Consider the following 57,671-nt stretch of genomic DNA (forward strand, 5'->3'; position numbering starts at 1 on the left):
ATCGCTTCGTTTGTAGCATCTTTTAAAGTACGAGAACCCGAAAGTGCCGGACGAACCTCAGCGCCCAACATTTTCATACGAGCCACGTTTGGTGCCTGACGCGCAATGTCGATTTCGCCCATATAAACGATACATTCAATTCCCATTAAAGCGCAAACCGTTGCTGTTGCCACACCATGTTGACCAGCGCCTGTCTCGGCAATAATTCTTTTTTTTCCTAAACGTTTAGCCAACAAAATCTGCCCGATTGTGTTGTTTACTTTGTGCGCTCCGGTATGGTTTAAGTCTTCTCTTTTCAGATAAACTTTGGTGTTGTATTTTTCAGATAAACGCTTTGCAAAATACAACGGACTCGGGCGTCCTACATAATCTTTCAATAATTGGTTGAACTCAGCTTTAAAATCAGGTTCGTCCATTATACTTAGATATTTTTGGCGCAATTCTTCTACGTTTGGATACAGCATTTCTGGAATATAAGCTCCTCCAAATTCTCCGTAATATCCTTTTTCGTTAACGTTAAAACTCATTTTATTTAAATTTTAAAAGTTGGCAACATCAAATTTGCGTTTGAAATTGCTAAATAGATTTTTGTTTTTCAGCCCCGGTTCGATTTCAAATTTACTATTTACATCGATAGCATAAATAGGTAAATTCGTTTTTGAAATTTCTTCTATGGCTTTTAATTCTTCCATTCCGATGCCTCCGCTTAAAAAGAAAGGTTTTTTCGAATTGTATTTTTTTAAGATGTTCCAATCGAAAGTTGTTCCATTTCCTCCTGGAAGTTTTCCTTTTGTATCAAACAGAAAATAATCGCAAACCGATTCGAATGGTTTTACAACTTCGAAATCAAAATTTTCATCTGCTGAAAATACTTTTATGATTTCGATTTTCTTTGGCAGTTGTTTTTTTAATTCTGATAAAAATTCTACCGATTCATTTCCGTGTAATTGCACGGCTTGTAAATTGTATTTTGCGACTTTTTCCAGAATTTCTTCTTGACTTTGATTTACAAAAACACCTACTTTTTTGGTTGTTTCTATAAGTTCAGGAATGATTCCGTTAAAATATCGCGCGGACTTTTCCCAGAAAATAAATCCCATATAATCGGGCAGGAGCGCACCGACTTCGAGAATATTTTCAGGATATTTCATACCGCATATTTTGAGTTTCATTTCGTTGTGTTTTTTTTTAACGCAAAGCGCGCTAAGATTTTTTCTTTTGTTCTGTGTTTACAATGCGAAAAAGTTCGCAAAGCTTTGTGTTTGTCTTTTTACCACGAATTGCACGAATTAACACGAATTTAATTTGTGGAAATTTGTGTAATTTGTGGCAACTTTTTAAAGCTGATTAATAAAATCCGTTGCGGCTTTTCCAGCATTTTCGGTTTTCATAAAGTTTTCCCCAATTAAGAAACCTTTGTAACCGTAAGGCTTTAATTCCTGAATAGCTTCGATTGATGAGATACCGCTTTCAGAAACTTTTACAAAATCATTCGGAATTTGTGAAGCCAATTCTTTGCTGAAATCCAGACTTACTTCGAATGTTTTTAGATTTCTGTTGTTTACGCCAATCATGTCTAAACTTGGCATAATTGATTTTTCTAATTCATCCTGATTATGAACTTCCAAAAGAACTTCTAAACCTAAATTTTTAGCAAATTCGGATAATGATTTGATTTCTTCGCGAGTCAAAACTGCTGCAATCAATAAAATCAAATCGGCTCCGTGCGCTTTTGCTTCCAAAATCTGGTATTCATCTACAATAAATTCTTTTCGCAAAAGCGGAATATTTACCGAAGCTCTCGCCAAAAGCAAATCGTCCAAAGATCCTCCGAAATATTTTCCATCGGTTAAAACCGAAATTCCGCATGCGCCTGCAGTTTCATAACCTTTTACCACTTCTTCAACTGTAAAATTATTGTTGATAATTGATTTTGAAGGCGAACGGCGTTTGTGTTCGGCGATAATTCCAGAATTACTTTCTTTTAATTTTTGACTAAGAGAAATGATTTTTTTTTCAAAAAATACCGAGGCTTCTAATTGAGAAACCGGAATAATCGATTTCTTCAGAATTACTTCTCGTTTTTTATCTATGATTATTTTATCTAAAATGTTCATTTTTCATTATAATTTAAAGATTGAAAAATTTAAAGATTGAAAAAACAATCTAACTAAATTAAGCATCTATTTTTGTGTTTAAATATTTTATGAAGTTTGATAAATTTTGTGATATTTCAATAGTTAAATCATAACTTTTTTGAATTTCTAATTGATTACAAAAGTTAAGTTCTCTAGATAATATCAGCATACTTCTTACTTCAGCGCAGCTTCCTTTTGAAATTTTCAGATAGCGTATTAATTGTTTGTTATTATTATATTCTGATCCTTCAGCAATGTTATTTGTGATTGAAATAACAGCTCTTTTTATTTGATCTTTAAAACCAAATTCTTTTTCAAATGGTTTGCTGTTCATTAAATCGAATATTAATTTCGCTAATAGAGTTCCTTTTTTATAGACTTCAAATTCTTCAAAAGATTTCGTCATAATTTTTCAATTTTTAAATCATTAAATCTTTCAATTTATTCAATGATTTTAACGCCTTTCCTGAAAATAAACTTTCTTTGGCCAGTTCAAATCCTTCTTGCGGAGAACATTTGTTAACTGTTGCAATTGCCATTGCAGCATTAGCTAAAACAACATTATTTTGTGCTTCGTTTCCTTTTCCGGAAATAATATTCGTGAAAATTTCAGCCGATTCTTCGATCGTTTTCCCGCCTTCGATTTCAGTTTGAGATAAAAGACGAACGCCAAAATCTTCTGGTTTGATCATACCTTCCATATGGCTTGTGATAATTTTTGTTGGGCCAGTTAAAGAAATTTCGTCATAACCGTCAAGTGAATGAAGGATGGTGAAATTAACATCGGTATTTTGATATAAATAAGCGTACATTCTAGCCAATTCTAAGTTGAAAACGCCAACCAATTGATTTTGTGGAAATGATGGATTTACCATTGGTCCCAACATATTGAAGAACGTTTTTACAGCCAATTCTTTTCTGATTGGTCCAACATTTTTCATCGCTGGGTGAAATAGGGGAGCGTGCAAGACGCAAATTCCTGCTTGGTCAATACATTTTTCTAAGAAATCTGGATCGTTGCTGAATTTAATTCCCATTTGTTCCATTACGTTGCTTGATCCTGAAATTGATGAAACTCCGTAATTTCCGTGTTTTGCAACTTTTATTCCTGCTCCGGCAGCAACAAATGACGCCAAAGTCGAAATGTTGAAAGTATCTTTTCCGTCACCGCCAGTTCCGCATAAATCGATCGTGTTATAAGCTGATAAATCAACGCGAATACATAATTCTAATAAAGCTTCGCGAAAGCCAGAAAGCTCATCAATTGTAATGCTTCGCATCATGTAAACAGTCAAAAATGCCGAAATCTGGCTTGGATTGTATTGACCGCTTGAAATATTAATCAAAACGTTTTTTGCTTCTTCTTTTGAAAGCACTTCGTGGTTGATTAATTTGTTTAATATAGTTTTCATTTTTTTTAGTCTTAAAGTCGAAAGTCAAAAGTCTTAAAGTCTTTTGCTTCTGATACTTATTTTAGTGTTGTGTTATATATTTTGTTAGTTCGTAATTGACTTTATGACTTTCGACATTAGACTTTACGACTAAATTTTTTAATGTTCATTCCCTTGATAAATCCACATGGGTTCTGTTTTTCCGGCGCGTTCAAAACCATTTTTCTTGTAAAAATCAACTGATCTTCCGTCCGCAGTCAACATTTGCATATGGAAATGACTGTATTTCTCTTGCATTTTATCCAAAATCAATTTTCCAATTCCTTTTCCCTGATATTCCGGAAGAACCAATAAATGCGGATAATAAACGGTTAAAAATCCATCAGAAATCGCATTCCCAAGTCCGACTAGCTTTTTTCCTTCCCAAGCTGTAATCAAAGTTTCAGAATTTAATAATCCGTTGTAAAGCTCATTTGGCTTGCTGGCAGAACTCCATTCATTTGCTTTGTACAATACTAATATGTCTTCAATATTGATTTCTTTAGTTTCTAAAATTGTTATTCCCATAAGTCTTAAAGTCCAAAGCCGAAAGTCATAAAGTTTTCGTACTTTGATATGTTTTAGAGTTGATTACTATTTTTTTAGTTTTAATCGAAAGTAAGTTTAATCGTTTCGTATTTGACTTTATGACTTTCGACTTTAAACTTTTGACTAAAATCTAACTCTTAATCCAATTCTCTAGAATTCTTTTTCCGTTTGGAGTTAAGACACTTTCCGGGTGAAATTGAACGCCTCTTACATCATAATTTTTGTGACGCAGTGACATAATTTGCCCGTTTTCATCAATTGAAGTTGCTTCTAAACTATCGGGCAAATTGGCATCAACAACCCATGAATGGTATCTTCCAACTTCAAATTCATTTCCTAAACCTTCAAATAAAATTTCGTCTGAAACTACTGTTTTCACATTTGTCGCAACGCCATGATAAACTTTGTCAAGGTTTGAAAGCGTTCCGCCAAAAACTTCTCCGATTGCTTGTTGTCCTAAACAAACTCCAAGAATGCTTTTCGTCGGACTGTATTTTTCGATTACTGCTTTCAATAAACCAGCTTCATCTGGAATTCCTGGTCCTGGCGAAAGCAATATTTTTTCGAAAGAAGCGATTTCGTCAATTTCGAATTCGTCGTTTCGGTAAACGGTTACTTCGCAATTCAAATCTTCTAAATAGTGCACTAAATTATAAGTGAAGCTATCGTAATTGTCTATAACTAAAATCTTTTTCATTTTTTCTAAGGTTCTAAGTTGCTAAGATTCTAAGTCGCTAAGGTTTTAAACTCCGACTGAAAACCGTAACTGAATACTGTTTTTATTTTTCTCGAACGTATTTTTCTGTAATGATGCGATCGATTCCTAATTTTTCTACTTTTTCTACTCCTTTTTGAGTTAATGTGTCGTTTTTAACTTTTACTACAAACTCAAATTTTCCATTTTCCCATTGACGGTTGTTGAAATATTCTAAGTTTTCTGTGTAAACACTGTCTTTTAAAGTGTATTTTCCGCCTCCGCCAAAAAATACTGCATTTGTCGAATCTTTTCCGTTTACTAAATCATGATTGAAAAAAGCAAAATGCGTTTCATTTATAATCTTAATCATTTTTGTTTTTGGATTGAAAGTCGAAAAAGTTGAATCTTTCTCTGTTGTTTCAGCTGATATCAAACGCCAGGTTCCTTCAATTGGATTGTGTTTTTTTTCAGAATTACAAGATGTGATCGTAATGATTAAAATTAAAATTGATACTGCTTTTTTCATAGTTTTTTGTGGTTTTATGGTTTGTTTTTTTAATTGTTTCAAGTTTCAGGTTTCAAGTCTCAAGTTCTCTATCTGAACAATAAAAATCAGAATACTGAACACTATATTTTCTCTGCCATTTCTAGCGCTGTGTTCAAGGCTCTTAATTTATTGTAAACTTCCTGCATTTCGCTTTCTTCATCAGAACTAGCTACGATTCCGGCGCCGGCTTGACAATGCAATTGATGATTTTTTGAAAGGAAAGTTCGGATCATGATAGCATGGTTAAAATTTCCGTCAAAATCCATTACACCTATTGCGCCTCCGTAGAAATTACGATTTGTTTTTTCGTAATCTTCAATCAACTGCATGGCTCTGTGCTTTGGAGCACCGCTCAAAGTTCCTGCAGGAAAAGTATCAGCAACTACTTGCATTGTCGTTGCTTTGTCATGTAAATGTCCTGTCACTTTTGAAACCAAATGGATTACGTGAGAGAAAAACTGAACTTCTCTGTATTTTTCTACATTTACATCATGGCCGTTTCGGCTTAAATCATTTCTTGCCAAATCAACAAGCATAACGTGCTCACTGTTTTCTTTTTTATCTTCAGAAAGCTCTTTTGCTAAAAGCGCGTCGCGTTCGTCGTTTCCAGTTCTTTTGAAAGTTCCAGCGATTGGGTGAATTTCGGCTTTTCTGTTTTTTACGATAATTTGTGCTTCAGGTGAAGAACCGAATATTTTGAAATCTCCGTAATCAAAAAAGAATAAATATGGTGAAGGATTAATGCTTCTTAAAGCTCTGTAAACATTGAACTCGTCGCCTTTGAAACCTTGTGTAAAACGACGTGAAAGAACCAATTGGAAAACGTCTCCTCTAAAGCAATGTTTTTTTGCCAAAGCCACATTGTGTTTGAATTCTTCGTCAGTTAAGTTTGAAAAACCTTCACCTTCTTTAGTGAATTTGTATAAAGCAATATTTCTTGACTGCAATAATTGCTCGATTTCAGAAATGTTGTTTCTCCCATCAACGCTGTGGCAGAAAATATACGCTTCGTTTTTGAAGTGGTTAATCGCTATAATATTTTGATAAACTGCATAAAACACATCCGGAATTGAAGTCGCATTGTCTTTTTTTGCAATCGAAACTTTTTCAAAATAACGAACCGCATCATAAGAAATGTATCCGAACAATCCGTTATTGATGAATTTAAAATCATTTTTCTCCGATTTGAATCGGTTTGAAAAATCTTGAATTACTTCTGGAATGTTTGTCGAAGCATCAATTTTATTTTGTTCAAATGTTCCGTCAGGAAATGTTTTTGTGATTACTTCGTTTTCAATTTTGATCGTCGCAATCGGGTTGCAGCAGATGTATGAGAAACTGTTGTCATTTCCGTGGTAATCACTACTTTCCAATAACAAACTATTCGGGAATTTATCTCTGATTTTAAAATAAATACTTACTGGCGTAATCGTGTCTGCCAGAATTTGCTTGTAATGCGTATTGAGTATAAAAGGTTTCAAAGTATGTTGTTTTTTAGTTTTTAATATGTTTTTCAGCTAGAGTTTTGATCAAAAAAAAAGGGCTTGTCGTGATGACAAGCCCTTTAAATTTATAGTTTTGAAAATACCATAGGAAGCTTCGTTCACGACGTTTGACGTAAATTCTTCCACCACCAAGTATTGTTCATTAATGTTTTCATTTCTTTATTTTGATATGGCAAAGATATAAATGTAATTTGAATTAGAAGATATAAAATCTCAAAAAAAACTTTTCAAAAATTGAAATTTTGTTAAATTTTAAAATTCAGGAATACAATAATGTCTTAGTTTCCAATGGCTAATGTGTTGTTTACGTTTGCTCTAAAATCTGGACTTCCTTTAATGTTTGGTGTCGTAAATAACTCCGTATTTTTCATTTTCGTGTACTCTATATTTGCATTTTGAGCAGTATAATAGCTTTCGATAACAGGATTGCTTGCCGAAGATTCACTTGTAATACCACCATTGCAATTGTTTGCAATTATATTTTTGAAAGTGATTTTAGAAAGGTTTTCATTCCCATTTCCGATATTTCCTTCCAATAAAACAAATGGAGAAAAACCTGAAACAATACTATTTGATAAATTGAAGAAAGTGTTTTCACGAACATAAACCGATTCACGAACCAATCCTTGATTGTTTTCTTCCAAATTGATTAGAGTAATGTTTGAAGCATTAATTTTTGTCATTTTTTTAGACATATCGGTATTCCCGATTTTGTCGTATGAATCGACTTCAAAACATCTTGATCCCGAAATATCTGATGAAAATGGATGACGAATTGCAATACTGTTGCTGATGTTGATCTGTGCACCTTGCGTAAAGTCGAAATCATCATCTGTAGTTCGGTACGAAATTAAATTGTTCAAATTCAAATCGCCGCCATAACATTCAAAAGAATCATCATTTGAAAAACTGATTTGTATATTGCTTAAGACTGTTTTTCTCCCTACACCGGCTAATGAAAGTCCGTTTAATTCTTTTAAAGAACTTAATTTTCTTCCAGCATATTCAATTCTAACATATTTAAGAATTCCCGAATTGTCTTCGGCATCTTGTCCGCCATAGTGATTAAGCATTGGTTCTAAATCAAAAGGCAAAGTATGAAGTCCGCCTAAGTTGTTGATTGGAGCTTTTCCTAAAACGATAATGCCACCCCAATCACCGGGTTTTCTTTCTGTTTTTTCTTTGTTTGATGTAAAAACAATTGGATCTGTTTCAAGGCCTTCGGCCATAATTTTTGCACCATTTGTAATTACAAGTGTACCGCAAGTTTTATCGTCGCCACGAATAACTGTTCCGGGCTCAATAGTCAAAGTTGCATTATTAGTAACATACACAACACCAACTAATTGATAAGTGTTGCGTTTTAGCAATTTCATGTCTTTGTCGATAGTTCCTGCAATTATATTGGTTGCTTCATTATATTCGTTTGCAGCAGGTTTAAAATTGGTCCAATTGTTCATCCAATTAGAAGTTCCAATAATTCCTTTTGTGGCTTGTTGTGCTTGTAGAAAAAAATTGCTCAAAAGGGCAAGAGCAACAATTTGTAGTTTTGTTTTCATAACTATAATGTTAATTTCTAGTTTTTGATTTTTAATAGCTCAAAAGTAGAGTCCGAATGTTAATCAATTCGGTTATAGTTATTATGAAAGCGTTACTTTAGTATTAAGAACGTTATTTTTTTGAAAAGAAATAAAAATGAAAAACCCCAATAGTGTTCTATTGGGGTTTTTCGTATGTATGAATTAGTAAGTCTAAAAATTAGAATTTTAAAGCTACAGTCAATTCAAATTCGTCGTTGATAGTTTTGTCTCCTAAACCTTCGAAGAAACTTCCTGAACCGTATTTGATATCATATTTAGTTCTGTCAACTTTGAAAGCAGTTGTTGCAGTGTTTCCTTTTACAGTGATGTCAAAAGTTACAGGTTTAGTGATTCCTTTGATAGTCAAATCAGCAGTTACAGTATAAACGTCAGCAGATTTAGCACCGATAGTTTTGAAAACTAATTTTGAAGTTGGGAATTTGTCAGTTCCGAAGAAATCGTCAGCTTTTAAGTGACCGTTTAATTTTCCTTGGTATTCTCCAGTTAAATCTGTAGAAGTTAATGAAGTCATATCAACTGTGAAGCTTCCTCCAACTAATTTTTTTCCTTTGAAAACTACAGCTCCTTCTTTGAAGTTTACAGTTCCAGAGTGCTCTCCTGTTACTTTTTTACCTACCCATTTGATAGAAGATGCTTTTACGTCGATTTTTTTAGTTTGTGCGTTTACTGAGATTCCAGCTACTGCTACGAATAATGCAATTGCGATTGTTTTTAAATTTTTCATGTTGTTAAAATTGAATTTGGATTAATAATAATTAAAGAGTGATAAATAATTCTTCTTGTGATTTTCTAACTTTTTTGTAGTGCTGAGCGTCGTCCTCATCATGTCTGTAACCTACAGCAGCGATAACAGAAGCATTTAAGCCTAATTTATCAAAACCTAAGATTTCATTGAATTGTGCTGCATTGAAACCTTCCATTGGAGTTGCATCGATTTTTAATTCGGCTGCAGCAGCTAGTAAAGTTCCTAAAGCAATATAAGTTTGTTTTGCTGTCCAGATATTTTTAGCATCTTGTGAAAGGTTTGAAATTACACCATTCATCATATCTGCAAATCCGCCTAAAGCTTCAGTTGGAACGCCTCTTGTTTCGCTAATGTTTTTAATGTAAGCTGCTACTGATTCTGGTCCAGCATTTAAGTCATTTGCAAATACAAATATTTGAGAAGCATCTGTAAGTTGTGTTTGGCCCCAAGCAGCTGCTTTTAGTTTTTCTCTAATTTCAGGATTTTCTACGATAATTACTTTATAAGGTTGTAATCCGTATGAAGAAGCTGCTAATCTAACTGCTTCTTTTAATGTATTCAAATCTGCTGCAGATACCTTTTTAGTTGCATCATATTTCTTAGTTGCATATCTCCAGCTTAAATTATCTAATAATGTGCTCATAATATTAATTTTTTTGGGTTCGGTATTTTTCTAATAAATTGTTTAATAATTCTAATTCTTCTGGGCTTATATTCTGGGCAAATACGCGCTCGTGCTCATCTACCTTCGGGTCTAACTCTTTTAAAACATCTAGTCCTTTTTGTGTAATTAAAACCTCAATTTTTCGTCGGTTGTCTGGACAGACATTTCTTGTAACGAATTCTTTTAGCAATAATTTGTCCACTAATCGGGTAGTGTTGCTGGTTTTGGCCAACATGCGTTCTTGTATCACACACATATTAGCGGGATTTCCTTTTTGTCCTCTTAATATACGTAGTACATTGTATTGTTCTCCAGATAAATCATACGGTTTAATTAACTCGTTGAAATGATCCTGAATCACATTTTGTGTGTACATGATATTCAGAATAACTTTTTTCGCATTATCCATCTTAACTGTACTCTTAATAACCTCTTCAATTGTCATAGTCGTAAGTGTATAATTTGTATATACAAATGTATAACTTTTAATAGTTGTATATACAAATGTAGTGTTAATTTTTTGTTAATATGAAAAAGAGCTGATTGAATAGTATAAAATAGTGCATTTTCGAAAGGTTAAAATTAAAATATTTTTAGGATTAACTAATTGATATTTTGATATTTAACTTAAAGTTAATCTCGGCAGTATTTATCTCTGAAGTTTTTATTTGAACTTTATTTTTGTAAGATAAATTTTGAACGCAAATAGGAACAGATCTTCAAAAAGATGCTGTTTTTGAATGGATTAGGAAGGTTTATCGGAATTCAGAAAGGAAAAATCCTTTAGAAGTCGCTTTAAAATCTGCAATTTCCTTAGAAATCCAGTTTTCGTCATGGCCTAATTCTTTTGCAATTATTTGCGCTGTTTTTTCAGATACTTCAATTGCGGCTCTGGCATCCAGAAATAATAAACGCACACGTCTTGCCAAAACATCATCGATAGTTCTGGCCATTTCATAACGAATAGCCCAAACAACCTCAGCCATCGTAAATTCATGATCGGGATGCAGTTTTTCTTTTAATTCAGGTTCGTTTTCTTGTAATTCAATTATTTTCGGAATATCGGTACCATATATATAGAGGTGATTTTCTCGGTCAAATGAATTAGTTGGTTGGTTTCCATGAATGGAAAGATGTTTTGTAGCACATTCTTTCTTTGGTAATTTGCCTGTCTTGATTGCTTTGTCTATAATGTCTTCAGCAATTTTTCGATAGGTTGTCCATTTTCCTCCAGTAATTGTAATTAAACCTGTTTCTGAAACGATGATTTTATGACTTCTAGAAACTTCTTTAGTGCTTTTGCCTTCTTCTTTCGGCGCAGCCAAAGGGCGCAATCCTGCAAAAACAGATAATACATCGGCTCTTGTTGGCTTTTTTGCCAAGAATCGTTGTGCTGTTTCTAGAACGAATTGAATTTCGCTTTCTAATGCAATAGGTTCTAAACTTTGTTTTTTGATTAAAGTGTCGGTTGTTCCCACCACAACGCGATTGTGCCACGGAACGGCAAATAAAACTCTTCCGTCTTTTGTCTTCGGAATCATCAAAGCATGTTCTCCGGGAAGAAAAGATTTGTCAAAAACCAAATGAATTCCCTGACTCGGAACGATGTATTTTTTATAGACTTTATCGTTTAGCTTCATGATGGCATTTGTAAAAACTCCCGTTGCATTTATTACGACAGCGCCTTTAATATCGTAAACCGTCCCAGTTTCCTGATCAATCGCATGAACACCGATGATTTGATTTTTATCATCTTTTAATAAATTGACAACTTTTACATAATTTAAAACACAAGCTCCATTTTCGACAGCAGTTTGAGCCAAATTTATGGCCAAACGAGAATCATCAAATTGTCCGTCATGATAGATAACGCCATTGACCAAACCATTTTCTTCTACGTTCGGAAGCATTTCGATGGTTTTCTTTTTTGAAAGATATTTTGAACTTCCTAAACTTAGACAACCCGAAAGCAAATCGTAAATTTTTAATCCAATAGTATAAATATAACCACTTAACCAATGGTAATTCGGAATAACAAAGGATTGATTTTTGACTAAGTGCCCAGCGTTTTGAGCTAGCAATCCTCTTTCTTTTAATGCTTCTCTTACCAAATGCACATTTCCTTGTTCCAAATAACGTACACCGCCATGAACCAATTTGGTACTTCTGCTTGAAGTTCCTTTTGCAAAATCTACAGCTTCAAATAAGATGGTTTTGTAACCACGGCATGCAGCATCAATGGCAGTTCCGAGTCCGCTTGCGCCCCCGCCAATAATTATTACATCCCATTTTTCGGTATTCTGCAATCTGGATAATTGTTCGGAGCGATTCATGCTGGTTTTTAGTATTTATTTTGCGGAAGTGCTGTTAAAAGCAAACTTAACGAAATGAAATTAAAAATCGATGAAGAAAAAAATCTTGTTTTATTTGTTTAGGGTTTCAAGTTTCAAGTTGCTGTACGAAACTTGAAACTAGTAATAAAAAGAAACCCGACAGGTTTTTAAAACCTGTCGGGTTTGTTGTTTTTTCAACTTGAAACTTGAAACAAACTATAACTTGAAACAAATTAATTTTTAATGAGGCAATTTATCTTTAATCAAGCCGTAAAACCAAGTTCCAGCAATAGCACTTAATAAAGTAACAACAATTACAGTCGCTCCAGTACCAATTTGTGCAAAAAGTGGCCCCGGACAAGCTCCTGTAATGGCCCATCCAAAACCAAACATAAGTCCGCCGTAGATTTGCCCTTTGCTGAAAGTCTTTGGTTGGATTTCGATTTTTTCGCCATCAAGAGTTTTGATATTGAATTTTTTAATCAATTGCACTGATAGTAATCCAACAGCAACAGCACATCCAATTACGCCATACATATGAAACGACTGGAAGTGAAACATTTCCTGAATACGAAACCAGCTGATGATTTCGGCTTTTACGAACACAATACCAAAAAGGATTCCAACGATTAAATATTTAAGGTTTGCAAATCCTGCTTCTTTTTTTTGGCTTGCGTTGATTCCTTCGCCATCTATATTTTTATTTTCTAAACTCATTTTCGAAATTTTAAAGTGAAAGAATATAAGGTAAAATCAAAAGTGACATTACAAAGCCGCCAATCATAAAACAGATTGTTGCTACTAATGATGGCCACTGCAAGTTTGAAAGTCCCATAATCGCATGTCCGCTCGTGCATCCGCCGGCGTAACGCGTTCCGAAACCAACTAAAAATCCGCCCACAACAATCATGATAAAACCGCGAAGCGTCAATAAACTTTCCCATGAGAATAATTGTGCCGGAACTAAACCAGAATGATCTGTGATTCCGTAAGTCGTCAATTGCTCTGAAAGTTCTGGAGCAATTTCAACTGGATTTGGATTCGATAAAAAGTAAGCGCCAATAACGCCTCCAAAAAATATTCCTAAAACAAAGAATAAATTCCAGCTTTCTTTTTTCCAATCGTATTTAAAAAACGAAATATTTGCCGGAATGCAAGCCGCGCAAATATGACGAAGCGAAGAACTAATCCCGAAAGATTTATTTCCGATAATTAATAAAATTGGAACTGTTAGTCCAATTAGTGGGCCAGCAATGTACCAAGGCCATGGTTCACGAATAATTTCTAATATGCTCATTTTTTACTATAAAAATTAATTTTTTTATTTTTTACCATTAAGAGATTAAGAAAATTAAGAACTAGCTGCTTAATGAAACTTTTTAAAGAAGGTTAAGAGAAATTAAGCGTTCCAACTTAATTAACTTAATATCTTAATGGTAAAAAAAAATTATGCTTTTAATGTTTTGCTCTGACAAACAAAATCTGATTTTGGAACATTAGTTTTAGAAATCGCTCCGAAACCACCTTCAACTTCAGAGAAATTTCTGAAACCTCTCGCTTGCAAAATCGAAGCCGCAATCATGCTTCTGTAACCGCCAGCGCAATGTAAATAAAAATGCTCATTTGGATTAATATCTTTTACCCAATCATTTATATAAGCCAAAGGTTTGCTGTAAGCTTCGTCAATATGTTCTGCTTCATATTCCGTTTCTTTACGGATGTCTATAACTTTATCTTCGCCAAATTTAAATTCGTTCGCAAATTGTTCAGCAGTAATTCTATTTACAGTATCGATTTCAAAACCTGCTTTTTGCCAAGCTTCAAACCCGCCTTCTAGATGGCCGATAATTGTGTCAAAACCAACACGACTCAAACGTGTTACGGTTTCTTCTTCCATTCCAACAGTCGTAACCAATATAATTGGCTGTTTTACATCTGCAATTAAAGTTCCAACCCACGGAGCAAAATCTCCGTTGATTCCTATATTAATAGATTGCGGAATAAATCCTTTACTGAAATCAGCAGCACTTCTAGTATCTAAAATCAAAGCGCCAGTTTCTTCCGCAACTGCTTCAAATTCTTCTGCTTTTATGGTTTTCATTCCATTGTGTAAAACAGTTTCAAAGCTTTCATAACCTTGTTTGTTCATGGCTACGTTCATGCTGAAATAGGCTGGAGGAGGCAATAATCCGTCAGTAACTTCTTTGATGAATTCAGCTTCGGTCATATTAGCGCGCAAAGCATAATTAGTTGCTTTTTGGTTTCCAATAGTCGAAACGGTTTCTTTGCTCATGTTTTTTCCGCAAGCACTTCCAGCACCATGAGCAGGATAAACGATTACGTCATCAGCCAAAGTCATGATTTTATCTCTTAGCGAATGAAATAAAATTCCAGCCAATTGATCTTGTGTCATTCCGGCTGCTTTTTGAGCTAAATCAGGACGGCCAACATCTCCAATAAATAAAGTGTCTCCAGAGAAAATTGCGTGATCTTTTCCGTTTTCGTCAATTAATAAAAAAGTACTGCTTTCCATAGTATGTCCTGGAGTGTGCAAAACTTTGATTGTCACTTTACCGATTTTGAATTCCTGTCCGTCTCTTGCAGAAATGCAGTCAAACTCGCAAGTAGCATTTGGTCCGTAAACAATTGGCGCTCCGGTTTCTTTGCTTAAATCAACGTGACCAGAAACGAAATCGGCATGGAAATGGGTTTCAAAAATGTATTTCAATTTAACCTCATCGCGTTCAAGGCGATCTAAATAAGGCTGAATTTCGCGCAACGGATCTATAATTGCCGCTTCGCCATTTGAAGTGATATAGTATGCACCTTGCGCAAGGCATCCGGTGTAAATTTGTTCAATTTTCATGATTTGGAAATCTAAAATATGGAACACAAAGGTAAGTTTGTTTTTTCGTAAAATAGGTGACTAATGTTACAGAAATTTGATTTCTACGAGAAAAAAATGAATTCATCACATAAGTGATATAAGTAAATTTAAGATACATTATATTTTGCTTCGTGCTAAAATGAACTTATATAGCTTATATGGTGAAAAACTGCGTAATTTTGCAATGCACGAAAATTATGGTTATGAACACAACAGATTTATTAGATCAAATTGCTTTTATAAAAGAAATTGATAAAGTAAAATACATTCAGCGCAAAACAAAGCTTTTCAACAGCGACCGATGTGAAAATGATGCAGAACACAGCTGGCATTTGGCCTTGATGGCAATTGTTCTCGCAGAACATTCAAATGAGCCGATTGATGTTTTGAAAGTCGTAAAAATGGTTTTGATGCACGACATTGTAGAAATTGATGCCGGAGATGTTTTTTTATATGATACAGCAAAAAATCATGATAATACAGATGAAGAACGTTTAGCCGCAAATCGAATTTTTGGTTTGCTTCCGCAGAAACAAGCGGAAGATTTTATTTCCATTTGGGAAGAATTTGAAGCCGGCGAAACCAATGAAGCCAAATTCGCAAAATCAATGGACAGACTTGAACCATTATTGCAGAATACATCAAACAATGGTGGGACTTGGAAAGAGTTTGGAGTGAAATACGATAAAGTTTACGAAAAGAAAAGTGTTATCAAAGAAGGTTCAAAATCGATATGGAATTACGCCGAAGGTTTGATTAATGAAAGCGTTGAAAAAGGAATTTTGAAGAAATAATTAAACAGAACCACATAATCAAATATAGCCCGTGGTTTCAACCACGGGGGGCAATGAATATCACCATACGTTTCCCGTGGTTGAAACCACGGGCTATGTTTGAGGATGCAAATCTATACACAATATTGTCATTTCGACTGAAAGGAGAAATCACACGCGGAATTCCGCAAAGAATATCGCCAATCTTTGTCGAGCTACGAGTGTGATTTCTCCTTTCAGTCGAAATGACAAACTTTGGTGGAAGATCATAAAAATAGAAGTGTTATTCACACTCTTAAAATTGTTGAAAAGTTTCACAAATATCTAGCGATAAACTTTTTTTTAAGAGTGACATTTCGGGTTGTAATGGTTAAATTTGTTGAACTTCATAAAACAAATACCACTTATGGAAGAAATGCTCTTTTACGACCGAATGCAATTCGCCTTCACGATTACTTTTCATTATCTTTTTCCACAACTTACAATGGGCCTTTCACTCATCATAGTTTACTTCAAGTGGAAATATCTCAAAACTAAAGACGAACAATACAATCACGCCACTCATTTTTGGATGAAGATTTTTGCCCTCAATTTTGCAATGGGCGTGGTAACTGGAATCCCAATGGAGTTTCAATTTGGAACCAATTGGGCGAAGTTTTCCGAATTAACGGGAGGAATCATCGGGCAGACTCTTGCCATGGAAGGCATGTTTTCTTTCTTTTTAGAATCGTCTTTTCTGGGTTTGTTTTTATTTGGAGAAAAACTCCTTGGACATAAATGGCATTTTGTAACCGGATTATTAATCATGATTGGTTCTTGGGCCAGCGGATTTTTAATCATCGCCACGCATTCCTGGATGCAGAATCCTGTTGGTTATGAAATCTTGGAAAACGGAAAATTTGTTCTGAATAATTTTCAGGCTTTGTTTTTAAACCCTTGGCTTTGGCCTTCTTATTTGCACAATCAAGCGGCTTCTTTGGTAACAAGTTCTTTTGTTGTTGCCGGAATTGGAGCTTTTTATATTTTAAGCAAAAAAAATGTTTCTTTCGGGAAATTGTTCTTAAAAACAGGAGTGATTTTCGGATTGATTTCGAGCATTTTTGTAGCAGTTCCAACAGGAGATTTAGCAGCAAAAAATGTGGTGAAATACCAGCCAGTAACTTTTGCAGCTATGGAAGGAATTTTTCATACAGAAGAAAAAGGTTCTGAAATTGTTTTAATTGGCCAGCCGAATGTAAAAGATAAAAAGCTGGATAACAAAATCGCGGTTCCAAATATTTTGAGTTTCCTGACTTACGGAAATTGGGATCAGGAAATAAAAGGTTTGGATCATTTTGAAGAAGATTTACATCCAACAAATATTTCCGGATTGTATTATGCATATCATATTATGGTTGGACTCGGAACTGTGTTTATTGGCTTAATGATTCTCTCACTTTTTCAATTAATAAGAGGAAAATTATTTGAAACCAAATGGATTTTATGGTCGCTCATGTTTATGATGCCGTTCCCCTACATAGCCAATACAACAGGCTGGTACACTGCCGAATTAGGAAGACAGCCTTGGCTGGTTTATAATTTAATGCGAACTGCTTCCGGCGCTTCACCAACAGTTTCTTCGGGAAATACTTTGTTTACTTTATTGGGATTCATTGGGTTGTATCTTTTACTCGGAATGCTGTTTTTGCTTTTGGTTGGAAAAATTATCAATAAAGGACCTCATCAAGTGGAACTTTCAACAGAAAAAATATAAGTATGGAATTTTTTTGGTACGTAGTTTTAATGGGAATTCTAGCTGTTTATCTGGTTTTAGACGGCTATGATTTTGGTGCAGGAATTATTCATTTATTTTTTGCCGATACAGAAAAAGATAAAAAAGCGATCACAAATGCAATTGGCCCTTTTTGGGATGCTAATGAAGTTTGGTTGATTGCGGCCGGAGGGGTTTTATTCTTTGCTTTTCCGACTTTATATGCATCTTCTTTCAGCGGATTTTATTTGCCTTTGATTATGATTTTATGGCTTTTGATTTTTCGCGCCATCGGATTGGAAATGCGCGGGCAGGTACACAATCCTATGTGGGAAGCGATTTGGGATAAAGCTTTCGGAATTGCGAGTTTGCTTCTGGCTTTATTTTTCGGAATTGCTTTGGGAAATATCGTACGCGGAGTAAATCTCGGAATGGTAGAAAACGGTGTTTCAACACAAGAACCGCATTTTTTCTTTCTGCCTTTATGGAATCCAACTTTTAGTCCGCAAGCAAGTGAATTGGGAATTATAGATTGGTTTACCATTTTCTTAGGAATTGTGAGCACAGTTGCCTTGACTATTCACGGCGCCAACTGGATTATTTATAAAACAAATTCTGCCCTAAATCCGAAACTTAAAAATGTAGTTTTTAAACTGAATTTTGTTTTGCTTGTTTTGGTTTTTATTTCACTAGGAATTTGGCATTTTATAGAACCTCAACCGTTTCATAATTTTATAGAAAATCCAATTTTGTGGTTTTTTCCTCTAATGACTTTTGTTGGAATTGCAGGATTATTCAAAGTTCGTTCCTTTAAAAAAGACGGTCACGGATTTGTGTTTTCGACCTTATTTTTAGTGGGAGGATTTGCTTCAACAGCTGTTTCGATTTTCCCGAATGTTTTGCCTTCAACTAATAATGTAAATCCGTCTTTGACAATTTACAATACAGCAGCGCACGAATATGGTTTAAATGCCGGATTGAGCTGGTTTTTTGTCGCTTTGTTTTTGGTGATTGTTTATTTTATTATTCAGTATCGCGTTTTTAGCGGGAAGATGGATGATATTGGGTATGGGGAGCATTGAGTTTTTTTGCCACTAATTACACTAATTTTCACGAATTAATTATATCAATTGTCTCCAGTTTTAACTGGAGGTTTTTGTTTGGATTTGAATTGAGCTTTAGCCAAAACTGTAAAGTTTGGCTAAAGCCTTTTATTTATATAGATTTGTTTACCTCCAGCTAAAGCTGGAGGCAATTGATAAAAAAATAGAATTCATTGAAAAAAGAAGATTTTTGGTTTTCAGATAAACAATTGAAAAAGGCTTTACGCATTGTTATAGCTATTTTTGCAATTTTTCTTTTCGTTAGGTCATTTATTATAGATACAGATAAAAAAAGACACAATAATGGACTCAAAAGTATTAAGGAAGAAAGTTTTCAAGGAGTTGTAGTTGATAAAGGATTTGAAAAACTTAATCATAATGCGTCAATGATTTATTTAAATGATGAAACTAAGTTTGCCGTTTTTGGTCAGTTTTGGCCAAAAATTAAGATAGGAGATTCTGTTGTAAAGAAAAGTGGCGAAACAATTATTACGGTTTATAGGAATAATGAGAAGTTTATATTAGATAATAAAGAAATATTTGACTCTTTTAAATAATAAAATGGGAGAGTCTAGGATTATACGATTTTGCGTTAGGGATAGAAGCGAGATCTCCCGATTTAGAAAAACAAGGGTTTTTGTCTTAGTTTTTATTAATCGGGAATTTAGCGGATAGCCCGTTTGCCGTGGCGAAAACATCCCAAAAAACACAAATCCGCTTATTCCCCAAAACAAACGGATTTTCTTAGTTTCTGCCTACAAGTAAAACTAAATTCAAAATATTAAAAATCTGCCCAGATCTGCTAAATCTGCGTGAAACAATAAATTCTAAAATAAAACCTCTTTTGTAATAATATAAAATCCCATTACGAGAACAAACCAACCGAAAAGCGGTTTTAGTTTTGCTCCGTCGATTTTTTTAGAAAGCTGGCTTCCGATAATCATTCCGAGAAGCGCCATTCCTGAAACACCTAATAAAAATGGATAATTAATTGGAGTTCCAATGTATAAATCGCCTGCAAAGCCAATTGAAGAGTTTATTGTAATAATTAAAAGAGAAGTCCCAACGGCTTGTTTCATTGGCAATTTAGCAAAAAACAAAAGTGCGGGAATAATTAAAAATCCGCCTCCGGCTCCAAGAAATCCCGTTACAATTCCAACTAGAAAACCAATTATGCTTAACTGAAAATAATTTGTTTCGGCATTTTTTATTTCTGGCTGAGGTTTCTTGATCATCGAAATCGCCGCGGTAATCATCAAAACCGAAAAGACAATCATGATCAGAAAATCTTTTGATACCGAATACGAAGCGATTGAAAACAGGGTAGAAGCAATTTGTGGAAATATAACTTCACGGATAATCAAAATCGAAATCACAGAAGGAATTGCAAAATACAAAGCCGACTTTAATTTTAAATTTCCCATTTTGTAATGGCTGTAACTTCCGGAAAGCGCTGTTAATCCAACAATAAATAAAGAGTAAGAAGTTGCCTGCTCTGGATTTACTTTAAACAAATACACTAAAATTGGAATAGTCAAAATCGATCCGCCACCGCCAATTAAGCCCAGCGAGATCCCGATTATGATTGAAGCAAAATAGCCTAAATATTCCATTGCATTTATTTTGATGCAAAGTTGCTTCGGAAATTAGAAACTTACAGTAACATTTATCACAGAAGGGACGAAATAAAATTTACCATTAAGATATTAAGCTAATTAAGCTTAACTTTCTTTTTATAGCATCGCTAGAGAAAATTAAGCGTTGTAACTTAATTAACTTAATATCTTAATGGTTCAAAAAAAACTTCGTGTTTAATAACTCAATCTGGTTTCGGTTGAGTTTGACCAAACCGCGTTGTTCCATTTTTTTTAATAATCTCGAAACAACTTCTCTTGACGTATTTAATTCGGTTGCGATTTCTTGATGTGAAAGTTTGACTTCAGAACAACCGCAAGCATCAGAATGTCTTTTCAAATAAAATTCCAAACGTTCATCCATAGATCGGAAAGCAATATTATCAACAACTTCCAGAACTTCTTCAAAACGACTTCTGTAGGTTTCGATAACAAATTCATACCAAGATCGGTGTTCCATCATCCATTTATCCATCAATTGTAGCGGAATCATCATGACAGTTACATCTTCAACAACTTTAGCCATGATTTGGCTTTTTTCGCTTTTGGCAGTGCAAATCATCGAAATGGCACAGGCTTGCCCGGGTTGCAAATAATACATTAAAAATTCGCCTCCATCTTCGCCTTCGCGGTAAATTTTGATTTTTCCTTTTAGGATCAAAACCGTGTTTTTGATGTATTGTCCCGTACGCATTAAAATGGTTCCGGCCTCAAAGTTTTGCTGGCTTCCGTTTTCTTCAATTGTAGCAACGAGTTCATTGGAGAAATTAGGAAAGATATTTTTTACGGAGTTTTGCATGGATTATTTTTTTTGCCACGAATTGCACAAATTTTCACTAATTGATTTGGTGTCTGCTTTGCTCTTGATGGCGAATATTTTTTAAATATTTTACCTTTTTCGGTGTGTGTGTTTTGTTTTGTTGCCAAAACATTATTTTCTACACTTTAATTTGTGGAAATTTGTGCAATTCGTGGCTAATGTTTTTGTCAAAATCGAATTAAAAATTGTAATTTTTTACAAAGATAATAGATTCATGTGGTATAAATTATCAGGAATTGGTATTTGAGTTGTATTTTATGCAAATGAATAAATCCTAATTTTCTATCGATTTTGTAGAGTGAATTTTTAAAAATAGTAACTAAATTTGTAATTCACTGATTATAATCCTTTCTCTAAAACGTTTTCTGAGAATAATAATCGAAATCGCATTTGGTACGTTTTTTATAAATAGAAACGTCGTAATTTTACAAAAACACATAATACTATGAATTTATCACAAGAAGATTGGGTTGCTCAGTTAAACGCTGACGAAAATGCAGTTATACTTGATGTAAGAACTGAAGACGAATTTAATGATGGCTATATTGAAAATGCTGTAAACATTGATATCAATAAAGGTCAGGCTTTTATTTATGAAATTGAAGAATTAGATAAAAACAAAAATTATTATGTGTATTGCCGTTCTGGTGCGAGAAGCGCCAAAGCATGTCAGATAATGAACGAATTAGGGATTGAAAATGCCTACAATCTGCTTGGTGGTATACTGGACTGGGAAGGAGATACCGTACAACCATAAAATAGAAGAAGAGGCGCATAAAAGCCTCTTTTTTCGTTTAAAATGCTATTAATAACCAAACTATAAATTACCAGATCATGAGTTTAATACCAGAAGAATATCAGATCAAAAGTCTGATAAACCAAGATACCTATCTTGTAAATGGAGAACTGAAAAAATGGACAGGGCAAACTACGCCAGTATTTTCGACAATTTCTTCTACAGAAAAATATACGCCAACTTTATTAGGATCGATTCCGTTTATGGCAGAAAAAGAAGCGGCCGAGGTTGTTGAAGCTGCAAATGCGGCTTATGATAAAGGACAAGGTTTATGGCCAACAATGAAGGTGGCTGACCGCATCAAATGCATGGAGAATTTCGTTAAACAAATGAAAGAAACCCGTGAGGAAGTAGTCAAACTTTTGATGTGGGAAATTGGAAAAAACCTTGGCGATTCGCAAAAAGAATTTGACAGAACGGTTGAATATATTTACGATACCATTGCCAGCTATAAAGAATTAAACGGACGCAGTGCACACTTTGAGAAAGTACAAGGCGTAAATGCCATGATTCGCCGTGGACCTCTAGGAGTTGTTTTATGTCTTGGACCATATAACTATCCATTAAACGAAACTTTCTCTTTATTGATTCCGGCCTTGATTATGGGTAATGCTGTGATCTTCAAACCTGCAAAACATGGTGTTTTATGTATTTCGCCATTGTTGGAAGCATTCAGAAGCAGTTTTCCAAAAGGCGTTATCAATATCGTTTACGGACGTGGAAGAGAAGTAGCTTCGCCAATTATGAAATCTGGAAAAATTGATGTTTTGGCATTAATTGGAAACAGCAAATCGGCGATTGCACTTCAGGATCAGCATCCAAATAAAAACAGACTTCGCTTGATTTTAGGTTTAGAAGCAAAAAATCCAGCAATTATTCTTCCAGATGCCGATTTAGATTTGGCTATTCAGGAATGTATCGCAGGAACTTTATCTTTTAATGGTCAACGTTGTACAGCATTAAAAGTTTTATATGTTCACGAATCAATCAGAGAAGAATTCAACAAACGTTTCGCTGAAAAAGTAGACAGTTTAGGATTTGGAAATCCTTGGGAAAAAGGAGCTTCATTGACGCCGCTTCCGGAGACTGACAAACCTTCATATATTCAAGGATTAATTGATGATGCAAAACACAAAGGTGCACATATCATAAATGAAAAGGGAGGAAAACATACAGAAAACTTTATTTTCCCGGCAGTTTTATATCCAGTAAATAAAGAAATGAGAGTGTATCACGAAGAACAATTTGGTCCAGTAGTCCCAATTATTTCTTTTAAAGATATCAACGAACCTCTTGAAGATATGGCCGAATCAAATTATGGCCAGCAAGTAAGTTTGTTCGGAAAAGACATTAAAACTTTGGCACCACTTATTGATGCTTTGGTAAATTTAGTTTGTAGAGTAAACTTGAATAGCTCTTGCCAAAGAGGACCAGATGCGTTTCCATTTACTGGACGTAAAGACTCTGCTGTAGGAACATTAAGTATTCCAGATGCTTTGCGTTCTTTTTCAATTCGTACGTTCGTAGCCTCAAAAGATATCGCTTATAACAATGAAATTTTGCAGGAATTGCTAAACAGCAAAGAATCAAATTTCATTAATACCGATTATATTTTGTAGTTATTAAGGTTATATATTAATTGTAGGAGATCCGTCTTTTTCTTTTGAGAGAGACGGTTTTTTTTTTTTGGAAGGAGCTAAGGGACAAAGGTTCTGAGGTGCTAAGGTTTTAATTCTTCGCCTTCGCTCAGCATCGCAAACTTGAAACCTGAAACTTTGAAACTTTGAAATTTTTCTAACTCTATTGTAACAATAAGTTAAAAAAATCCACTAATATTATATCGAAATAAAATCATCAAAATCTTAAAACAATTATGAGAACAAAATCAATGCAGTTTTTGTTAATTGCTTTGGCTTTTTTTGCGCAAAATGCCTTCGCGCAAGAACTTTATATGCCTAGAAATATAAAAGATGCTTATGCAAAAGGAACTCGTTCTATGGACGGAAAACCTGGTAAAAATTATTGGCAGAATCACGGTAATTACAACATGGAAATTACAGTAGATGCCAAAACAAAAATGGTTAGTGGTACTGAAACTATTGTTTATGAAAATAATAGTAATGATACCCTAAGAAATCTTAAAATTAGATTTGTCAATAATCTTCATAAGCCTACTTCTCCACGCGGAGGAAGTGTAAGTGAAGATTTTTTAAGTAACGGACTTACGATTACGTCTCTAAAAATTGAAGGAGAAGTATACAAAGAAGATGCAAGAAGTTGGGGAACTATTGGGAGTGTTAAAATGAAAAAAGCACTTGTGCCACATTCTAAAATTACCATTGATATTGATTGGAATTATCCATTATCTAAAGAAAGCGGGAGAGAAGGTCAAATTGACGAAACTACTTTTTTTGTTGCCTACAGTTATCCTAGGGTCTCTGTTTTTGATGATTACAATAAATGGGACATGCTTCCTCATACAGACCGTCAGGAATTTTACAATGATTTTAATGATTACACTTTTTCAGTAAAAGCTCCAAAGAATTATGTGGTTTATGCTACAGGGGATTTACTGAATCCAGATGAGGTTTTACAACCAGAATTTGCAGCGCGTATTAAAAAATCTTACGTAACAGATGAGGTGATGCATATTGCAAATGAGCAAGAAATGAAAAACGGTTTGGTAACGAAACAAAATGATTGGAACATTTGGAAATTTGAAGCAAAACATATTTCGGATGTTTGTTTTGGATTAAGTGACCATTATTTATGGGATGCGAGCAGTGTGGTTGTCGACAAAAAAACAAATCGACGTGCAAGTGTTCAGGCAGCTTACGATGTAAAAGGAACAGATTTCGTGAATTCGATTAAAAACAATCAATACGCTTTAGATTTCTTTTCAAATAATTGGCCTGGAGTTCCGTATCCATTTTCTAAAATGACCGCTTTTCAAGGTTTTGCCGATATGGAGTATCCAATGATGTGCAACGATTCACAAATGGGTGATCCAGTTTTTGCACAGTTGGTTCAGGATCATGAAGTGGCACATACTTATTTTCCGTTCTACATGGGAATTAATGAAACGCGTTATGCATTTATGGATGAAGGTTGGGCAACTACTTTTGAATATTTAATTGGAATTTCAGAACATGGTAAAGAAGCTGCAGATAAATTTTATAAAAGTTTTAGAGTGCAGCAATACATCACCGATTTATCTACAGAAGAGGATCAGCCTATTATTTCAATGTCATCTCAACTTTCAGGCCCAGGTTATGGAAACAATTCATACGGAAAACCTTCACTTTCATATTTAGCTTTGAAAGATATGTTAGGGGATGATTTATTCAAGAAAGCTTTACATGCTTATATGGAAAATTGGAACGGAAAACACCCAATTCCTTGGGACTATTTCAATTCGTTTAATACAGCTACAGGAAAAAATCTGAATTGGTTTTTCAATAATTGGTTTTTCACAAACAATTATATTGATCTTTCAGTTAAAGAAGTAAACAAGAATAAAGTTTCAATTGAAAACGTAGGAGGTTTTGCCGTTCCGTTTGATATAGTAGTAGTTTACACGGATAATTCAGCTGAAACAGTACATCAAACTCCTGCAGTTTGGGAGAAAAATCAAAAAATGGCAGTAGTTTTTCTAAAAACTAAGAAAGAAATTAAACAGATTACTATTGATGGCGGTATTTTTATGGACGCATCACCTACAAATAATTTTTGGTTGAATAAATAATCAAAATTAATTAAACCGTCTTTTGGATCTAGAAAAGACGGTTTTGTTTTATATAAGAGTTACTAAGAATTAATTTTTAAAATAAAGGAAAATGTCTGGTGAAAGAGATTTGCAAAAGTTGCTTAAAACAATGCGACCGGTACATAATTCTGGCAATTATGTTTTTTGTAAAGTAGAAAAAGTAGGCAACATAAATTTAGATCAAGTAGTAATGTTCTTCAAAGAGAACGAAGCTATTACGCTTGTTCTTAAAGAAGAAACTGCTATAGAATTGCAATATGAGTACACTGTAATAATGTCCTGGATAACACTTTCGGTGCATTCTTCTCTCGAAGCTGTTGGATTAACAGCGGCGTTTTCTAATGCACTGTCAAATGCGGGAATAAGCTGTAATGTTGTCGCAGCATATTATCATGATCATATTTTTGTTAGTAAACAAGATAGCGATAAAGCAATGGAAATTCTAAATTCTTTTTCCAATCAAGAATAAATTTATTTCATATTTAAATTGCTCATATAAAACTGCTTCAAAAATGGAGCAGTTTTTTTTTACTGATTATTGTGGGAAACCGTAATCATTAAAATAATTAATTCGCTAAGTTTGCGGAAATTTTAAAAAATAAACCCCAAACCAATGAAAAATTATTTTATTCTTGTTTTTATACTGTTTTCAATAAAAAATATAGCACAAACGGATATTAAAAGTAAGTTTCAGAAAAACAAATACGATTTGGCTGTTTCCTATTATAAAAAGGAAGATTTTAAAAACGCATTAGATTTATTTGTTATTGCATCGAAAATTAAACCAGAAAATGAAATAGGAATAGAATCTAGAAAAAAGGCAGATGCATTAAAAACTATTTTGCGAGATGATGCTTTAAATTATCTTGTTGGCACTTGGAAAATGGCCGGGGATAAGCCTACTTGGGCCCAAATTAAAGGTACAGATAAAACAGAAGTTGAGGAAACAGTTGAAATAAACAAGGATAAAATTTTGTTTTATGAAACTGACAAGAAAACGCAGCTCAAAAGACTGATTAAAACAGAAGATGTAAAGTATTATGAAAAAGATGCCTCAGATGCAGCATTTTCAGATATTATTCTTTCTGACGGAACTATTTGGAGTTGTCTTTTGAATAAAGAAACGAATGTGCTTCATGTAATAAATATTGGAAAAAAAACAGAAACTGGCGTCAAAAAAATTACCAGTGATAATGAAGAAGCATATTTTGTCAAAGTGAAATAAAAAAAGGGAATCAATATTTGATTCCCTTTTTTTATGTTTTGAAATGAAAGCTTTTATAAAAATTTAAAGCCAACTGAAAAATTTGAAATTCCAGTTTTCAAACTTCTTCCCGAAGGATCAAGATCCGTTACGCCGGCAAGATATCTGTAATCTATTGTAAATCGCCATAAATCAACTCCAACGCCACCTACAAAACTGCTGTTGTTTTTTTCAAAAGCAATAAAATTTAGATTATTGCTGGCATTGATGTCGGAATAATTTTTCCAGTTATATCCAAGAAAAATTCTCACATTGCCTAATTTTCCAAGAGGCAATACTTTTAATCCCGCAAGTAAAGTTGCGTCTGTTCCACCCAATTCGTATTCTGTTTCCCCAACTCCAGTTTGCGAAACGCTGAATTTTGATTGTGCATAACCAAATTCTCCCTGAGCATAAAAGAGGGCCAAATTTACGCGTACAAATCCTGCAAATCCGTAATCTGTTCCTGTGCTTTTAGAGCTAAAATCATCCGTGACAGCCGAAGTTATATTAGTAGAAAATTGAGGACCAACTTGTATTAATTGTGCAAAACCATTTGCACTAATACATAACAATACTGCGAGAATGAATTTTTTCATAAATGGATTTTTTGTTTTCGACTCTATAAAATTAATTATTAAAAATTAATTTCGAATGATTTATCTTATTTATTTTAAGTTATCTTTTTGGAAATGAGTGTAATGCTGTTTTTGTGTTTCATTTAAAATCAAATTGTAAAATGCTCTAAATTTGAAGAAAAGATTAAATAATGAATTCATTAAAAATTACTGAGATTAAACCTTCTCAAACTTGGCAAATTCGTCATGAAGTAATGTGGCCCAATTTGCCTTTTGAATATGTTCAATTAATGGAAGATGATTTAGGGTTGCATTTTGGAGCATTTTTAGATGAAAAGTTGGTTTCTATTGTTTCTTGTTTTTTTAAAGATGATGAAATGCAGTTTAGAAAATTAGCAACGCTGGAAGAATTTCAAGGAAAAGGAATAGCATCAGAATTGCTGAAGCATATTTTTAGCCTTGCGAAGCAAAAAAACAGTGCCAAAATTTGGTGTAATGCACGTACGAACAAAAAAGCATTTTATGAGAAATTCGGAATGGTCGATACACATAAAATTTTCACTAAAGAAGGTCAAGAATTTACAATAATGGAAATTTTGCTATAAAAAAAGCATCGGAATTTGTAAATAAGATGTTTGATGCCAGTTATTTATCATTTTGATGTTTTTTCCATTCTAAATTATGCTTTTTTAAAATAAACGCCAATTCAAAATGAGGCCTCGTTATTGTTTTGCTATAAATTGATCAATTTGGCTGCGAAATGAGCAATGAAGAAAAATGAAATCGTTTTCGTTTATTATGGACATGTTAAGACTTTCTTATTTTATTTTTTTTGTTGCAATCTTTTATTACTTTCGCACCCGAATGAGAAAGTTAATAGTATTTTTAGTATTCATGAATTTGCTTCTGTCAGGCGGAGGCCAATATCTTAATGCCAATACTTTTGATGGTTCTCAACATCATACCTTCGAAAAAAAGCACCGTGTAAAATTCACTAATCAGGAAAGAGGCACTTCAGTTATTGAAGATGCAGATATTGATCTTGGTGAAGATTTGTCAGGAAATGACGATCTAAATGATGGGCTTCCGGTAAAACTTTTTGCAGTTAACTACAGCATACTTGATAGCTGGTATTTGACTTTTTCAGATCAATCTGCAACAAACGAATCAAATCGATTTAAAATCTACGCGCCTTTCTTAGCGCATTCAAATCCTATCTACATTACGCAGCGAGTATTAAGAATTTGATTTAACAATATACATCGGTTACCTCAGCTGTAATCCTGCTATCTTGTTGATGTATATTTTTTTCTACCTCTTCTTGTATATAAGTTTGGTTATATCTATTGGTATCTGATGCATTTTTCCATCCAAAGGAATCACTGTATTCCAAGCATTGAATCGCTTAATTTCCAAACTAAATCATGAAAAGAATTATTTTGTTCACAGGCTTAATGGCCTTTGTGTGCCTAACTAGTTGTACGACTAAAAAAGAAGAAAAAGAAGAAGTTGAAAAATTTACGGTAACAAATCCGATAAAAATTGATACTTCATTTACTAAAGAATATGTTTCGCAGATTAGATCTGTGAGAAATATTGAATTACGTGCCCAAGAAAAGGGGTTTTTACAAAACATTTATGTTGACGAAGGACAGTTTGTAAAAAAAGGCCAATTGTTGTTTAAAATTATGCCTAACATGTATCAGGCAGAATTGCTTAAAGCTCAGGCTGAACAAAAATCAACTGAAATTGAATTACAAAATGCTAAACTTTTAGCAGATAAAAATATCGTTTCTAAAAACGAATTAAGTGTTGCGCAGGCTAAACTGCAATCAGCAAAAGCTGAAGTTTCATTAGCAAAACTACATTTATCATTTACAGAAATCAGAGCTCCGTTTGACGGAACGATTGACCGTATTCCATTAAAATTAGGAAGTCTTATTGACGAAGGTGAATTATTGACAAGCCTTTCAGACAATAGTCAAATGTTTGCTTATTTCAATGTTACTGAGCCAGAATATCTTCAGTATGAAACTAATGTTGCGGGTCGTGCAGAAAATAAAGTAAACTTAGTTTTAGCAAATGGGGATACTTTTAAGTATAAAGGAAATGTTGAAGTAATTGAAAGTGAATTCAACAATGAAACAGGAAATATCGCTTTTAGAGCGAGATTCCCAAATTCTGAAAAATTACTTAGAAATGGAGAAACAGGACAAGTTCAAATGTTCTTGCCTCTTAAAAATGCTATTGTAATTCCGCAGAAAGCTACTTATGAAATTCAGGATAAAAAATACGTTTTTGTAGTAGGGAAAGACAATAAAGTTAGCTCTAGAGAAATTACAATTACTGGTGAAATACCTGATTTATATGTAATAAAAAGCGGTATTACAGAAAATGATAGAATTTTACTTGAAGGTGTTCAGAAAGTAAAAGAAAACGACAAAATTAAATATGAATTCCAAGCGCCTCAAGAGGTAATAAAACATTTACGCGTAAAAGCGGAATAGGTTCTATTGGTAATAATCATTAAAAAATATAAAAATGTTTAATAAATTTATTCAAAGACCTGTTCTATCGATAGTTATATCGTTGGTTATTGTCTTTTTGGGAGTGTTGTCGGTATTGAGTTTGCCAATTACACAGTTCCCTACCATTTCACCACCAATGGTGAACGTTACGGCAGATTATCCAGGATCGAATGGTGAGTTGATGATTAAAGCCGTTGTAATTCCTTTGGAAAGAGCCTTGAATGGTGTTCCTGGAATGAAATATATGGCTTCTGATGCGGGTAATGATGGTGAGGCTACTATAAAAGTAGTATTTAATTTAGGTACAGATCCTAACCAAGCAGCAATTAACGTTCAGAACCGTGTGGCTTCGGTTACAAATAAACTTCCTCCTTTGGTAATTCGTGAGGGTATCAAAATTACACGTGAGGTGCCGAGTATGTTGATGTACGTGAACCTTTACAGTACAGACCCAAATACCGACATGAAGTTCTTATACAACTATGCTGATATCAACGTACTTTCTGAATTGAAAAGGGTAAATGGTATTGGTTCTGGGGATATCTTAGGAACACGTGAATATGCGATGCGTATTTGGTTGAAACCAGATCGTATGCTGGCTTATAAAATTTCTGCTGATGAAATAATGGAAGCATTATCAAGTCAGAGTTTGGAAGCTTCTCCAGGTAAAACAGGGGAGAGTTCTGGTAAACGTTCTCAAGCATTCGAATATGTATTGAAATATTCTGGACGTTTTACAACAAAAGAACAATACGAGAATATTGTAGTAAAAGCAAATTCAAATGGAGAGCTTTTACGTTTGAAAGATGTTGCTAAGGTTGAATTTGGAAGCTCGATGTATGATATCTATTCTAATTTGAATGGAAGACCATCTGCAGCGATCGTATTAAAACAATCTTTTGGAAGTAACGCGAATCAGGTTATCGAAGAGGTTAAAGCAAAACTGGAAAAAATCAAACAAAAATTCCCTAAAGGAATGGATTATGAAATTTCATATGACGTTTCTAAATTCCTTGATGCTTCTATTGAAAAAGTAATCCATACACTTGTAGAGGCGTTTATTCTTGTAGGTTTGGTGGTATTCCTTTTCTTAGGAGACTGGCGTTCAACAGTTATCCCAGCAATTGCGGTACCTGTATCATTAGTAGGAACATTTGTATTCATGACATTTTTCGATATTTCGTTAAACTTGATTACATTATTTGCTTTAGTATTAGCAATTGGGGTCGTTGTCGATGACGCGATTGTAGTTATCGAGGCGGTCCACGCCAAGATGGAAGAAGAACATCTTTCGCCATTTAAAGCGACAAAACAAGCAATGCACGAAATCGCTGGAGCGATCGTAGCGATTACATTTCTTATGGCGGCGGTATTTATTCCGGTAGCGTTTATGTCTGGTCCAGTTGGAGTATTTTACAGACAGTTCTCGGTAACTATGGCGACAGCTATTATTCTTTCAGGTATTGTCGCATTGACATTGACACCGGCACTTTGTGCAATGATGTTGAAAAATGATCACGGAAAACCTAAAAAGAAAACACCAGTGAATCGATTCATTGATGCTTTTAACGAAAAATTCAACTTAGCGCAAGGTAGATATCAAAACGTATTAGGAAAAATCGTTAACAGACGAGCAGTAACATTTGTTGCCTTAATCGGATTTTGTATTGGTACTTGGGCGATAAGCAGTTCTGTTCCTTCTGGATTTATTCCGAATGAGGATCAGGGAATGTTTTATGCAGTTATTCAGACACCTCCTGGTTCATCATTAGAAAGAACCAACAATATTGCAGAGAGAGTTCAGAAAATTGCTGAAACTATTGATGGAGTAAAATCGGTTTCTTCATTGGCAGGATATGAAATTCTGTCTGAAGGTACTGGTGCAAACTCAGGAACATGTTTGGTCAACCTTAAAGATTGGAGTGACCGTAAAGAATCTGTTATTGAGATTATGCATGAAATGGAGGAAAAATGTAAAGATATTGCAGGGGCAAATATCGAATTTTTCCAGCCACCTGCTGTACCTGGATATGGTGCTGCTGGAGGATTTGAACTTCGTTTGTTAGATAAAACGGGTTCTGGAGATTATAAACGAATGGAGAAGGTAAACAATGAATTTGTTGCTGAGTTGAATAAACAGCCAGAATTATCGAATGTATTCAGTTTTTATAGCTCGAGTTTCCCTCAATACATGATGAAAGTCGATAATGATTTGGCACAACAAAAAGGAGTTTCTATCGAGAATGCAATGAATACTTTGTCAACTCTTGTAGGTAGTAACTATGAAATCAGTTTTATCAAATTCGGTATCAACTATAAAGTAATTGTTCAGGCTTCGCCAGAATATCGTGCACAGCCAGATGATATCTTGAAACTGTATGTTAAAAATGATCGTGATGAAATGGTTCCTTATTCTGCTTTTATGAGATTAGAAAAAGTGTACGGACTTTCTGAGATTACGCGTCATAATATGTACACCTCAACGCAAATTAGTGGTTCTCCAGCGGCGGGTTACAGTTCTGGTACGGCCATTAAAGTAATTCAACAAATTGCAGAGAAAAAATTGCCTAGAGGATATGATATTGACTGGGCAGGTATTTCTGCCGATGAGGTTGCTCAAGGTAATCAAGCAATTTGGGTGTTCTTGATTTGTTTAGGATTCGTTTATTTGGTTTTAGCGGCTCAATACGAAAGTTTCATTTTGCCATTATCAGTAATTCTTTCTTTGCCAGCAGGTATCTTTGGAGCGTTCCTTTTATTGAAATTCACAGGATTAGAAAATAATATTTACGCTCAAGTTGCCATGGTAATGCTTATTGGTTTATTAGGTAAAAATGCCGTATTGATCGTTGAGTTTGCGATTCAAAGGCATGCTGCAGGAAAATCGGTTCTTGAAGCAGCTATGGAAGGTTCAAAAGCAAGGTTCCGTCCTATCTTGATGACTTCGTTTGCATTTATCGCTGGTTTGCTGCCTCTTGCTTTTGCAACTGGCCCAGGTAAAATTGGTAACAGAACTATTGGTACTGCAGCTGCGGGAGGAATGCTTATCGGAACTATTTGTGGGGTGTTCTTGATTCCGGGATTGTATTACATCTTCGGAAGAATTGCAGAAAAACACAAATTGGTTAAACATGAAGAAGAAAACCCATTAACTGAAGAAATTGACAACAATCATGTATAATAAATTAAAAGTATATAAATATAGCGCTGCAGTAGGGTTGTGTTTGGCTGTAGTTGGCTGTAAAGCTCCTGCACCTGATACGGCAACCACTAGTGCGCCTGTTCCAGAATCATTTAGTGCTGCTGCCACTCAGGATACAACAAATACATCAACTGTAAAATGGAAAGAGTTCTTTAAGGATCAAAACCTTGTCGATTTGATCGATGTGGCCCTGAAAAACAATCAGGAGTTAAACATGACGCTACAGGAAATCGAAATTGCTAAGAACGATGTTAGAGTTCGTAAAGGACTTTTATTGCCGCAAGTTGGTGTTCGTGCCGGAGCTGGAGTAGAAAAAGTAGGAAGGTATACCAGCCAAGGTGCTGGTGATGCCACTACAGAAATCAAACCTGGTGTTGAAACTCCAGATCCACTTGGAGATTTTACTATTGCAGCGTATGCAAACTGGGAAGTTGATATCTGGAAAAAACTGCGTAATTCAAAAAAGGCAGCTTTAAACAGATATTTAGCAACTGTTGAAGGGAAAAACTTTGTAGTTACCAATCTTATTGGAGAGATAGCTGATTCGTATTATGAATTATTAGCGCTAGACAATCAGTTAGATATTGTGAAGCAAACTATTACTTTGCAATCTAACGCTTTGGAAATTGTGAAAATTCAAAAACAAGCAGCAAGAGCTACAGAACTTGGTGTTAAGAAGTTTGAAGCCGAAGTATTGACTTCAAAAAGTATGGAATTTGATATTTTACAACAAATTAAAGAAACGGAAAACAAAATTAATTTCTTGCTAGGACGTTATCCTCAAGAAATTAAAAGAAGCAACACAAAATTCTTGACTTTGTTGCCAGCTTCAGTAAGCGCAGGGATTCCATCTCAATTGTTGATGAATCGTCCTGATGTTAAACAAGCAGAATTAGAATTGGTTGCTGCGAAACTAGATGTAAAAGTGGCTCGTGCAGAATTTTATCCTTCACTTGACATTACGGCAGCTTTTGGAGTTCAAGCTTTCAAACCATCTTATTTGTTTACGCTACCTGAATCACTTTTATATTCATTGGCAGGAGATCTTGCTGCGCCATTGATCAATAGAAACGCAATTAAGGCTGAGTTTTCAAGTGCAAATGCAAGACAGCTTCAAGCTTTGTACAATTACGATAAAACGATTTTAAACGCTTATTTAGAAGTATCTAATCAGCTTTCTAAAATTGATAATCTGCAAAAAAGCTATGATTTGAAATCACAACAAGTTGATGCACTAAACAAGTCAATTGATGTGTCAAATGATTTATTTAAATCAGCGCGAGTAGATTATTTTGAGGTTTTAATGACACAACGTGATGCATTGGAAGCAAATTTAGAATTGATTGATACTAAAAAAGAACAACTTAACGCCGCAGTTCATGTTTACAGAGACCTAGGCGGAGGTTGGAAGTAGAATACCCATTTTAATTAGTTATTAGTAGAGGCCTTCCGGATTCATAATTCCGGAAGGTTTTTTATTTCTACTAAATTTGATTTCAAAACATTCGTTAATTTTTTATTTGAATTCACGATTACTGCTAAAAGAGTCTCTAAACATTTTCCATCCTTTTTGCGTTTTTTTCCAAAGAACAAGAAATTTTCCATCATCCATTAATTCTCCTTTTGAGTTAAAAGATTGCCAGAGCCCTTCTTCGGTAACAAATTCTTTCCCATCTCCATATACGGCAGTAGTGATGAATTTTCCACCTCTAAGACCATATTCGTCATAGGCTTTTCTAAAAAACTTAGCTGCTCCTTCCTTGCCATAAATTTGAGGAGCATTTGGAAGCATTATTGAGGCATCTTCGGCATAGCGATCTATAAATATCGATGGATCATTTTTGATGAAGGAATCAAAGTATATGGCGTTGCTTTTCTGAATTGCTTCTTTGGCTTCGGCTAAATCATCAGTCGATTTATTTTTTTGGTCTGAATTACAGCTAAAAAATAAAAATGAGGATAGAAGTGAAAATACGAAAAGTTTGAATGTGGTGTAAAAAACATAATTTTTCATGATAAAAGTTTTTAAGTTCTGATAAAAAGAATAGTTTAATATTATTTGAATCAAAGATAGTACGACTAAAAACTTTTAAATTGTACAAATCGGAACAGTTCGATATTTATGCGATTAGCTGGTTTATTGGGAATTGATTTTCTAGATAAGCGGTTGGTGTTATGCCTGTAAATGCTTTAAAATCTCTAATGAAATGAGATTGATCAAAATAACCAGAATCATAAGCGATAGAAGTAAAAGGATATTCGTTTTCTGAAATAAGTTTTAAGCTATGTTGAAAACGTTTTATTTTATTGAATGATTTCGGTGCAAGACCAGTATGTTGAAAAACTAATTTATGCAGATATCTTGGCGTCATCCCATATTTGGTTGCTACAATATGAATATTGTTTTCTGTTGGATCTTTTAGTAAACTAGATAAAATCTTAGCAACCTTTTCAATTTGATGTGTTTTTTTGTTGTTTGCAATGATTTTCTTCAACAAAAAATCTTCGATCAGTTCGATTCTTTTAAAAATATCCAAAGTTTCTAAAAGTTGGGAATGAAGCACTTTTATAGGATTTCCAATTATATCTTCCAAATCTAAAATTTGATCATTAAAAACTCCAACGTCATCATTAAAAAAGTATGCTGCTGAATGCGTGTAAAATCGAATTCCCAACATGGTATGCTTGCCTTTTGATTTAATAGGTAATGGTTTTGTTATTTGGCCCCACAATTCAATTTTTGGCGTTTTGTAAAATTTTTGATTTTCAAGAGATTCCCAAATGCCTTCACCAAGGTTAAAAATTATTTCCATTTCGCCACTTGGAAAAACGGTGTCTTCAAACGCTGTGTCAGAATCTGATTCGAAAATATAGTAATGCTTCAGATACGGCTTTAAAATTTCTGACGGTAAAAAATGTTTGAATTGCATTTATTAATTTTTAGTTTATTAATTAAGTTTTTAAGAGTAACGCTTTAAAAAACAAATAAATAATGCAGGCGCAAAACAAAGTTAGAAATTATTATTGTTTTGAAGAAAAAAGCCTTTCAGAACATTTCTGAAAGGCTTTTTAAGTTTTTGCTTATTTAGGAATAACTATTTTGGTTCTAAAACCTTTGTCTGGTTCTGTTTCAAAATTTATTGATCCTTTAATGGCCTGAATGCGGCTTTCCATATTCTGCAGACCGTTTTTTATAATCTTATCTTTGTCGCAACCAATGCCGTTATCGGTGTAATTGATGAAAATTGAGTTTTGATCGCTTTCAAATTTTATGGCAACAAGATTTGCCTTGCTGTGTTTTTTCATATTTACCAAAAGCTCTTGCAGGATTCGGTTAACGGTAATTTTTTTTATATCATCAATAATGTCCCAGTTTATATTTTCTAAATTATTAAAAATGATATTTCTTTCACGTGTGTTATAAGTCGAAAGCAGTTCTTTTATGTTTCTGGTGAAATTTGCACCAGTATCAATTTTATTATTTTCTTTTGAAATTCCCCTTACACGGCCATAAATATCATCCAATTTTTGAAGAAGATTCTCTTTTGTATTCTCTACAGACAAAGGCTGAGATTCCGTAAAAGCAATTACGTTAAAAACATCGTTTGCTAATTCATCATGGATTTTTTTAGCAATTCTGGTTTCGGTTTCATATGAAGCTTTAAATTCGATTGCCTTGTTTTTATTTTTATAATAGCGTATTAGGATTGCTATTAAAATGACAAGGAAAACAAATATGATTACTAATACAATTCGCAGAAATTTTTCTTTTTGAAGCGCTAACTGGTTTTCAGCTTTTTCTAAACGAAGTTTTTCATTTTCGTCTTTTTCTTTTTTAGCATCATATTTAATTTTGGCGAATTTATTTTTGAAGTTGTTTCTAACCTTAATGATACTATCGTTTAGCGTAAAATACTTTTGAACATATTTTTGTTTTTTAGGGCTGTGGTCATTTGAAATTAAAATTTGCAAGGCTTCTAATCTTTCATCAACACTGTTTAGTTTTGTGGAAATATTGTATGCTGTTAGTGCACTTTCATCAGATTTCTGAACGTCTTTTTTGGAATAATAATCTGCTAAATGAAGGTAGCTTTCAATAGTTCTGTAAGTGTCATTGATTTCATTTCTTTTTTGGAGTGCTTTATTCATTAGATAAAATCCTTTTCCATCCATTCCCTTTTTAAAATAAGCATAACCCAAATTGTCTTGAATTGTAGGTATTGTACTCGGTTTAAATTTGTTGTATGGTATTTTTCTGTTCAGAATAGATTCCAGAAGTGTAATTGCTTTATCGTATTTTTTTTGTTGAATGTAGATTGGCGCAATATTACTTATAGGGCTTAGTTTTTCAATGGAATCGGTTTGTTCTTTTGCAGACTCTTTATAATAAAAAATAGCATCATCATAAAAAGAAAGTTCTTTGTCAGCAATACCAAGCAAATGATTTATAGACGCTGTATAGACGCTGTTTTTTTTGACATAATTTAATGCTTCGGTTAAGGTTTCCTTACTACCATAATAATCACCATTGACTTGCTGTATTGATGCCATTTCGATTAATATATATCCAATATTGGCACTATCTTTTAAAGTCTCATAGAGTGCTTTAGATTTGTTAAATTCAAAAAAAGCAGTATTAAAGTTTTGTTTTTCGATGTTTTCAATCCCTTTATTTCGTAAGCTAAGCGCTTCTTTCTGAGTAGCTTCTGTGTTAGGGCTGACGGTCTTTTTTTCTTTACATGAAAAAAGAGAAAGAAGAATTATAAAATAAAAAAACGGGGACCGTAACATATAAATTTACTTTCCCCGAAAATAGTAATTAATTAGATACTAAAAAATATATTATTCATCAGCTGGTGGTGGCGTTGTTGGTGGAGGTGGATTCTTGGTTCCATCATCACCAGGTCCATCATCAGCAAAGGTATCTTTTGCTGGATTAATAGTTTTTTTTGTTTCTTGTTTTGGTTGCGTTTCAAACTCATCCGGAGTACAAGAAAATATAGTGAACATTAACGCAATAGCGCTAAAAAATAATAGCTTTTTCATTTTGATTTGATTTAGAAATTAGACATAGGTATTGCTGTCCGGAGTTATCCAGAGTTTGTTATTGGCAATACCAAATTGTTTTGGGAAGTTGATCGTGTAGAACTGTAAGACGTAATTTAAACTTCCCGAATAAACTCGGTCTTACGGTTTTCCACAATGTTAATTAGAACTAGTTTTTTATTTTTGTTTTAGTCTGCAGACAAAACTTGAACTAATTTCTTATGCAAAGGAAAGGCACTTCTAGGCTACTGTAGATAAGGAATTCCCGGAATTCCTGCGTTTTCCTGAGATTCCTGAAATTTCCCAATAAAATAAAAATGCAATGCCTATTTTTTATTAAATGTTGTTTGAATTTAGATGAATCTCTATTTTAATAGAGGTAAAAATCCCGAAGAAAGTTGGGTGAACTGAAAAAAAAAGTGGCAATAATGTGGAATCAAAATAAAAATTGAAAACGCTGAAAATAATTTGAATTTTAGAAGTCAAAAGTAAAGGCATATAAAAAGATTTAGATTAAAAATGAAAATAAAGACCCCAGAGAGTTTCTTAAAAAAGACAAGATGAATAATACATTAGAAGAGTATAAAAAGGCGATTAAAATTAAATACGAACTCGAAAAGGAGGGAAAACACTTTGATTATTTGTTTAGTCCATCTCGAGGAAAACTCCGCGATTTGTGTTGGCTTATTTTCGAAAACAATCCAACGCAAGATGATTTGAATGTTTTTAAGAATTTATTGTGTTTAGATTTTGATCATACAAAAAAGAATAAGTTTAAGGAGCAAAAAGACAAGTTTAGGCCAATCGAAACCTTTTTTAAAGGCGAAACAGATCCATCAAATATTGACGCGATAAATCTTGCGGCAATTCTGGTTGATTTTCAGCCGCGCCCTTTTAAAAAGTTTAATGAAAAGTGTAGAATTGAGGAAGCTAAAATGGCTAAAAATGCAGAAAGAATTAAATCAACTGCTGAAATCGAGAATGAAGTCATAGAATCGAAGAGTTTTGTGAAAAATGAAAATAAGGAGTCTAAAGAGTCTCCTGAAAAAGGAAATCCTTTTTTGGATTTAAAAGACCTATATTCTAATTCTAAAAAAATAGCTCAGAACATACCGCTTAAAAGAGTAATTAAGATTGCAATAGGAACGGTCTTACTGGCGTCTTCTGCTTGTTTAAATTATGTGCAGAAAAAAGATAAGGCAGAATAATTTCCAAATGAAGATTGAAAGCATTTTGAAAAATAAAATGCAATAAAATGGAAAAAGAATAATTTTTTGAAGTGTAATTTAGGCATGTAAATAATTTGTTTTTTGGCATATATTGTAGTGGTATTTATACTATAAAGATAAGAAAAAAATCTCGTTAAACCTAATAAAATCAGTAAAATAAGTGAATTTTTTCATCTTTTTTCAGAACTTTTTTTGTGTTTTTTTATTGAAAATTGCTTTATAAATGGAAAGGATTAAATTTGGTTTTTAAACTGATTTGGAATAAAATTATTTATATTTATAAAAGAGTAAAACAATCTGATTTGGGTCAAGAATCAATTTAAAATATTATATATGAAAAAGCTTTTAATACTATTAATTCTTTTATCTGCTTTTGGCTGTAAAAAATACGTAGTGTCGTTTGAACAGCCAACGAATATGAAATTGGATAATTTAAAACTGGAAGTGTTTCTGGACAAAACAAAAGTTCAGGATATCAACTTAAAAGCAACGGATGAAATGCCAACTTATGAAACAGCAAAATTTTCAATATCTGATGATGGAAAACATGTGATTCAAATCAAAACAAAAGATACGACCTTTAGTTATGATATAAAATATCCAGAAGAAAAATATATTAAAGTGACAGCCCACTTACAAAGCAACGGTAAGCTTTATATCGGAATTCAAAAGCAGAATTATAAATTCAGATTTCAATAACAGATGATCGATCTTATTTCACATAAAAAAGCCTTTCACATATAATGCGAAAGGCTTTTTCTATTTTTAACGAATAAGTTTTAGGATAAAAAATCTTTAAACCATAATCCAGAATTTTTTATGGTTCTTTTCTGCGTTTCAAAATCGATATGAATTAATCCGAATCGGGCATTATAACCTTCTGCCCATTCAAAATTATCAGTTAAAGTCCAAACAAAATAACCGTCAACATTTAGGCCTTCTTCTTTGGCTTTTAAAATTTGTTCCAAATGATCTTGAATGAAATGTGTACGTTTTATATCATACACTTTTCCATTTGTAACGGTGTCAGGAAAAGCGGCGCCGTTTTCAGTAATTATGATTTTTTTGATGCCTTCGTAGCTGTTGAATCGTTTTAAAATATGATAAAGCGCTGGTGGATAAACTTCCCAGCCCATTTCGGTGGAAATAACATTTCGTTTTTCGGCGCTTATTAGCTCGGCACCAATATATGGCGTCAATAATGATGCTTTTACAACTTCTCGAGTGTAACATTGAAGTCCGATGAAGTCAAAGTCGAACGCAAGATTGTTTCGATCATCTTCAAGAATATAATTATTCAATTTTTTTAAAACCGGCAGATCTTCCTGCGGATAACCAAGACCTAAAAGCGGTTCTATAAAAGTTCGGTTTAGCAATGTATCAACACGTTTTGCTGCTTCGATATCCTTTTGATTTTGAGAAAAAGGTTCTATATGTGTGCAGGAAAAAGTTGTTCCGATATTTGCATCTGCAACATTTTCACGGAGTTTTTTTGCGCCAGCAACTGTTGCTAAAGTCACATGATGCATGGCTTTGATATAATTTGTGATGCCTTTTTTTCCAGGCGCATGAATGCCCAAAAAATATCCTGCGCCAGTAAAAACAGAAGGTTCATTAATGACCATCCAATTTTTTACGCGATCGCCAAAATGTTTAGCACAAATATCCACATAATCTGAAAACCAAGAAACAGATTCGCGATTGGTCCATCCGCCTTTTTCCTCAAGTGCATGTGGCAAATCCCAATGATAAAGTGTCACCCAAGGTTCTATTCCTTGTGCCAAAAGTGAATCAATAATTTTATTGTAATAGTCGATTCCGGCTTGGTTTACAGGATGAATTCCTGTTGGCATAATTCGAGTCCAAGATATTGAAAATCGAAAATTAGGAATATTTAATTCGCGAATCAGACTAATGTCTGTTTGATACGAATTATAGAAATCACAAGCAGTTATAGCATGATGCCCGTTTTTGATTTTTCCTTTCTGAGTGGTAAAAACATCCCAGATCGAAGAACCTTTTCCGTCGGTATCATGAGCTCCTTCAATTTGGAAAGCGGCGGTTGAAACACCCCACAAGAAATCTTCACCAAATTGATTTTTGTTCAAAAATGATTTGTCAATTTTATTCATTCAATTACTCTTCCCTTTTTAATTTATTAATGAAGGAAAGAAGATTGCATTGCTCTTAAAAAAAGCCATTCTTTGAATGATACTAGAAAATTTAGATTAAAGAATTTCATAACTTTTTGTTTTATTCAAATTAAGAAAACTAATGTGAATAAATTGTAAAGTCATTATTATCAAATGATTAAATACGATAAAAGTTCCAGAAAAATCGGTGAAAAGCGCAAGAGAAACCTTTGGGGACAATCTTAAATAATCCCCATATCTTTTGCAATATAAACAAGCTGAACCGTATTACTGGCTTTAAAAAAATCTTTCAGTTTGGACAATCTTTTTTCAATGGCGCTTTTGCTGTTGGGCTTTATATTGGCATTTTTGAAAATTTCGATAATATCGTCTTGCGATTTTCCTTCAGCAAGGTATTTCAGAATTGTAATATCGATGTTATCAATTTCAAAGCTGTTTTTTTCTTGAAGTACAGAGGCAATTTCAGGCGAAATAAATTTGTCGTCAGAAGCTGAAATAACCCCGATTGCTTTTTTAAGTTCTTCAATGCTGTTTCTTCCTTTCAAAACAAAAGCATTTATTGCGGCATTTTCAAAAAGTGATTTGATGCGGTAGCTTTTGTCCTCTACAGAATAAGTTAGAATTTTAATATTAGGCTGGATTTCTCTTGTTTTCTGTACCAATTCATCACCGCTAGTAAGTTTTACCTCTCGATGATCTGTTTTGAACGAAAGGTCGCTTATCAATAAATCATAAGGTTCATTGTCTTGAATCGCTTTTCGTATTTTTAAAAAGGCATCGTCACAATATTTGGAATAATCGAAATTTTTAATTCCTAAATCTTTCAGGACTTGTTCGATTCCAAAACTGATGCTATCTAGATCTTCGGCTATTATTACTTTTTTAAACATAAAAAATTATTTAGGCATGGATATCTTTACTTTAAAACCTTTATCAGGTTCAGTGTCAAAATTAATGGTTCTCTTTGTAAGCAAAATACGGTTTTCCGTATTTTGGAAATCATTTTTCAAAGGAACAGCTGTTTTGCCTTTGCATGAAATAAGAAAAACAACTATAATGAAACATAAAATAGAGATCCCAGCATAAGATTTACTTTCGCCGAAAGTAGTAATTAATTATTAAGTACAATTTTTTTATTCATCTTTTGGCGACGGTGGTAAAACATCTTCTGGAACCATCGTAGGTATAATTTGATTTTGCAGGCTCTATTTCTTTTTTAACACCATCATATTTATCATGATAACAAGAAAATAATATTGTGTTCAAATAGGGCGAAAAAATATTTTTTCTTTTTTATTATGGCTTAAAAATTTGGCATAAGCATTGCTATTCAGAATTGTTCTGAATCGTTTTTTGTGCAATGAAACTTTCTGTTTGCGAAGAAAAGCGCATGAAATAGTAAGTCTTGATTTAGGCTTTCCTCCTAAACTAAAATTTACGGTTTCCCGCAATTTATAGGCAAACTAGTTTTGTACATTTGTTATGATCGCGAGTCAAAACGAGAACTAATTCGAAGGCAAAGTAATCATGTATTTTCCTCTGAATTGAGAAGGAAATCCGAATATTCCAAATATTCCTGATTTTCTTGAAAAATCCGAGAATTAATGCTAAAAATCCTGAAAATCCTGAATGTATATGGACCACATTACACGATGCAACTATGAAAAAGCTTATAAAGAAGCTATACGAAGAAAATATAATAGCGAAAAAGAATTAGGGGAAAACTCTAATTATCTGGAAACACCTTCTCAAGCCCATTTGAGAGATTTATGTTGGAAAATATTACGTGAAAATCCTGCTCCAGACGATTTAAAAGTGTATTGGGATTTTAAAGGTGTTCCTTTTGATAAAAATATAGAAGATACCTGCACAACTTATACGGATAAGTATAAAAAAGTAGGCGCATTTTTGAAGGGGGAGAAAGAACCTCTAAAAATTGATACCGTTGATATGGCGGCAATTTTGACCGATTTTCAGCCAAGACCTTTCAGAAAATTTAAGGCTAAAGCAATGTCTCAAGAAGAGCAAATTACTGTTTTTGGTGCCGACGTTTTAGACAAAAATGAAATGGAGAAAACTGCGGAAAACTTGAACCATTCTGAAAACGTAGTTTTTGTGAAAACGCCAAATAAGAAAAGAAAAATTAGAATTTATAAGTCAAAATTTAAAATGTTTCGAATGGCATCAATAACCGCTGTTGTTTGTTTAATTGGTGTTATTATTTATCTGGCGCTTCCGCAGAAAGAGTGTATGCAGTGGTCTGGTGATCATTATGAGCTTGTTAGATGCGATTTGAAATCACAAAGTTCGCTTACACGAAATCCAGTTGAATTATTAGATGAAAGTTTGGTTCATTTGCAGAAAGTAGATATTGATGATAATACTATTTGTTTTGATAAATATGGACGCGCTATCATTTGGTATGCCCAAACTGCTAATGGAATTGACTTTTTTAATGGTCACGGAAGGCATCCTGAAAATAACATTGCATTGAAACCAGTCACAAAAGATATTTTTCGAAAGTACGCACATAAATCTAGTGCAGAAAAATAAATAAAAAACTCCCAAAATAGGCTTTGTTTTGGGAGATTTTTTATTTGATGAGGTTTATTTCTCTCTTTGATTTTATTTTTTAGTTAAGAAGATTACATCATTCATAAAATAGCCATTGAATGATAAAAAAAAGAAATTAATCTTCCCAACCACAAAGAGTCAAACCGTATCCTTGAGCTTTTTTAAGGGTAACCTTTGTAATTTCATGATTACAAGAACTTAGTCCGCGGCAGTTTGCATTATAATGATATTTCTTGGCACCTGTTGGACCGCATAAATATACTGTCGTTTCGGGAGGACAAAATGAAGTTAAAAAAACGAAGAGAAGTAATAAAGTATATTTCATTTTTCATCTAATTTATTTTACTACTAATTGATATTCATTTCTGTTATTATCAAACGCTTTTAATTTTCCATGAGAAATCCATTCTGTACAAATTTCTAGCTCAGGAATACTATCTGTTATTAAAATTCCTGCACCATATTTTCCTTGAACATTTATATTTCCAAAAACTGAATCGCCTCTTGTATTAATTCCTTTTACATCATAATTGTATTCGTAATGACCTGGAATTCCAGTGCGGTATTCATATTGATAAGTTTTATTTACGTGATAAGTTTTAGCTTCTTCTGGTGTAATGGTTTTTCGGTCGTCTGCGGTAACTGATTCCTTATAAAACGTATTGATGTGCTGTGGAGGCAGAGCACCAGATTTTTTGCAAGAATAAAACGTAAATAATAAAAGCAAGATGAGGTATTTTTTTTGCATAGGCTATCAGGTATTTAGGTTGGAGTTAGAAGCTTTATTTAGTTGCTAAATCTAATTAAGATGGAGTTTATTAAGATAAGTACTTATACGTGATTTTATTCTGTTTCGTAAATTGCGACTGTGTCTAATAACTCTTTTTCAAATTGATAAATATCATCAATTGATGAAATTGAAATTTTAGATTCGATTTTATTATCATTAAAAAGACTTATATATTTTTTACCACCATTAAGATGTAGTCTGCATAAAGGTTTACGATTATTATCGTCTAGTAAAATTCCAAAATAGGATTGCGTATCGCGATAAACAATTCTGTTAATTGAGAGTTTTCGACGTAAAATGGCAACCACTATTCGATAACCGTCAAGTTCTTCTTCAGTTGTATTAATTTTATTGTCGTCTTCAATAACTGAAATTTCTTCGACTTGCTGTTTGATTGTTTCTTTAGTTAAAGCGGCATTTAAACGATCATTAATTTTATCATTGATAAATTGATTTACTGATTTTTGAACCAAGTCTTTAAATTCATCAACAACTTTTTCAGTCAGTCTTCCTGCGTAAACTTTATTGGCAAAAAGTTTTGTAAAATCATTTGAAGGATTTTCTAATTCTGCACTTATCTGCTTTTTTATTTCTTTAATGTATTTTAGAGAACTTGCATTACTTACAATATTATTGACATCAAAATTGGCTTTATGAAATTTTGCAATTTCGTTTATTGTATTTTCTTTTAGATTGCTGATGTCAAATTCTAAAAATGGTTTTTCATCCATTTTGTTTTGATCATCTAAATCGGTAAAAAATTGATACGTAATGCCATTTGTCAAAAGCGCAAACCGGGTTTTTGTAACATGAAAATAACGGAATAACTGCGAATTATGAACCGTAAGATTTTCTTTCCAACTTTTGCATTCTACAATTATAATAGGCTCTCCATTTTGAAAAATAGCATAATCAACTTTCTCTCCTTTTTTCAGTCCAAGATCTGCGGTAAATTCAGGAACTACTTCTAACGGATTAAAAGCGTCATAACCCAAAATATGTATGAAAGGCAACACAAAAGCATGTTTTGTAGATTCTTCCGTTTCAATTTTACTTTTTAGCTGATTTATCTTATCGGCAAGCGATTTTAATTGAATATTCATTTCCATAAAATATTGATTTTAAGATTAGTTATTCAAAAGTAAAACCTGTAAAATCAATATTTTATGGAAATCCGTAATCGGGTAAAAATTTGTAATCTATTTATAATTAGTGATAAAACGGAGTATCAATTGTTGGAGTAAACCATTTTAAAAAATGTTCAAAAATGGTAATTAGAGAAAAAGTAAATAGTATCAATAAAAAACCTTTTAGAAGATAATAACCAATATTTTCCTTTTCAATCTCAATACTATCTAATCTTTTACCAAATGATAATTGCAGTATTTTTTCAACAGTAAAATAAGATATGAAAGTGAAGAAAAAAGTAAAGCCAATAAAAATTGTAATTTTTTGCATTGAGATCAAAAATGTATTTTCTATTGTTTTTGAATAGATGATTATTTCAATTGAATTTTCTATTAATTCTAAAGCAACTTTTAAGAATAAGAAATAAGTAACGAGAATTGAAACATGCCATATAGTATATGAAAGATTTATTTTTTCTTGTTGTTCAGATTTGATGTTTAATTTTTTTGCTAAAAATTGAATTGACATTAGCATTAATAAAGTTGAAACTATTGCTACAATACATGTAAAAAATAAGCTTTGTTTGTCCATAATTATTTTGATTTTAAAGATATTCTCCAGTTGTTTAAATTTGAAATTTCATTTGGTATATTTCCAGGTTTAGCATTTGGAGCTGTTGTTTCCCATAGAATATATTTTTGGTTGTTATAATTATAAGCAGTACCGTTAATTGGCAAATTAATTCCAATTATTGAGTGTCCATAAAATTCACTACTCATAAGTGCAATATCATAATTGTAATGAGTTAGAATACTGTACAATAATAATGTGCGTGTGTCACAGTCGCCTTTTAGATTTACTAAAAATTCTACAGGAGTATTGATTCCAAATCGTTGATTTCCATTACAATCTCCTTTATTGCTTGAAAGATAATTCCTTGTAAAACGATCACTGTATAAATTAGAATTGCACTCTTTATCAAGTACTAAAGCATATGGTATATCTTGAACAAATGTTACAATCATTTCTGCAAATTGTATTTCGTTTAATTTTTTTGTTTTACCAATACTATCAAAAAGTTGAAGTAGGCTATTAAAATTATTTTTATCAAATTCTTTTAAATCAAAAATAACCTTATCATAAGCATTCATAGTATTTGAGCTTAAAGGAAGACTTTGCTTGAACAGATGAGCTTTTTTATAATCACTTAATTTAATTTTATATTGACCTTCATATTGGTTTCCAGAATAATCTTTCCATGATCTATATCTTGTTATGATACTATCATTTTCAATATTTTGGTCTTCATGCTTAGTTTCGTCAATGGGAATATACGGAGCTATTTCTTTTGGTGAATCAACAATTAGCGGTTTTGGGTTATATGTATGTGATTGTGTGCTAATAGAATGAATTAGAGAAGCAATAAATCCAATTAAAAATAATATTCCAATTATTCTAAATAATGGTTTGAAAAATGATCCAAGATTACCTAAAATTAGAATAATTGCGAAAAGGGAAATAATATATAAAATGCTTGGAAGCATAAATATTATAAATGCTAATCCGAATAAAATGCCAAGAATGCCAATACCTTGACTTGCGCACCCTGGATTATTGCCAATATTATTACGAGATCTAAAATTTAATGGCTGACTATTTTTTAAATATTCCCAATTACCCCAAACATTATCATTATGATTTTTGCATTTATATTCTCTTCGTATATAATTGTTTTTAATTTCTGTTTTACCTGTTTCAATATTGCTACATACACAAATTAAAGGAGTTTCTAGAATAGAAGTTACTTCATCTTGAGCCAGAATGACTTTTTCTCCGATTTCTCTCGTTTCATCAATAATATATCCTGTAATGTAAGCATTAAAAGATCCGAAAATTTCATCACCTTCTGTTTGGTGAAGCTTTCTTATTATTTCAAATTCAAATAATTTTGGTTCTAATACATTTACTCCAAATAATTTTTCATTTGCAGTTATTGTAACGGGAAGATCTTTTGGTAATTTTTCTTTTGGAAATTTATTCCCTTTTATTCTTTTCCTTTTAATAACATTTTCAAAATCTCTAGGAAAAATAAATGGTTCGTTAGCTCTAAAGTCATCACGACTTTCAGTTGTTACATTTGCTTCATAAATTTCAAAATCAAACAAATCAGCTTTCTCATAATCGTCATCGATTTTGATACCTCTATATTTTCCAGAAATAATTCCTTTTAAATATGTCTTTCTTGGTATAAGAATTTCACATGTAATTTTTTTATAGGTTAGATTGTCTTCTCCTACAAAAGTTTCTTCATTGATGATATTTACTACTTTATCTAGCATTTTCTAATCGTTTTCGGGTTTTTGATCATAGAGAAATTCTAGTAGTCCTTTTTCATCATTTGAAGTCTTTGTAATTAACCTCATTTTAGTTCTAAAAGGAGAATCTAACCAATATTCATATTTAAACATTTCTTCGTCCGTATATTCTTTATTAATAGATCTTACAATCTCATTATATTTTTGAATATTAAACTTTTTTAGTTTTTCTAATAGGGGAGCTAATCTATTTAATGATTCTCTGTTGAAATAGGATATATTATGAGATAATTTTTTTGTAAAAAGCTTTTTTGAATGGTCGTATTCTTCTAAAATAATGCGATGTTCAATTAACATTCTTTGAAAATAATAATCTGATGTACTAATACTATTTATGTTTACTGATTTTATTTTATTTTCTAACCAATTAAAATTAGTTGTGTTTATAAGTTCTTGCCTTAATTTGATAATATCTGATTCGTTAGTTTCTTTGGTCTTGAATATTCTCGAACATAAATCACGAGCTTTATATTTAAAATAGATTGGTAGTAAGAATATTAAACAAACTACTGTTGTAACAATCCATGAAATTGGATTTCCAGTAAATAATAACTGAATTGTTTTTACATAAAAATTACTTTTATCTAAAAGAATATTTAAAGAATTGTAGTTGTCAATTTTATTTGTGACTAAAGCATTTAGTTTTATTTTGAAGCTATCAAAATCTGTTTTAAGAGAACCTTCTACAGCTATAGAGTTGATATCTATTAGAAAATCCTGATCTGATGTTAATTCATTGTCTAGCAAATTTTCAAGGTCATTTAATATTTTTGCTTTCTGTAATTCTTCTTTATTGCTTAAACTAAATTTGTTATCAATTTTATTAAATTCAGCTAATTGCTTTGTTGCCTTGATAATAAATAAACTATCTGTTTTAATTTTTAAATCGATTACACCAATTTGTTTTTTTAAAGAGTTTACTTCTCTATAGCCTACTTTGCTGATAATTTTAGAATTGAAGTCTTTTTGATTTAGAAGCTCTTCTTTAATTAATTGTTTATTTGTTAATGTATATAGTTTAATTCTTTCCGAAATCTTATGTTTTTCAATGTCACTTTGTACTGAGAAAGAAAGAAGAGATACATTTAAAGGCTGGGCAATAATAATAGCTAGTAAAGCCATAAAGCCAATTCTCAAAATCATAGAAAGATTTAAAGAACTGTTTTGGTTCGGATTTATTTCTTCGAAATTGTTATTAGAACTTTTATTCTTTTTTCTTTTTGATGATAAAGGGATTATTGCTGGTGAGATAGTATGAAGTAACAATAAATACATATTGACAACTACTGCTCCCCAAATAAGACCAATGATGATGCCAAAAATGTGAGCTCCGTTAAATAATGAAATAATGAAAAATGTTGCACTGAAAAAGCATCCAATAAATATCAGAAGAACAAAAAAGCCAAGTAAAGCAAATCTTTTCTGGATTCGTTTATTACATCTTTTTAAAATGTAATTATCTTCTCCAGAACAGGTAAATAAAAAAAGCCGAATTTCGTTAACTGCTTTGTTCATTTTTCTCGATTGAATTTATATAAGCATCCAGATTATTATCTATTTTACTCATTTCTCTTTCTTTATATTTTTTTACAGCGTATTCTGTAAGTTCTTTTTGAATTTCAGTAACTTTTATTTTTTCAAAAATTAACTTTTCAGCTTCATGATTAACTACCAAATGTTTTTCAACTCCCTGTTTGTCTTTGTAATAATCATATTTTACTTCAATCCCGTATTCTGCCTTAATTAATTCATCACGATTTTCTGCTAAATAGTCATAGGTAGTTTTGGTTAGCATTAACTTGAAAAAAATAGGAGTAAGTTCTATTGCCATGAACAGTAAGGTGATAAAAAGAGAAATCCAGAAACCAGCTACTTCATGAGCAATTTTTATACGTTCAAGCAAACCATCGAGACCATTGGCTATTTTAGTATTATCACTCCTTTCTTTATCTTTTTCTAATCGCAACTGTTTCTTTTTAGTATTTAAATCATTTAGTTCTGACTTATTTATTTCATCGAATCTATTTAATTCTGCTTCTAGTTTTTCTTGTTGAACTTTTAAAGCTCTTGCTACAGGACCTTCTCCTTGTCCTCTGCCTCCCAGACCTTCAGAGGTTTCTTTTCGATATTGAGCTTCATAATCTTTAATTCGATTGAGTAAATCGGCTCTTTGATTTTCAATTTTTCCGAAATCACCTAGTAAAAGTTTTTCTCTTTCGGCATATGTTTTATCAACCTTTGATTGATATTCTACTTGTTGTTCAAGTTGCTTTTCTCGTAATTTTATATCAATTTCTGTTTTGAACATTCGGATTTCTACGGGTTTTGAAATTGTCATGGCTATAATCATTCCCATTAAAATTCTAGGTAGAGCACTTTTTAATTCTCCTATAGTTATGGCTTCAGTTCCATCTCCTTTTCCCGTACTTGTTACAATAAATCGGTCAATATTGAATATCATTAATCCCCAAACAATTCCAAAAAAGATAGCGATACAAATAGTTTGTAAATCAATAGGATTATCGATTGCAGATCCTCTGGGTTCGAATATGGTATAAAAGGCATAACCTCCTGCAATACCGGCTAAAGCACCAGTCGCAAAAACAATTCCTCCTAAACACATATATTTTATTTGATCAGAATAGGTAGCTCTTTCAAGTAAATAGCGATCGCCACCCGCACATTTCCATAAAAATCGCATTAATGCACTCGATTCCGGTAGTTTGTAATATTCTCGTGTCATATAAATTCGTTTTGGTTATAAGTATTATGTTTGAAATTAATTGCTTGATATTTTATATTAACTTTTGCTGTTTCTATTTCTGGTTTTGAAATAGAAATCTCGATTAGAGGATGAGTTAATCGAGGAATTAGATTCTCTTTCAGATTTAAGGAAAGATTTGAAAAATTTGTTTTGAAACTTTGGTTTTCTATTTTTAGCGTTGGCTCAAATTTTAGCGAATATTTCTTTTTTCTAAAAAAACCATGAATTACTATATCCATGCTTGGAGATATATTTTCTAGATTGAAAATTTTGATGCTCTTTTCTAAAGTTTTTTTATTGTTAAATGAATACCACAAAGCATTATCAAATTCATAATCAATTATAATAAAGCTATTTCTAAACAAATGATTTGTTTCGTAGTTTAATTTTAATAGCTCAATATTTTTATTTTTCTTAAAAAGAATAATTAGAAATCTGATCAATACTGTTTTAGTAAAGGCTATCTGTTTGAATAAATATTTTAGATGGTGTGAAATCAAAATTAAAAGGCTTTAAGATATATGATATTAAATAAAACTAATTAGAATTGAGTCCTTCAGAAAGAGTACAAATACCTGATTTCATATTATGATTAATTAATTAACCTTTCAGCAATTTCTTCTCTGTCAATTATGATTTGAGAAGGAAGAATCATTTCAATTTTATTGTCTATTGGATTTTGAAAAATGGTAAAATTTCCTCTGCAGTTTTTATATCGAAATCGGAATGCTTTCAGACCATTTATGAAACCTTCCTTTTGAGTCGTTTCAAAAACATAATTGGAGCAAGATTTCTTAAAAATGCATTTTCTTCTTTTAGATTGAGGAATTAATATCCAATACAATTGAATAAGTAATAGAACGAAATATTTCATTTTATTTTTCAAAAACGATTAAGTGTGTGAAAAGTGTTTGTGCAGGTCTTGCTCCAATTCCAAAACATCCTAATTCTGCATGAACAAAAGTTGTAATGTTTTCTACTCGGACATATTTCCATCCTTTATCAGTATGATATTTTATCGCACTTTCTAATTGTTCTGCAATTTGTACAGATGCGTCTTTCTTTAAATCGATTGAAGCGGCAAATGGTATTACTTTGTGTTCCATAATTTTTTTTAAATTTTAATTAGTTGATTAATAACCCAAAAGTAAAATCAATAAAACCAGTATTTTACGGAAATCCATAATCCGTAAAATTTTAAATTTCGGCAATAAAAAAAGCCCCCGAAGGAGCTTTAAAATAGGAATAACAGGAATTTAAATTATTCCCATATCTTTTACAATTGAAATCAAATGAAGCGTATTATTGGCTTTAAAAAAGTCTTTTAATCTCGAAAGTCTTTTTTCCATAGCACTTTTGCTGTTCGGTTTAGTTCCTAAGTCTTTTAGAATTTCTATTATTTCATCTTGAGAAGTTCCGTTGGCTAAATGTTTTAAAATCTTAATATCCAATTCTTCTATTTCGAAATTGTTTTTTTCCTGTAAAGCAGAAGATATTTCTGGAGAAATAAATTTTTTATCAGAGCTTGAAATCAGATTGATTGCTTTTTTTAATTCTTCAATACTGTTCAAACTTTTTAAAACAAAAGCATCTATTTCGGCATTTTGAAAAAGCGACTTAATACGAAAGCTTTTGTCTTCGACAGAATAGACAATTATTTTAATATTAGGCTGTAATTCGCGTACTTTTTGAACCAGTTCATCTCCATTTATAATATTGGGTTCACGATGATCTTTTTTAAAGGAAAGATCGCTAATTAATAAATCAAACGGTTCATTTTTGTGAATTGAGGCGCGTATTTTTAGAAATGCATCATCACAAAATTTAGAATGTTGGTAATCGGCAATATTTAAATCTTTCAAAACCTGTTGAATTCCTAAATTCATTGCATCGATATCTTCAGCTATTATTACTTTTTTAAACATAGGCTTTTATTTAGGCATAGTTATTTTTACTTTAAAACCTTTTTGAGGTTCGGTTTCAAAAGTAATTGCTCCTTTTATAGATAAAATACGGTTTTCCATATTTTGTAAACCATTTTTTATAATCTTTGATTTTTCACAACCTTTTCCATTGTCTGAATAATTTATAAAGATTTTATTACCGTCGGTTTCAAATTTTAAAACAACTACTGAAGCTTCGCTATGCTTTTTCATGTTGACCATTAATTCTTGCAAGACTCGATGAATTGTTATCTTTTTAAGCCCTTCAATTGCATCCCAATTTATTTTTTCGATACCATTAATTGAGACATTTATATTTTTGTCGCTGTAAGTAGAAAGCATTTCTTTTAAATTTCTAGAATAATTTGTTCCAGAATCAATATCATTATTTTCTCTTGAAATACCTCGAACACGAGTATAAATATGATTTAGTTTTTGCAATAAGATTCCTGTATTATTTTCGGCTGTTAAAGATTGGGTTTGTGTAAAGGTTATGGTATCGAAGACATCATTTGCCAATTCATCATGAATATCTTTTGCAATTCTTGTTTCAGTGTCGTAGGCCGTTTTTATTTTTTCTACTCGATTTCGATTATCATAATGTTTTTTCAAATAGGCAAGTAAAAATAGAAGAATAATTAGAGTTCCAATAAATAGAAGTTTTTCATTTTCGGAATCTTTTTGGGCTACAGCTTTTTCTAAACGCAACTTCTCATTTTCGTCTTTTTCTTTTTTTGAATCGTATTTGATTTTTGCGAATTTGTTTTTAAAATTATTTCTAACTTTTAGGATGCTGTCATTTAAGAAAATGAATTTTTGAATGTATTCTGTTTTATTGATCACAGAATTATTGGTCATTAAAAATGATAACGCTTCTAAACGTTCATCAATACTGTTGAGTTTTGTGGCAGTTTCATAAGCATTTAAAGCATATTGTTTGGATTTTTGAGGCTCACTTTCGGTATAATATTCAGTTAAATGTAAATTGCTTTCAATACTTCCGTAATCGTCACTGTATTTATTTCTTGCATCTAAACCTTTTTGCATGAACAAAAGGCCTTTTTCATGCAATCCTTTTTTATATAGAGCATAGCCTAAATTATCTAAGATAAGCGCATTGCTATTTTGATATCCCTCTCCAGATTTTTTTGTATTTATAATTGATTCGAAGATTTTTATAGCGTTATCGTATTTCTTTTGATGAATATAAATAACTGCAATATTGTTTAAAGGAGTTTGTTTACATAAAGAGTCAGCACAATCTTTTAATGCCTCATTATAGTAATAAATAGCATCATCATAATTTGATAATTCTTTATCAGCAATTCCGAAAAAATTATTGATTGAAACACTATAAATGTCTTTTTTCTTGAGGTAGGGTAAGGCCTCGGTCAATGTTTCTTTGCTCCCATAATAATCTCCATTTATTTGCTGAATTGACGCCATTTGAATGAGATTATACATAATATTGGCACTGTCATTTAATGTTTCATATGCTATTTTTGCTTTATTGAAGTTGAGAAATGCTGCATTAAAATTTTTGTTTTCAAAGTTTATTAGTCCTTTTTCCCGATATGTGCTTGCTTCTTTTCTAATAGGTTCAGGTTGAGGAATACTGGTTTTCTTTTCTTTACATGAAAGAAGGAGCAGAAAAATTAAGGAATAAAAAAACGGGGATCGTAGCATAAAACTTACTTTCCCCGAAATTAATAATTATTTATAAACTAATCATCTTTATTTATTCATCAGCCGGTCCCGGTGGCGGTGGTGGTGGTTTTATTGTTCCGTCTCCAGGGCCATCATCAGCATAAGAAGGTTTTGCAGGATTAATTTCCTTTTTAACATCATCATATTCGTCGGCTGTGCAAGAGAATAATGTAGTTGACAATAGCGCGAACGCTCCCAATAAAAATATCTTTTTCATGTTTTTTTGATTAAATTTTAGACATGGGTATTGCTGTCCGGAACTATTCCAGATCTAGTCAATACCATTTTTTGTTTGGGAAGTGAAATGCGTAGAACAGTAAGATTTTCATCTATACTTCCCGGATAAATTCCGTCTTACGGTTTTCCGCATTTTTAATAAAACTAGTTTTGTATTTTTGTTTTTAACCTGCAGGTCATAACGTTAACTAATTTTGTTGAGGCAAAGTTATGTTGGGTTTAGAGCTGTATTGATCAGAAAGTCAGGAAAGTCTAATTAGTTTTTTTAAAGTCAGGATAAGTTCTAAAAAGTCACAAAAAGTAGAATAAAGTACTTTAGAAAAGTTGTAAAAAGTTCAAATGCCTATGTCAAACATTACTTTTGAAGATTATAAAAATGCTATTAAAGCGAAATATGAAAAGGAAAAAGAAGAAGGGGATTATTCAAATAATTTAAGTTCGCCAACACCTGCAAATCTTAGAAAATTATGTGTCAAAAGATTTAAGTCAAATCCCGATAAAGAAGACTTAAATGCTTTTGAATCTTTTTTTGATTTTCCATTTGATAAGGATAAAAAGAATTTGTTTGGAGATGATGAGATGAACAAATTAGAATCTGTTAGGAGATTTCTTTTAGGTAAAACTGAGAGACCAGCTGAAGATACTGTTCAATTAGCCGCAATACTTGTAGATCTTCAACCAAGACCTTTTAATAAGTATAGAAAACAAATTGATGAAGAAGATCTAGAATTATTCAATGAATTAAGAGGTGGTAATAATTTTGGTAAAGAAGTCTCTTCAGATAATGTGAATGATCAAGTGGAAATTGAAAATGCAAATGATTTAAAAACAGATTTTGTTGTAGAAGAATCTCTACCTGTTCAAAGTGAGGAAGTTAAATATGAAGAAACACCAATATCGACTTTTTTTAAAATGGACGAGAAACCAAAATCTAATAAATTTAAATATTTAGCAATTGTTGTAGTTCTAGCTGGATTAGGTTTAATTCTATATTTAATTCTGCCAAATAAAGAATGTATGCAATGGTCAGGCGATCATTATGAGGTTGTAGATTGTAGTTTAAAATCTGAAGGATTTATAAGTGGTAATCCTGTGGAGTTATTAGATGAAAATCTACTTGGTCTTAAGAAAATAAAGGTTTGTGACACAACAGTTTATTTTGATAAAAACCATAATGCAATTATCTGGTATGCAAAAAGAGGAGATAGTGTTGATTTTTTTAATAATCATGGAAGACATCCAGAAAATAATAGTCCATTAAAACCAGTTACAAAATATATTTTAGACAAATACGTCAATAAGAAGTAGAGAAAAAAAAATCTCCCAAAATAAAGTTTATTTTGGGAGATTTTTTATTTGATGAGGTTTATTCCTGATCCGATTTATAGGCAGTATCTTGTGGGAACAACATTCCATTTAGGCGAGTATCTCTTTGATAAACATCAGGATAAAAATTCATATTTCCATCTCTTGTTACCCACGCAGTAAAATAACCTATATAAATCGGGATTTTTTTCTTTAGGAAAAAAGGAGTTTCTTTTTCGCCGCTCATTGCTGCATCTATTTTGTCAGTGGTCCATTCCGGATAATCTTTCATCATTGAAACAGCAAGTTCTTTCGCTTTTTCCACATTGATACAACCGTGACTGAAAATACGTTTTTCAAATCCAAATAAACTTTTTGATGGAGAGTCATGCATATAAATGTCATTCGGATTTGGGAACATGAATTTCACAAGTCCTAAAGCATTATCTGGTCCTGGTTTCTGTCTCACTTTTCCGCCATTCCATTCCATGTTATGATCGGCCAGATAATTTTTGTCTTCGGCCATTTTTAGTTTTAATTCATTTTGAATGATGCTCGTCGGAACATACCAATACGGACTAAAAACAATACGGTCAATCTGTCCGCTAAAAATTACCGTTTTGGTTAAGGGCGTTCCTATGAAAACTTTTGAAACAATATCAAAATTTTTATCTCGCACAAAATAGAGCATAAACGACGGAATGTTGACCATTACATATTCCTGTTGATCTTCTAAAGAAGGCGGAATCCATCTGCAACGCTCCATATTCAGCATTATGGTTTTAATGCGGTCGCTGATGGGTTCGTTCATTTGGTCAATATGTTCTTTTGAAAGAATATAATTTGGCATCAATGCATGTCGGAGTTTATATTTCATTACACCATCCATCAACTCTTGATCATAAAAATTGCTTTTCGAATCGGTTGCTAAATCACCAATTATAAATAAACGATGTCTCACATCTGCAATGGTTTGAGAAGTAGCATCTGGACGCAAATCTGTATAAGGCGTGTCCATGTATATTGGAGTCCATTGTTTGCTTTTTTCGATTTCGCGGTATTTTTTTAAAACTTCTTGAAGTTTGTAATATTGGCTAAAAAGAACATGTTTATTTTCTTTCAATAAATCTG

At 32.6% G+C, this 57,671-nt stretch carries 57 protein-coding genes (2 of these 57 running past the window's edge); 18 read left to right on the plus strand and 39 right to left on the minus strand.

What is annotated here, in order from left to right; all coding sequences use genetic code 11:
* The 17 genes from trpB to EYY60_RS13280 all read right to left on the minus strand — a co-directional run.
* On the minus strand, positions 1–527 hold the beginning of the coding sequence (trpB, locus tag EYY60_RS13200) for a tryptophan synthase subunit beta (protein ID WP_132989783.1). 655 nt of this gene lie to the left of the window's left edge; the window shows 527 of its 1,182 coding nt (coding positions 1–527); the start codon lies at positions 525–527; its stop codon lies beyond the left edge, outside the window.
* Positions 528–539: 12 nt separating this feature from the next.
* Positions 540–1,172 (minus strand): phosphoribosylanthranilate isomerase, encoded by a 633-nt coding sequence (locus tag EYY60_RS13205; protein ID WP_132989784.1) that lies wholly within the window; start codon positions 1,170–1,172, stop codon positions 540–542.
* A 165-nt stretch (positions 1,173–1,337) separates the two neighbouring features.
* Positions 1,338–2,117 (minus strand): indole-3-glycerol phosphate synthase TrpC, encoded by a 780-nt coding sequence (gene trpC / locus EYY60_RS13210; protein WP_132989785.1) that lies wholly within the window; start codon positions 2,115–2,117, stop codon positions 1,338–1,340.
* Between the two features lie 58 nt (positions 2,118–2,175).
* Complete coding sequence (locus EYY60_RS13215; protein ID WP_132989786.1) at positions 2,176–2,544, minus strand: four helix bundle protein; 369 nt, start codon at positions 2,542–2,544, stop codon at positions 2,176–2,178.
* Between the two features lie 13 nt (positions 2,545–2,557).
* A complete protein-coding gene (gene trpD, locus EYY60_RS13220) occupies positions 2,558–3,550 on the minus strand; it encodes an anthranilate phosphoribosyltransferase (protein ID WP_132989787.1) in 993 nt (330 codons plus the stop codon).
* A 138-nt stretch (positions 3,551–3,688) separates the two neighbouring features.
* Positions 3,689–4,096 (minus strand): GNAT family N-acetyltransferase, encoded by a 408-nt coding sequence (locus tag EYY60_RS13225; RefSeq protein ID WP_132989788.1) that lies wholly within the window; start codon positions 4,094–4,096, stop codon positions 3,689–3,691.
* A gap of 151 nt (positions 4,097–4,247) precedes the next feature.
* On the minus strand, positions 4,248–4,814 hold the full coding sequence (locus EYY60_RS13230) for an anthranilate synthase component II (RefSeq protein WP_132989789.1): 567 nt from the start codon (positions 4,812–4,814) through the stop codon (positions 4,248–4,250).
* A gap of 82 nt (positions 4,815–4,896) precedes the next feature.
* Positions 4,897–5,340 carry a hypothetical protein gene (locus EYY60_RS13235; RefSeq protein ID WP_132989790.1) on the minus strand — a complete coding sequence of 148 codons (444 nt, stop codon included), beginning with the start codon at positions 5,338–5,340 and terminating at the stop codon, positions 4,897–4,899.
* 101 nt (positions 5,341–5,441) lie between these two features.
* Complete coding sequence (locus EYY60_RS13240) at positions 5,442–6,842, minus strand: anthranilate synthase component I family protein (RefSeq protein WP_132989791.1); 1,401 nt, start codon at positions 6,840–6,842, stop codon at positions 5,442–5,444.
* 302 nt (positions 6,843–7,144) lie between these two features.
* Positions 7,145–8,425, minus strand: a complete 1,281-nt coding sequence (locus EYY60_RS13245) for a hypothetical protein (RefSeq protein WP_132989792.1) — start codon at positions 8,423–8,425, stop codon at positions 7,145–7,147.
* A gap of 199 nt (positions 8,426–8,624) precedes the next feature.
* Positions 8,625–9,191 carry a YceI family protein gene (locus EYY60_RS13250; protein ID WP_132989793.1) on the minus strand — a complete coding sequence of 189 codons (567 nt, stop codon included), beginning with the start codon at positions 9,189–9,191 and terminating at the stop codon, positions 8,625–8,627.
* A 31-nt stretch (positions 9,192–9,222) separates the two neighbouring features.
* A complete protein-coding gene (locus EYY60_RS13255; RefSeq protein ID WP_132989794.1) occupies positions 9,223–9,855 on the minus strand; it encodes an NAD(P)H-dependent oxidoreductase in 633 nt (210 codons plus the stop codon).
* A gap of 4 nt (positions 9,856–9,859) precedes the next feature.
* Positions 9,860–10,321 carry a MarR family winged helix-turn-helix transcriptional regulator gene (locus EYY60_RS13260; protein WP_132989795.1) on the minus strand — a complete coding sequence of 154 codons (462 nt, stop codon included), beginning with the start codon at positions 10,319–10,321 and terminating at the stop codon, positions 9,860–9,862.
* Positions 10,322–10,631: 310 nt separating this feature from the next.
* Complete coding sequence (locus tag EYY60_RS13265; RefSeq protein WP_132989796.1) at positions 10,632–12,209, minus strand: glycerol-3-phosphate dehydrogenase/oxidase; 1,578 nt, start codon at positions 12,207–12,209, stop codon at positions 10,632–10,634.
* A gap of 240 nt (positions 12,210–12,449) precedes the next feature.
* Positions 12,450–12,926, minus strand: a complete 477-nt coding sequence (locus tag EYY60_RS13270; protein WP_132989797.1) for a DUF6691 family protein — start codon at positions 12,924–12,926, stop codon at positions 12,450–12,452.
* A gap of 10 nt (positions 12,927–12,936) precedes the next feature.
* Positions 12,937–13,506, minus strand: a complete 570-nt coding sequence (locus EYY60_RS13275) for a YeeE/YedE family protein (RefSeq protein ID WP_394346642.1) — start codon at positions 13,504–13,506, stop codon at positions 12,937–12,939.
* Positions 13,507–13,656: 150 nt separating this feature from the next.
* Positions 13,657–15,075 (minus strand): MBL fold metallo-hydrolase, encoded by a 1,419-nt coding sequence (locus EYY60_RS13280; RefSeq protein WP_132989798.1) that lies wholly within the window; start codon positions 15,073–15,075, stop codon positions 13,657–13,659.
* 224 nt (positions 15,076–15,299) lie between these two features.
* Here EYY60_RS13280 and EYY60_RS13285 point away from each other — a divergent pair, with 224 nt between their 5' ends.
* The 4 genes from EYY60_RS13285 (at position 15,300) to EYY60_RS13300 (ending at position 19,279) form a co-directional block, all read left to right on the plus strand.
* Positions 15,300–15,890, plus strand: a complete 591-nt coding sequence (locus EYY60_RS13285) for an HD domain-containing protein (RefSeq protein WP_132989799.1) — start codon at positions 15,300–15,302, stop codon at positions 15,888–15,890.
* A gap of 385 nt (positions 15,891–16,275) precedes the next feature.
* The gene (locus EYY60_RS13290) at positions 16,276–17,622 is read left to right on the plus strand and encodes a cytochrome ubiquinol oxidase subunit I (protein ID WP_132989800.1); all 1,347 of its coding nucleotides are present in this window, start codon (positions 16,276–16,278) and stop codon (positions 17,620–17,622) included.
* A 2-nt stretch (positions 17,623–17,624) separates the two neighbouring features.
* A complete protein-coding gene (cydB, locus tag EYY60_RS13295) occupies positions 17,625–18,701 on the plus strand; it encodes a cytochrome d ubiquinol oxidase subunit II (RefSeq protein ID WP_132989801.1) in 1,077 nt (358 codons plus the stop codon).
* Between the two features lie 194 nt (positions 18,702–18,895).
* The gene (locus tag EYY60_RS13300; RefSeq protein ID WP_132989802.1) at positions 18,896–19,279 is read left to right on the plus strand and encodes a hypothetical protein; all 384 of its coding nucleotides are present in this window, start codon (positions 18,896–18,898) and stop codon (positions 19,277–19,279) included.
* 270 nt (positions 19,280–19,549) lie between these two features.
* Here EYY60_RS13300 and EYY60_RS13305 read toward each other — a convergent pair whose 3' ends face one another.
* Together EYY60_RS13305 and EYY60_RS13310 are read right to left on the minus strand one after the other, a co-directional pair.
* Positions 19,550–20,335: a sulfite exporter TauE/SafE family protein gene (locus EYY60_RS13305; RefSeq protein ID WP_132989803.1), complete on the minus strand. Its 786-nt coding sequence runs from the start codon at positions 20,333–20,335 to the stop codon at positions 19,550–19,552.
* 172 nt (positions 20,336–20,507) lie between these two features.
* Positions 20,508–21,155, minus strand: coding sequence for a Crp/Fnr family transcriptional regulator (locus EYY60_RS13310; protein WP_132989804.1), 648 nt, complete (start codon positions 21,153–21,155; stop codon positions 20,508–20,510).
* Between the two features lie 466 nt (positions 21,156–21,621).
* Between EYY60_RS13310 and EYY60_RS13315 the strand changes: the two genes are divergently transcribed.
* The 5 genes from EYY60_RS13315 to EYY60_RS13335 all read left to right on the plus strand — a co-directional run bounded on the left by EYY60_RS13315 (position 21,622) and on the right by EYY60_RS13335 (position 26,963).
* Positions 21,622–21,933, plus strand: a complete 312-nt coding sequence (locus tag EYY60_RS13315; protein WP_132989805.1) for a rhodanese-like domain-containing protein — start codon at positions 21,622–21,624, stop codon at positions 21,931–21,933.
* 77 nt (positions 21,934–22,010) lie between these two features.
* Positions 22,011–23,591, plus strand: coding sequence for an NADP-dependent glyceraldehyde-3-phosphate dehydrogenase (locus tag EYY60_RS13320; RefSeq protein WP_132989806.1), 1,581 nt, complete (start codon positions 22,011–22,013; stop codon positions 23,589–23,591).
* A 254-nt stretch (positions 23,592–23,845) separates the two neighbouring features.
* A complete protein-coding gene (locus EYY60_RS13325; protein WP_208749475.1) occupies positions 23,846–25,717 on the plus strand; it encodes a M1 family metallopeptidase in 1,872 nt (623 codons plus the stop codon).
* A 91-nt stretch (positions 25,718–25,808) separates the two neighbouring features.
* A complete protein-coding gene (locus EYY60_RS13330; RefSeq protein WP_132989807.1) occupies positions 25,809–26,207 on the plus strand; it encodes an ACT domain-containing protein in 399 nt (132 codons plus the stop codon).
* Between the two features lie 144 nt (positions 26,208–26,351).
* The gene (locus tag EYY60_RS13335) at positions 26,352–26,963 is read left to right on the plus strand and encodes a hypothetical protein (protein ID WP_132989808.1); all 612 of its coding nucleotides are present in this window, start codon (positions 26,352–26,354) and stop codon (positions 26,961–26,963) included.
* A gap of 53 nt (positions 26,964–27,016) precedes the next feature.
* Here the strand turns inward: EYY60_RS13335 and EYY60_RS13340 are convergent, their stop codons facing one another.
* Positions 27,017–27,580 carry a porin family protein gene (locus tag EYY60_RS13340; protein ID WP_132989809.1) on the minus strand — a complete coding sequence of 188 codons (564 nt, stop codon included), beginning with the start codon at positions 27,578–27,580 and terminating at the stop codon, positions 27,017–27,019.
* A 170-nt stretch (positions 27,581–27,750) separates the two neighbouring features.
* On the opposite strand from EYY60_RS13340, the gene EYY60_RS13345 reads away from it, so the two are divergent.
* The 5 genes from EYY60_RS13345 (at position 27,751) to EYY60_RS13365 (ending at position 34,703) form a co-directional block, all read left to right on the plus strand.
* The gene (locus EYY60_RS13345) at positions 27,751–28,164 is read left to right on the plus strand and encodes a GNAT family N-acetyltransferase (protein ID WP_132989810.1); all 414 of its coding nucleotides are present in this window, start codon (positions 27,751–27,753) and stop codon (positions 28,162–28,164) included.
* 259 nt (positions 28,165–28,423) lie between these two features.
* Positions 28,424–28,807 carry a hypothetical protein gene (locus EYY60_RS13350; protein ID WP_132989811.1) on the plus strand — a complete coding sequence of 128 codons (384 nt, stop codon included), beginning with the start codon at positions 28,424–28,426 and terminating at the stop codon, positions 28,805–28,807.
* Positions 28,808–28,983: 176 nt separating this feature from the next.
* Positions 28,984–30,066 (plus strand): efflux RND transporter periplasmic adaptor subunit, encoded by a 1,083-nt coding sequence (locus EYY60_RS13355; protein ID WP_132989812.1) that lies wholly within the window; start codon positions 28,984–28,986, stop codon positions 30,064–30,066.
* Between the two features lie 34 nt (positions 30,067–30,100).
* A complete protein-coding gene (locus EYY60_RS13360) occupies positions 30,101–33,268 on the plus strand; it encodes an efflux RND transporter permease subunit (RefSeq protein ID WP_132989813.1) in 3,168 nt (1,055 codons plus the stop codon).
* A complete protein-coding gene (locus tag EYY60_RS13365) occupies positions 33,261–34,703 on the plus strand; it encodes a TolC family protein (RefSeq protein ID WP_132989814.1) in 1,443 nt (480 codons plus the stop codon). Before EYY60_RS13360 ends, EYY60_RS13365 begins: the two co-directional genes overlap by 8 nt.
* 102 nt (positions 34,704–34,805) lie before the next feature.
* Here EYY60_RS13365 and EYY60_RS13370 read toward each other — a convergent pair whose 3' ends face one another.
* The 4 genes from EYY60_RS13370 to EYY60_RS13385 form a co-directional block, all read right to left on the minus strand.
* On the minus strand, positions 34,806–35,303 hold the full coding sequence (locus EYY60_RS13370; protein ID WP_132989815.1) for a YybH family protein: 498 nt from the start codon (positions 35,301–35,303) through the stop codon (positions 34,806–34,808).
* Between the two features lie 106 nt (positions 35,304–35,409).
* Positions 35,410–36,219, minus strand: a complete 810-nt coding sequence (locus tag EYY60_RS13375; protein ID WP_132989816.1) for a helix-turn-helix domain-containing protein — start codon at positions 36,217–36,219, stop codon at positions 35,410–35,412.
* A gap of 151 nt (positions 36,220–36,370) precedes the next feature.
* The gene (locus EYY60_RS13380; protein ID WP_317128862.1) at positions 36,371–37,840 is read right to left on the minus strand and encodes a tetratricopeptide repeat-containing sensor histidine kinase; all 1,470 of its coding nucleotides are present in this window, start codon (positions 37,838–37,840) and stop codon (positions 36,371–36,373) included.
* 291 nt (positions 37,841–38,131) lie between these two features.
* Complete coding sequence (locus EYY60_RS13385) at positions 38,132–38,335, minus strand: hypothetical protein (RefSeq protein ID WP_132989818.1); 204 nt, start codon at positions 38,333–38,335, stop codon at positions 38,132–38,134.
* Positions 38,336–38,895: 560 nt separating this feature from the next.
* Here EYY60_RS13385 and EYY60_RS13390 point away from each other — a divergent pair.
* Together EYY60_RS13390 and EYY60_RS13395 are read left to right on the plus strand one after the other, a co-directional pair.
* Positions 38,896–39,543 (plus strand): hypothetical protein, encoded by a 648-nt coding sequence (locus EYY60_RS13390; RefSeq protein WP_132989819.1) that lies wholly within the window; start codon positions 38,896–38,898, stop codon positions 39,541–39,543.
* A gap of 354 nt (positions 39,544–39,897) precedes the next feature.
* On the plus strand, positions 39,898–40,263 hold the full coding sequence (locus EYY60_RS13395; RefSeq protein WP_132989820.1) for a hypothetical protein: 366 nt from the start codon (positions 39,898–39,900) through the stop codon (positions 40,261–40,263).
* An 80-nt stretch (positions 40,264–40,343) separates the two neighbouring features.
* Here EYY60_RS13395 and EYY60_RS13400 read toward each other — a convergent pair whose 3' ends face one another.
* Both EYY60_RS13400 and EYY60_RS13405 read right to left on the minus strand, forming a co-directional pair.
* Positions 40,344–41,696, minus strand: coding sequence for a GH1 family beta-glucosidase (locus EYY60_RS13400; protein ID WP_132989821.1), 1,353 nt, complete (start codon positions 41,694–41,696; stop codon positions 40,344–40,346).
* A 242-nt stretch (positions 41,697–41,938) separates the two neighbouring features.
* Entirely contained in the window at positions 41,939–42,607 is a 669-nt protein-coding gene (locus EYY60_RS13405; RefSeq protein WP_132989822.1) for a helix-turn-helix domain-containing protein, read from the minus strand.
* Positions 42,608–43,352: 745 nt separating this feature from the next.
* Between EYY60_RS13405 and EYY60_RS13410 the strand changes: the two genes are divergently transcribed.
* Positions 43,353–44,270, plus strand: coding sequence for a hypothetical protein (locus EYY60_RS13410; RefSeq protein WP_132989823.1), 918 nt, complete (start codon positions 43,353–43,355; stop codon positions 44,268–44,270).
* A gap of 358 nt (positions 44,271–44,628) precedes the next feature.
* Here EYY60_RS13410 and EYY60_RS13420 read toward each other — a convergent pair whose 3' ends face one another.
* The 12 genes from EYY60_RS13420 to EYY60_RS13475 form a co-directional block, all read right to left on the minus strand.
* A complete protein-coding gene (locus EYY60_RS13420) occupies positions 44,629–45,039 on the minus strand; it encodes a hypothetical protein (protein ID WP_132989825.1) in 411 nt (136 codons plus the stop codon).
* A 95-nt stretch (positions 45,040–45,134) separates the two neighbouring features.
* Complete coding sequence (locus EYY60_RS13425) at positions 45,135–46,190, minus strand: type I restriction endonuclease (RefSeq protein ID WP_132989826.1); 1,056 nt, start codon at positions 46,188–46,190, stop codon at positions 45,135–45,137.
* A gap of 100 nt (positions 46,191–46,290) precedes the next feature.
* Entirely contained in the window at positions 46,291–46,800 is a 510-nt protein-coding gene (locus EYY60_RS13430) for a hypothetical protein (RefSeq protein ID WP_132989827.1), read from the minus strand.
* Positions 46,801–46,802: 2 nt separating this feature from the next.
* On the minus strand, positions 46,803–48,548 hold the full coding sequence (locus EYY60_RS13435; RefSeq protein ID WP_132989828.1) for a DUF308 domain-containing protein: 1,746 nt from the start codon (positions 48,546–48,548) through the stop codon (positions 46,803–46,805).
* A 3-nt stretch (positions 48,549–48,551) separates the two neighbouring features.
* Positions 48,552–50,099 carry a DUF4407 domain-containing protein gene (locus EYY60_RS13440; RefSeq protein WP_132989829.1) on the minus strand — a complete coding sequence of 516 codons (1,548 nt, stop codon included), beginning with the start codon at positions 50,097–50,099 and terminating at the stop codon, positions 48,552–48,554.
* On the minus strand, positions 50,083–51,327 hold the full coding sequence (locus tag EYY60_RS13445; RefSeq protein WP_132989830.1) for a DUF4407 domain-containing protein: 1,245 nt from the start codon (positions 51,325–51,327) through the stop codon (positions 50,083–50,085). The genes EYY60_RS13440 and EYY60_RS13445 overlap by 17 nt, the downstream gene beginning before the upstream one ends.
* Positions 51,324–51,848 (minus strand): hypothetical protein, encoded by a 525-nt coding sequence (locus EYY60_RS13450; protein ID WP_132989831.1) that lies wholly within the window; start codon positions 51,846–51,848, stop codon positions 51,324–51,326. Before EYY60_RS13450 ends, EYY60_RS13445 begins: the two co-directional genes overlap by 4 nt.
* Before the next feature lie 92 nt (positions 51,849–51,940).
* The gene (gene yidD / locus EYY60_RS13455; RefSeq protein WP_132989832.1) at positions 51,941–52,222 is read right to left on the minus strand and encodes a membrane protein insertion efficiency factor YidD; all 282 of its coding nucleotides are present in this window, start codon (positions 52,220–52,222) and stop codon (positions 51,941–51,943) included.
* A 1-nt stretch (position 52,223) separates the two neighbouring features.
* The gene (locus EYY60_RS13460; RefSeq protein ID WP_132989833.1) at positions 52,224–52,454 is read right to left on the minus strand and encodes a hypothetical protein; all 231 of its coding nucleotides are present in this window, start codon (positions 52,452–52,454) and stop codon (positions 52,224–52,226) included.
* A 150-nt stretch (positions 52,455–52,604) separates the two neighbouring features.
* Positions 52,605–53,273 carry a response regulator gene (locus tag EYY60_RS13465; protein ID WP_132989834.1) on the minus strand — a complete coding sequence of 223 codons (669 nt, stop codon included), beginning with the start codon at positions 53,271–53,273 and terminating at the stop codon, positions 52,605–52,607.
* Positions 53,274–53,279: 6 nt separating this feature from the next.
* Positions 53,280–54,755, minus strand: a complete 1,476-nt coding sequence (locus tag EYY60_RS13470) for a tetratricopeptide repeat-containing sensor histidine kinase (protein WP_317128863.1) — start codon at positions 54,753–54,755, stop codon at positions 53,280–53,282.
* 274 nt (positions 54,756–55,029) lie between these two features.
* Entirely contained in the window at positions 55,030–55,215 is a 186-nt protein-coding gene (locus EYY60_RS13475) for a hypothetical protein (protein WP_132989836.1), read from the minus strand.
* A gap of 365 nt (positions 55,216–55,580) precedes the next feature.
* Between EYY60_RS13475 and EYY60_RS13480 the strand changes: the two genes are divergently transcribed.
* On the plus strand, positions 55,581–56,543 hold the full coding sequence (locus tag EYY60_RS13480; protein WP_132989837.1) for a hypothetical protein: 963 nt from the start codon (positions 55,581–55,583) through the stop codon (positions 56,541–56,543).
* A 58-nt stretch (positions 56,544–56,601) separates the two neighbouring features.
* Here the strand turns inward: EYY60_RS13480 and EYY60_RS13485 are convergent, their stop codons facing one another.
* A protein-coding gene (locus EYY60_RS13485) for a L,D-transpeptidase family protein (protein ID WP_132989838.1) crosses the window boundary here: on the minus strand, positions 56,602–57,671 show its 3' portion. It continues 547 nt past the right edge of the window; the window shows 1,070 of its 1,617 coding nt (coding positions 548–1,617); its start codon lies off the right edge, out of view; the stop codon is at positions 56,602–56,604.

Source organism: Flavobacterium zhairuonense, from assembly GCF_004352915.1.
GTDB lineage: Bacteria > Bacteroidota > Bacteroidia > Flavobacteriales > Flavobacteriaceae > Flavobacterium > Flavobacterium zhairuonense.

Excerpts from the sequence above, each read along its gene's own strand:
- EYY60_RS13355 (WP_132989812.1), top strand. The coding sequence starts at position 28,984 with ATGAAAAGAATTATTTTGTTCACAGGCTTAATGGCCTTTGTGTGCCTA.
- EYY60_RS13330 (WP_132989807.1), top strand. The coding sequence starts at position 25,809 with ATGTCTGGTGAAAGAGATTTGCAAAAGTTGCTTAAAACAATGCGACCG.
- EYY60_RS13265 (WP_132989796.1), bottom strand. The coding sequence starts at position 12,209 with ATGAATCGCTCCGAACAATTATCCAGATTGCAGAATACCGAAAAATGG.
- EYY60_RS13445 (WP_132989830.1), bottom strand. The coding sequence starts at position 51,327 with ATGACACGAGAATATTACAAACTACCGGAATCGAGTGCATTAATGCGA.
- EYY60_RS13390 (WP_132989819.1), top strand. The coding sequence starts at position 38,896 with ATGAATAATACATTAGAAGAGTATAAAAAGGCGATTAAAATTAAATAC.
- EYY60_RS13250 (WP_132989793.1), bottom strand. The coding sequence starts at position 9,191 with ATGAAAAATTTAAAAACAATCGCAATTGCATTATTCGTAGCAGTAGCT.
- EYY60_RS13215 (WP_132989786.1), bottom strand. The coding sequence starts at position 2,544 with ATGACGAAATCTTTTGAAGAATTTGAAGTCTATAAAAAAGGAACTCTA.
- EYY60_RS13430 (WP_132989827.1), bottom strand. The coding sequence starts at position 46,800 with ATGGACAAACAAAGCTTATTTTTTACATGTATTGTAGCAATAGTTTCA.
- EYY60_RS13475 (WP_132989836.1), bottom strand. The coding sequence starts at position 55,215 with ATGAAAAAGATATTTTTATTGGGAGCGTTCGCGCTATTGTCAACTACA.
- trpC (WP_132989785.1), bottom strand. The coding sequence starts at position 2,117 with ATGAACATTTTAGATAAAATAATCATAGATAAAAAACGAGAAGTAATT.
- EYY60_RS13370 (WP_132989815.1), bottom strand. The coding sequence starts at position 35,303 with ATGAAAAATTATGTTTTTTACACCACATTCAAACTTTTCGTATTTTCA.
- EYY60_RS13280 (WP_132989798.1), bottom strand. The coding sequence starts at position 15,075 with ATGAAAATTGAACAAATTTACACCGGATGCCTTGCGCAAGGTGCATAC.
- EYY60_RS13400 (WP_132989821.1), bottom strand. The coding sequence starts at position 41,696 with ATGAATAAAATTGACAAATCATTTTTGAACAAAAATCAATTTGGTGAA.
- EYY60_RS13345 (WP_132989810.1), top strand. The coding sequence starts at position 27,751 with ATGAATTCATTAAAAATTACTGAGATTAAACCTTCTCAAACTTGGCAA.
- EYY60_RS13205 (WP_132989784.1), bottom strand. The coding sequence starts at position 1,172 with ATGAAACTCAAAATATGCGGTATGAAATATCCTGAAAATATTCTCGAA.
- EYY60_RS13435 (WP_132989828.1), bottom strand. The coding sequence starts at position 48,548 with ATGCTAGATAAAGTAGTAAATATCATCAATGAAGAAACTTTTGTAGGA.
- EYY60_RS13305 (WP_132989803.1), bottom strand. The coding sequence starts at position 20,335 with ATGGAATATTTAGGCTATTTTGCTTCAATCATAATCGGGATCTCGCTG.
- EYY60_RS13425 (WP_132989826.1), bottom strand. The coding sequence starts at position 46,190 with ATGGAAATGAATATTCAATTAAAATCGCTTGCCGATAAGATAAATCAG.
- EYY60_RS13385 (WP_132989818.1), bottom strand. The coding sequence starts at position 38,335 with ATGAAAAAGCTATTATTTTTTAGCGCTATTGCGTTAATGTTCACTATA.
- EYY60_RS13320 (WP_132989806.1), top strand. The coding sequence starts at position 22,011 with ATGAGTTTAATACCAGAAGAATATCAGATCAAAAGTCTGATAAACCAA.
- EYY60_RS13255 (WP_132989794.1), bottom strand. The coding sequence starts at position 9,855 with ATGAGCACATTATTAGATAATTTAAGCTGGAGATATGCAACTAAGAAA.
- EYY60_RS13395 (WP_132989820.1), top strand. The coding sequence starts at position 39,898 with ATGAAAAAGCTTTTAATACTATTAATTCTTTTATCTGCTTTTGGCTGT.
- EYY60_RS13480 (WP_132989837.1), top strand. The coding sequence starts at position 55,581 with ATGTCAAACATTACTTTTGAAGATTATAAAAATGCTATTAAAGCGAAA.
- EYY60_RS13460 (WP_132989833.1), bottom strand. The coding sequence starts at position 52,454 with ATGGAACACAAAGTAATACCATTTGCCGCTTCAATCGATTTAAAGAAA.
- EYY60_RS13410 (WP_132989823.1), top strand. The coding sequence starts at position 43,353 with ATGGACCACATTACACGATGCAACTATGAAAAAGCTTATAAAGAAGCT.
- EYY60_RS13260 (WP_132989795.1), bottom strand. The coding sequence starts at position 10,321 with ATGACAATTGAAGAGGTTATTAAGAGTACAGTTAAGATGGATAATGCG.
- EYY60_RS13225 (WP_132989788.1), bottom strand. The coding sequence starts at position 4,096 with ATGGGAATAACAATTTTAGAAACTAAAGAAATCAATATTGAAGACATA.
- EYY60_RS13315 (WP_132989805.1), top strand. The coding sequence starts at position 21,622 with ATGAATTTATCACAAGAAGATTGGGTTGCTCAGTTAAACGCTGACGAA.
- EYY60_RS13230 (WP_132989789.1), bottom strand. The coding sequence starts at position 4,814 with ATGAAAAAGATTTTAGTTATAGACAATTACGATAGCTTCACTTATAAT.
- trpD (WP_132989787.1), bottom strand. The coding sequence starts at position 3,550 with ATGAAAACTATATTAAACAAATTAATCAACCACGAAGTGCTTTCAAAA.
- EYY60_RS13275 (WP_394346642.1), bottom strand. The coding sequence starts at position 13,506 with ATGAGCATATTAGAAATTATTCGTGAACCATGGCCTTGGTACATTGCT.
- cydB (WP_132989801.1), top strand. The coding sequence starts at position 17,625 with ATGGAATTTTTTTGGTACGTAGTTTTAATGGGAATTCTAGCTGTTTAT.
- EYY60_RS13380 (WP_317128862.1), bottom strand. The coding sequence starts at position 37,840 with ATGGCATCAATACAGCAAGTCAATGGTGATTATTATGGTAGTAAGGAA.
- EYY60_RS13440 (WP_132989829.1), bottom strand. The coding sequence starts at position 50,099 with ATGAACAAAGCAGTTAACGAAATTCGGCTTTTTTTATTTACCTGTTCT.
- EYY60_RS13235 (WP_132989790.1), bottom strand. The coding sequence starts at position 5,340 with ATGAAAAAAGCAGTATCAATTTTAATTTTAATCATTACGATCACATCT.
- EYY60_RS13285 (WP_132989799.1), top strand. The coding sequence starts at position 15,300 with ATGAACACAACAGATTTATTAGATCAAATTGCTTTTATAAAAGAAATT.
- EYY60_RS13365 (WP_132989814.1), top strand. The coding sequence starts at position 33,261 with ATGTATAATAAATTAAAAGTATATAAATATAGCGCTGCAGTAGGGTTG.
- EYY60_RS13405 (WP_132989822.1), bottom strand. The coding sequence starts at position 42,607 with ATGTTTAAAAAAGTAATAATAGCCGAAGATCTAGATAGCATCAGTTTT.
- EYY60_RS13420 (WP_132989825.1), bottom strand. The coding sequence starts at position 45,039 with ATGCAAAAAAAATACCTCATCTTGCTTTTATTATTTACGTTTTATTCT.
- EYY60_RS13335 (WP_132989808.1), top strand. The coding sequence starts at position 26,352 with ATGAAAAATTATTTTATTCTTGTTTTTATACTGTTTTCAATAAAAAAT.
- EYY60_RS13465 (WP_132989834.1), bottom strand. The coding sequence starts at position 53,273 with ATGTTTAAAAAAGTAATAATAGCTGAAGATATCGATGCAATGAATTTA.
- EYY60_RS13245 (WP_132989792.1), bottom strand. The coding sequence starts at position 8,425 with ATGAAAACAAAACTACAAATTGTTGCTCTTGCCCTTTTGAGCAATTTT.
- EYY60_RS13310 (WP_132989804.1), bottom strand. The coding sequence starts at position 21,155 with ATGCAAAACTCCGTAAAAAATATCTTTCCTAATTTCTCCAATGAACTC.
- EYY60_RS13290 (WP_132989800.1), top strand. The coding sequence starts at position 16,276 with ATGGAAGAAATGCTCTTTTACGACCGAATGCAATTCGCCTTCACGATT.
- EYY60_RS13325 (WP_208749475.1), top strand. The coding sequence starts at position 23,846 with ATGAGAACAAAATCAATGCAGTTTTTGTTAATTGCTTTGGCTTTTTTT.
- EYY60_RS13270 (WP_132989797.1), bottom strand. The coding sequence starts at position 12,926 with ATGAGTTTAGAAAATAAAAATATAGATGGCGAAGGAATCAACGCAAGC.
- EYY60_RS13470 (WP_317128863.1), bottom strand. The coding sequence starts at position 54,755 with ATGTATAATCTCATTCAAATGGCGTCAATTCAGCAAATAAATGGAGAT.
- EYY60_RS13375 (WP_132989816.1), bottom strand. The coding sequence starts at position 36,219 with ATGCAATTCAAACATTTTTTACCGTCAGAAATTTTAAAGCCGTATCTG.
- yidD (WP_132989832.1), bottom strand. The coding sequence starts at position 52,222 with ATGAAATATTTCGTTCTATTACTTATTCAATTGTATTGGATATTAATT.
- EYY60_RS13340 (WP_132989809.1), bottom strand. The coding sequence starts at position 27,580 with ATGAAAAAATTCATTCTCGCAGTATTGTTATGTATTAGTGCAAATGGT.
- EYY60_RS13360 (WP_132989813.1), top strand. The coding sequence starts at position 30,101 with ATGTTTAATAAATTTATTCAAAGACCTGTTCTATCGATAGTTATATCG.
- EYY60_RS13350 (WP_132989811.1), top strand. The coding sequence starts at position 28,424 with ATGAGAAAGTTAATAGTATTTTTAGTATTCATGAATTTGCTTCTGTCA.